This window comes from Coleofasciculus sp. H7-1, from assembly GCF_057473865.1.
This window is the reverse complement of sequence record NZ_JBYCCT010000061.1, coordinates 1-57671: the sequence shown is the minus strand read 5'-3', so window position 1 is coordinate 57671 and position 57671 is coordinate 1. Positions and strand designations below refer to the sequence as shown.

General features: G+C 46.7%; 41 protein-coding genes, 1 tRNA gene and 2 pseudogenes (1 of these 44 running past the window's edge). 28 read left to right on the top strand and 16 right to left on the bottom strand.

Annotation, left to right across the window (positions count from 1 at the left end; all coding sequences use genetic code 11):
* Positions 1–374, top strand: partial view of a diguanylate cyclase domain-containing protein gene (locus tag AC2VDX_RS15310; protein WP_378183194.1) — the 3' end only. 2137 nt of this gene lie to the left of the window's left edge; only the last 374 of its 2511 coding nucleotides appear in the window; its start codon lies beyond the left edge, outside the window; its stop codon occupies positions 372–374.
* Positions 375–431: 57 nt separating this feature from the next.
* Here the strand turns inward: AC2VDX_RS15310 and AC2VDX_RS15305 are convergent, their stop codons facing one another.
* From AC2VDX_RS15305 to AC2VDX_RS15295, 3 genes are all read right to left on the bottom strand, one after another.
* Positions 432–1166 (bottom strand): DUF1995 family protein, encoded by a 735-nt coding sequence (locus AC2VDX_RS15305; protein ID WP_378183191.1) that lies wholly within the window; start codon positions 1164–1166, stop codon positions 432–434.
* Positions 1167–1383: 217 nt separating this feature from the next.
* Entirely contained in the window at positions 1384–2574 is a 1191-nt protein-coding gene (locus tag AC2VDX_RS15300; protein ID WP_378183188.1) for a cysteine desulfurase family protein, read from the bottom strand.
* Positions 2575–2640: 66 nt separating this feature from the next.
* Positions 2641–3021, bottom strand: coding sequence for a DUF7682 family zinc-binding protein (locus tag AC2VDX_RS15295; RefSeq protein WP_378183186.1), 381 nt, complete (start codon positions 3019–3021; stop codon positions 2641–2643).
* Positions 3022–3267: 246 nt separating this feature from the next.
* Here AC2VDX_RS15295 and AC2VDX_RS15290 point away from each other — a divergent pair, with 246 nt between their 5' ends.
* On the top strand, positions 3268–5103 hold the full coding sequence (locus AC2VDX_RS15290) for a DUF655 domain-containing protein (RefSeq protein WP_378183183.1): 1836 nt from the start codon (positions 3268–3270) through the stop codon (positions 5101–5103).
* 106 nt (positions 5104–5209) lie between these two features.
* Complete coding sequence (locus AC2VDX_RS15285) at positions 5210–6841, top strand: cyclic peptide export ABC transporter (protein WP_378183180.1); 1632 nt, start codon at positions 5210–5212, stop codon at positions 6839–6841.
* Between the two features lie 232 nt (positions 6842–7073).
* On the opposite strand, the gene AC2VDX_RS15280 is transcribed toward AC2VDX_RS15285, so the two are convergent.
* Positions 7074–8543 (bottom strand): phenylacetate--CoA ligase family protein, encoded by a 1470-nt coding sequence (locus AC2VDX_RS15280; RefSeq protein WP_378183177.1) that lies wholly within the window; start codon positions 8541–8543, stop codon positions 7074–7076.
* A 553-nt stretch (positions 8544–9096) separates the two neighbouring features.
* Between AC2VDX_RS15280 and AC2VDX_RS15275 the strand changes: the two genes are divergently transcribed.
* The 10 genes from AC2VDX_RS15275 to AC2VDX_RS15230 all read left to right on the top strand — a co-directional run bounded on the left by AC2VDX_RS15275 (position 9097) and on the right by AC2VDX_RS15230 (position 19591).
* Complete coding sequence (locus tag AC2VDX_RS15275) at positions 9097–10239, top strand: aromatic ring-hydroxylating dioxygenase subunit alpha (RefSeq protein ID WP_378183174.1); 1143 nt, start codon at positions 9097–9099, stop codon at positions 10237–10239.
* Positions 10236–11084, top strand: coding sequence for an SDR family oxidoreductase (locus AC2VDX_RS15270; protein WP_378183171.1), 849 nt, complete (start codon positions 10236–10238; stop codon positions 11082–11084). The genes AC2VDX_RS15275 and AC2VDX_RS15270 overlap by 4 nt, the downstream gene beginning before the upstream one ends.
* Entirely contained in the window at positions 11081–11998 is a 918-nt protein-coding gene (locus AC2VDX_RS15265; protein ID WP_378183168.1) for a ferritin-like domain-containing protein, read from the top strand. Before AC2VDX_RS15270 ends, AC2VDX_RS15265 begins: the two co-directional genes overlap by 4 nt.
* Positions 11999–12154: 156 nt before the next feature.
* Positions 12155–13387, top strand: a complete 1233-nt coding sequence (locus AC2VDX_RS15260) for a P-aminobenzoate N-oxygenase AurF (RefSeq protein ID WP_378183165.1) — start codon at positions 12155–12157, stop codon at positions 13385–13387.
* A gap of 67 nt (positions 13388–13454) precedes the next feature.
* Positions 13455–14504 (top strand): Rieske 2Fe-2S domain-containing protein, encoded by a 1050-nt coding sequence (locus tag AC2VDX_RS15255; RefSeq protein ID WP_378183162.1) that lies wholly within the window; start codon positions 13455–13457, stop codon positions 14502–14504.
* A gap of 345 nt (positions 14505–14849) precedes the next feature.
* On the top strand, positions 14850–15149 hold the full coding sequence (locus AC2VDX_RS15250; protein ID WP_378183159.1) for a 2Fe-2S iron-sulfur cluster-binding protein: 300 nt from the start codon (positions 14850–14852) through the stop codon (positions 15147–15149).
* Positions 15150–15204: 55 nt separating this feature from the next.
* A complete protein-coding gene (locus AC2VDX_RS15245) occupies positions 15205–16227 on the top strand; it encodes an aromatic ring-hydroxylating dioxygenase subunit alpha (RefSeq protein WP_378183156.1) in 1023 nt (340 codons plus the stop codon).
* Positions 16228–16550: 323 nt separating this feature from the next.
* Positions 16551–17279: a sterol desaturase family protein gene (locus AC2VDX_RS15240; RefSeq protein ID WP_378183153.1), complete on the top strand. Its 729-nt coding sequence runs from the start codon at positions 16551–16553 to the stop codon at positions 17277–17279.
* 51 nt (positions 17280–17330) lie between these two features.
* Entirely contained in the window at positions 17331–17939 is a 609-nt protein-coding gene (locus tag AC2VDX_RS15235) for an acyl transferase (RefSeq protein ID WP_378183150.1), read from the top strand.
* A gap of 125 nt (positions 17940–18064) precedes the next feature.
* Positions 18065–19591: a GH3 family acyl-acid amido synthetase gene (locus AC2VDX_RS15230; protein WP_378183147.1), complete on the top strand. Its 1527-nt coding sequence runs from the start codon at positions 18065–18067 to the stop codon at positions 19589–19591.
* 216 nt (positions 19592–19807) lie between these two features.
* On the opposite strand, the gene AC2VDX_RS15225 is transcribed toward AC2VDX_RS15230, so the two are convergent.
* The 7 genes and pseudogenes from AC2VDX_RS15225 to AC2VDX_RS15195 all read right to left on the bottom strand — a co-directional run.
* Positions 19808–21790 (bottom strand): diguanylate cyclase domain-containing protein, encoded by a 1983-nt coding sequence (locus AC2VDX_RS15225; protein WP_378183144.1) that lies wholly within the window; start codon positions 21788–21790, stop codon positions 19808–19810.
* Between the two features lie 15 nt (positions 21791–21805).
* The gene (locus AC2VDX_RS15220) at positions 21806–23779 is read right to left on the bottom strand and encodes an adenylate/guanylate cyclase domain-containing protein (protein ID WP_378183141.1); all 1974 of its coding nucleotides are present in this window, start codon (positions 23777–23779) and stop codon (positions 21806–21808) included.
* A gap of 8 nt (positions 23780–23787) precedes the next feature.
* Positions 23788–29391 (bottom strand): PAS domain S-box protein, encoded by a 5604-nt coding sequence (locus AC2VDX_RS15215; RefSeq protein WP_378183138.1) that lies wholly within the window; start codon positions 29389–29391, stop codon positions 23788–23790.
* 362 nt (positions 29392–29753) lie between these two features.
* A complete protein-coding gene (locus AC2VDX_RS15210; RefSeq protein ID WP_378183134.1) occupies positions 29754–30527 on the bottom strand; it encodes a DUF928 domain-containing protein in 774 nt (257 codons plus the stop codon).
* A 291-nt stretch (positions 30528–30818) separates the two neighbouring features.
* Complete coding sequence (locus AC2VDX_RS15205; RefSeq protein WP_378183131.1) at positions 30819–33455, bottom strand: CHAT domain-containing protein; 2637 nt, start codon at positions 33453–33455, stop codon at positions 30819–30821.
* Between the two features lie 190 nt (positions 33456–33645).
* Positions 33646–35943 carry a two-partner secretion domain-containing protein gene (locus AC2VDX_RS15200; protein ID WP_378183128.1) on the bottom strand — a complete coding sequence of 766 codons (2298 nt, stop codon included), beginning with the start codon at positions 35941–35943 and terminating at the stop codon, positions 33646–33648.
* A gap of 657 nt (positions 35944–36600) precedes the next feature.
* Positions 36601–36795: pseudogene (locus tag AC2VDX_RS15195) on the bottom strand (hypothetical protein); the annotation flags it as partial.
* Positions 36796–36931: 136 nt separating this feature from the next.
* Here AC2VDX_RS15195 and AC2VDX_RS15190 point away from each other — a divergent pair.
* The gene (locus AC2VDX_RS15190) at positions 36932–37339 is read left to right on the top strand and encodes a ChuX/HutX family heme-like substrate-binding protein (protein WP_378183125.1); all 408 of its coding nucleotides are present in this window, start codon (positions 36932–36934) and stop codon (positions 37337–37339) included.
* A gap of 395 nt (positions 37340–37734) precedes the next feature.
* Positions 37735–37899, top strand: a complete 165-nt coding sequence (locus AC2VDX_RS15185; protein WP_378183122.1) for a hypothetical protein — start codon at positions 37735–37737, stop codon at positions 37897–37899.
* Between the two features lie 247 nt (positions 37900–38146).
* Here AC2VDX_RS15185 and AC2VDX_RS15180 read toward each other — a convergent pair whose 3' ends face one another.
* Entirely contained in the window at positions 38147–38581 is a 435-nt protein-coding gene (locus AC2VDX_RS15180; protein ID WP_378183119.1) for an SRPBCC domain-containing protein, read from the bottom strand.
* A gap of 152 nt (positions 38582–38733) precedes the next feature.
* Here AC2VDX_RS15180 and AC2VDX_RS15175 point away from each other — a divergent pair, with 152 nt between their 5' ends.
* Both AC2VDX_RS15175 and AC2VDX_RS15170 read left to right on the top strand, forming a co-directional pair.
* Positions 38734–40125, top strand: a complete 1392-nt coding sequence (locus AC2VDX_RS15175; RefSeq protein ID WP_378183116.1) for a malic enzyme-like NAD(P)-binding protein — start codon at positions 38734–38736, stop codon at positions 40123–40125.
* A 177-nt stretch (positions 40126–40302) separates the two neighbouring features.
* On the top strand, positions 40303–41193 hold the full coding sequence (locus AC2VDX_RS15170; RefSeq protein WP_378183114.1) for an SDH family Clp fold serine proteinase: 891 nt from the start codon (positions 40303–40305) through the stop codon (positions 41191–41193).
* Between the two features lie 259 nt (positions 41194–41452).
* Here AC2VDX_RS15170 and AC2VDX_RS15165 read toward each other — a convergent pair whose 3' ends face one another.
* Positions 41453–42166, bottom strand: a complete 714-nt coding sequence (locus AC2VDX_RS15165; protein ID WP_378183111.1) for a peptidoglycan-binding domain-containing protein — start codon at positions 42164–42166, stop codon at positions 41453–41455.
* Between the two features lie 400 nt (positions 42167–42566).
* Between AC2VDX_RS15165 and AC2VDX_RS15160 the strand changes: the two genes are divergently transcribed.
* The 7 genes from AC2VDX_RS15160 (at position 42567) to AC2VDX_RS15130 (ending at position 51511) form a co-directional block, all read left to right on the top strand.
* Positions 42567–43982, top strand: a complete 1416-nt coding sequence (locus tag AC2VDX_RS15160; RefSeq protein WP_378183105.1) for a hypothetical protein — start codon at positions 42567–42569, stop codon at positions 43980–43982.
* 322 nt (positions 43983–44304) lie between these two features.
* The gene (gene rimP / locus AC2VDX_RS15155) at positions 44305–44766 is read left to right on the top strand and encodes a ribosome maturation factor RimP (RefSeq protein ID WP_378183102.1); all 462 of its coding nucleotides are present in this window, start codon (positions 44305–44307) and stop codon (positions 44764–44766) included.
* Positions 44767–44886: 120 nt separating this feature from the next.
* Positions 44887–46218 (top strand): transcription termination factor NusA, encoded by a 1332-nt coding sequence (gene nusA / locus AC2VDX_RS15150; RefSeq protein WP_378183099.1) that lies wholly within the window; start codon positions 44887–44889, stop codon positions 46216–46218.
* A gap of 49 nt (positions 46219–46267) precedes the next feature.
* Positions 46268–46612: a YlxR family protein gene (locus AC2VDX_RS15145; RefSeq protein ID WP_378183328.1), complete on the top strand. Its 345-nt coding sequence runs from the start codon at positions 46268–46270 to the stop codon at positions 46610–46612.
* 276 nt (positions 46613–46888) lie between these two features.
* Positions 46889–49981 (top strand): translation initiation factor IF-2, encoded by a 3093-nt coding sequence (gene infB / locus AC2VDX_RS15140; protein WP_378183096.1) that lies wholly within the window; start codon positions 46889–46891, stop codon positions 49979–49981.
* 131 nt (positions 49982–50112) lie between these two features.
* Entirely contained in the window at positions 50113–50778 is a 666-nt protein-coding gene (locus AC2VDX_RS15135) for a low-complexity tail membrane protein (RefSeq protein ID WP_378183093.1), read from the top strand.
* A gap of 526 nt (positions 50779–51304) precedes the next feature.
* Positions 51305–51511: a hypothetical protein gene (locus AC2VDX_RS15130; RefSeq protein WP_378183090.1), complete on the top strand. Its 207-nt coding sequence runs from the start codon at positions 51305–51307 to the stop codon at positions 51509–51511.
* Between the two features lie 49 nt (positions 51512–51560).
* Here AC2VDX_RS15130 and AC2VDX_RS15125 read toward each other — a convergent pair whose 3' ends face one another.
* Positions 51561–52115 (bottom strand): alpha/beta hydrolase, encoded by a 555-nt coding sequence (locus AC2VDX_RS15125; RefSeq protein WP_378183088.1) that lies wholly within the window; start codon positions 52113–52115, stop codon positions 51561–51563.
* Between the two features lie 405 nt (positions 52116–52520).
* Here AC2VDX_RS15125 and AC2VDX_RS15120 point away from each other — a divergent pair, with 405 nt between their 5' ends.
* Together AC2VDX_RS15120 and AC2VDX_RS15115 are read left to right on the top strand one after the other, a co-directional pair.
* Positions 52521–54179, top strand: a complete 1659-nt coding sequence (locus AC2VDX_RS15120) for a DUF1565 domain-containing protein (RefSeq protein ID WP_378183085.1) — start codon at positions 52521–52523, stop codon at positions 54177–54179.
* 110 nt (positions 54180–54289) lie between these two features.
* Positions 54290–54361: transfer RNA gene (locus AC2VDX_RS15115), tRNA-Gly, on the top strand.
* Positions 54362–54611: 250 nt separating this feature from the next.
* Here AC2VDX_RS15115 and cobS read toward each other — a convergent pair.
* Positions 54612–55412, bottom strand: coding sequence for an adenosylcobinamide-GDP ribazoletransferase (cobS, locus tag AC2VDX_RS15110; RefSeq protein WP_378183082.1), 801 nt, complete (start codon positions 55410–55412; stop codon positions 54612–54614).
* 228 nt (positions 55413–55640) lie between these two features.
* On the opposite strand from cobS, the gene AC2VDX_RS15105 reads away from it, so the two are divergent.
* Positions 55641–56090, top strand: a complete 450-nt coding sequence (locus AC2VDX_RS15105) for a hypothetical protein (RefSeq protein WP_378183079.1) — start codon at positions 55641–55643, stop codon at positions 56088–56090.
* Between the two features lie 113 nt (positions 56091–56203).
* The gene (tgt, locus tag AC2VDX_RS15100) at positions 56204–57307 is read left to right on the top strand and encodes a tRNA guanosine(34) transglycosylase Tgt (RefSeq protein WP_378183076.1); all 1104 of its coding nucleotides are present in this window, start codon (positions 56204–56206) and stop codon (positions 57305–57307) included.
* A gap of 228 nt (positions 57308–57535) precedes the next feature.
* On the opposite strand, the pseudogene AC2VDX_RS15095 reads toward tgt, so the two are convergent.
* A pseudogene (locus AC2VDX_RS15095) lies at positions 57536–57671 on the bottom strand (RNA-guided endonuclease TnpB family protein); the annotation flags it as partial.

Genomic DNA, 57671 nt, shown 5'->3' with positions numbered 1-57671 from the left:
AACTCTACAACGATACTTACGGTCATCAAGCGGGAGATGAATGTTTAAGGGCAGTGGCGAGTGCCATTGAGCGTGCAGTGAAGCGTTCGGCGGATTTAGTGGCTCGTTATGGGGGAGAAGAATTTGCGGTTATTTTGCCAAATACGATGGCTGAGGGAGCAATCCAAGTTGCTGAGAAAATTCGCGCTGAAGTGAAGGCGTTAGCGATCGCTCACGTTAATTCTCCAACAAGTCAGCAGATCACTCTCAGTTTGGGCATTGCCAGTGTGATTCCGACTTCAGAATCCTCACCAGCAATGCTAATTTCCGCAGCAGACACCGCCCTCTATCAGGCAAAAGCAGCAGGGCGCGATCGCTGTTATGCACACAATTAAAAATTAAAAATTAAAAATGAAGGAAGAATGTACCATTTTTAATTTTGGATTTTTAATTTAACGGCTCAGGGTACGGATGAACCGTTGTAAATTGGTGAACAATCCCGGTTTTTTCGGCGTTGGGGTGTCGAGGAAGGTGTCGGTAGTCTGAGTTGTTCCTGCCAGGATTTTGTCAAGTTCTTCGCCCACTGGTTTTTTGGGAACTTCGGCAATTAGCTGATAGTGGTCGTTTGTTTCCTGCCAAACTTGCCAGGGGGACGGGTAGCAGCGCAGCACCGCAGCACCGTCGAGGGGTCTGAGATAGTAGCTGGATTCTAGGGTAGTCAGGAAGCGATCGCGTAATTGTCGTCCCGCGTAGCCAATGCCAATAATGGCGGCATCTTCCAGTTGAGGGTTGAGCAGAACAACCGGGCGATCGCCTGCGGCTTCGCACAGTTTTTCGACTTGCAAAACTTCTACAGCAGAAGGTTCAACGAGCAAGAAAACTCTGTCGTCTGGGTGAATTTTCTCATCTACGGACGATCGGCTACTGCCAATATCTGTAATTTTAAATGGTACCTGTCCCCAGTCGCGGCGGGCAAGGGCAGCTGCCCCGGCGTCGGGGAAGAAAACTTTCAACTCCGATGCCATCTCCTCAAAGACTTCGATGAATTGCAAGGCGACAGGCATCGGTTTGAGTTCTGGGAAGACTAATTCGACCTTGATTCGGGTGTAACCATCTGCGATCGCGGCTTGGGTAGCTTTGCCCGATTGCGCGATCGCTTCTTCTAGTGATTTGGGAAGTTCTGCCATCTGGAAAATTGTTGAATTTAAGTGGATTAAACCAAAATGTCAAATTCATTAAAAAACCTCTCCCTAACCCTCTCCTAAGAGGAGAGGGAACAAGAGAAAGAATGTTTTAATCTGTAAGGGAAATTGCCCCCTTCCCTACCATGCAACGAGGTTGGGGATTAGGTTTAATGTTGTAGTTGATGATTCCCATCTACTTATTACTGTGAGTTGTTAGCATTCAAAATTCTAAACTCAAAACTCGCTCCGGCTGAAAACTAATCCTGGAAACAGGCATCAATCGTTCCAAAACTTGCTTCAGCACCATTGCCGCCCAGTCTACATCGGCTTCCTCCGTGTCCCGTCCCAGGGTGAAGCGAATGCCTCCCAAGGCAAGTGCATCGCTATACCCCATTGCCAGCAAGATGGGGCTGGGGCTGAGTTTACCGCTGTGACAGGCTGAACCAGCACTGATGGCAATTCCAGCCAGGTTCATCTGCCGCACAATGGTTTTTCCGGTGACTTTTTCACTCTCACCGATGACACTGAAACTGACGTGGTGGGGTAGCCGATGCTGCCTGTCGCCGGTGGGGATGAGGTGGGGAACATTCGCTAAATGGGAAAACAGGCGATCGCGCAATTTTATCAATCTCGGTGTCTCTGTTACCAATTCTTGCGCCGCCAACTCAGCCGCCACGCCAAAACCAGCAATGACAGGAACAGCCTGAGTCCCAGAACGCAGCTTCAATTCTTGCCCTCCCCCGCACAATAAGGGCGCTAACTCCACACCAGGGCGGAGATAAAGGGCACCCGCACCCTGAATGCCATAGATTTTGTGGCTGGAAAGAGATAGCATATCCACCGGCAGCTGCTGCACGTCAATCGGCAAGCGTCCAGCGACTTGGACGGCATCGGTGTGAAACAACACCCCGTGGGAGTGGGCAATCTTGCCCAATTCCTCAATCGGTTGCAGCGTGCCGACTTCGCTTTGCCCATAAATAATCGAAACTAAGACTGTATTCGGTTGCAGCGCCTTTTCTAAATCGGTGGGATTCACCCTACCTTTAGTATCTACAGGCAACCGCGTCACCTGCCAACCCCACAACTCCAATAAACGCGCCGGTTCTGACACGGCTGAATGCTCGACGCTGGAGATAATTAGATGCTGGGGCGTCCTGTAGCTGCGGGCAACCCCCATAATCGCCAGATTGTCTGCCTCGGTGCCGCCAGAAGTGAAGATAATCGACTCAGCCGGTGCGTTAATGAGTCCAGCCACCTGAATTCTTGCCAGTTCCAGAACCGTTGCAGCCCGTTGCCCCCACTCGTGCAAACTGGAAGGATTCCCCCACTGCTGGGTGAGAACGGCTTGCATGAGTGCGATCGCTTCTGGGCGAGTGGGCGTAGTAGCACTATAATCCAGATAAATTTGCATGGTTGATTAAGCGACAGGCTGTCTCTTCTTTCAGCATATAGCGCCTCTCGCTAGAGAGTCTCTCGCCTAACCACCCGGTTTGCAGACGTTATATTCTTCGTGAGACATGACTTCTTCTGGCACCAGCTTAGTCCCGCAGTCGCGGCAAATCATCCGGTAGTCGCGGCTCAAGGGGATACTAATAATCAAGCGGTTGTGGCGCATCCGCTTGCCCCGAAATTCTATATAGTTTCTGCTACCCTCTAACCTAGCGATGATGGTTCGCGCCTTGACCACCAAATGAGCGGGAAGATGTCTTAAATTAATCGGATCGAGTGAAAAAGAATCTTCCCACTCCTGTTTTTCCTGTTTTCTTTGAATCCAGGTGGCGCGTTCTTGAACGCAGCGATGGCAAGTTTGACCATAGCCTTTGTGACCGCACGAAAACGTTTTTTTTCTGGTTGGCATAAAAAATAGTGGTGTGGCTTGGTGCCTCCCACCCCCACAAAGCTTTTATCCTGTGGAAACTCTCCGCCGTGGGCGGTTGGACAAGATCAAAATTTTGTCCGCTTGCAGTTTATGTTAATGCAAGAGGGACAAGTCTTTGAGAATCGTTTTCGCTTGCTGACGAAAAATTGGTGATGACACCGCTAATCCATCAGGTTATCGTGTGGGTGATGAAAGAAATTTATGCTTCGATGACGTAAAAAAGGGATGGCTAGTTCGCCTATCCTCTCTATCTATCAGCGAATCCAACTTCCCGTGCATCTTCTTTTTTCCCCACCTGCAATCCGTCTGGGCTTCACGTTACTGCTGGCGCTAACTCTCGGCGCGTGTCAGCGGGTGCAGTCGCAGAATTCCCGTCTCACGCTGCCTCAAGATCCTTTGGTGCAGTCGCACAATTCCCGTCTCACGCTTCTGCCTCAAGATCCTTTTGTTCAGGTATACTTCAACCACGCCCAAACGTCAGAATATACTGAGCCTTACCGCCAGCAACGACGGCAGGGAGATGATTTAGAGCAACAGATTGTCGATGCGATCGCTTCTGCTAAATCTACCGTCGATGTGGCGGTGCAAGAGTTGCGCTTACCGAAGATTGCCACGGCGCTGGTAGATCGCCAGAAAGCTGGGGTAAAAGTCCGGGTAATTTTAGAAAATACCTACACTCGTCCTCTAAGTGCGATTGCTTCAGCAGAGTTAGCGAAACTGCCGCAACGAGAACGCGATCGCTATCAAGAATTTCTCAAATTAGTAGACCGCAACGGCGATAATCAGCTCAGTCCAGCGGAAATTAACCAAGGAGATGCCTTGGTAATGTTACGCAACGCGGGTATCCCTACAATCGACGATACGGCTGACGGTTCCAAAGGTAGCAGCCTGATGCATCACAAATTTGTTATCGTCGATAACGCAAAACTTCTCGTAACTTCCGCTAACTTCACTACGTCCGATATTCACGGTGATTTTGCCAAGCCTACCAGCTTGGGCAATGCCAATAACTTGCTGAAAATAGATAGTCCGGAGTTGGCAACCCTTTTCACCCAAGAGTTTAACGCGATGTGGGGCGATGGGCCAGGAGGCAAACCTGATAGTAAATTTGGCATCAAAAAGCCCTATCGACCCGCACAGCAAGTCAACCTCGTCAAGACCACCGTCACCGTCCAGTTTTCCCCAACATCCACAACCCAACCCTGGAATCAAAGTAGTAACGGCTTAATTGGCAAAACTTTGAGTACCGCTGCCCAAAGTGTCAATTTAGCGTTGTTTGTCTTCTCCGATCAGCATTTAGCGAATATTCTGGAAACCGACCATCAACAGGGCGTGCAGATACGGGCTTTAATTGACCCCGATTTTGTCTATCGCCCCTACAGTGAAGCTTTGGACATGATGGGGCTTGCCTTGGGCAATCAATGCAAGTATGAAGCCGATAACCGCCCTTGGCAAGAACCGATTACTACAGTTGGCGTGCCTCTGCTGCCAAAGGGCGATTTATTGCATCACAAATTTGGGGTATTGGATAAAAAAAACGTCATCACTGGCTCCCACAACTGGTCAGAAGCCGCCAATAGCGGCAATGATGAGACGCTATTAGTCATTGAAAGTCCGACTGTTGCTGCCCATTATGAGCGGGAATTTGACCGCCTTTATGAGAATGCCATTTTGGGTGTTCCTGATGGGATTGGGCAGAAAATACAGGCACAGCAGAAACAATGTCCCCAGCTAACAACAGCTTCTCAACCCTCCCAAACCACCTCAACTGCCAATCCAAAAACCAAACTTCCGATCCCAAAGGCGCAACCAAACCCTAAAAATCTCTCTAAATCTCCTCTGTCCTCCGTCCCTAGCCCTCAGTCCAATTCTGATGCGGTCAACCTCAACACTGCAACTAAAGAAGAAATCGAGGCATTGCCCGGAGTTGGGCCAAAATTAGCTCAGCGGATTATTGAGGCGCGTCAGCAGAAACCCTTTACGTCGTTACAAGACCTTGACAAAGTGCCAGGAGTTGGCCCCAGCTTGCTAAAAAAATTAAGCGATCGCGTGACTTGGTAGCAACTGCTTCTTCTTTCCGGATAGCGACAATTTGCTGACGCTAACGACAAACAGGACTAGCATCTGACAGGATAGTGCTGGTCTTTATCTACTGGGGTGTTATTACATGAAGCTGATCCGCCTTCTCCTCAACAATTCTTGGGTAACAGTCATTCTGGCTGCATTGACGGGTCTTCTCAGCGGTGGTAGCAGTGCAGGTCTAATTGCCTTAATTAACCTCACATTAAGAGATATTCCATTACCAACAAATACCCTTGCTTGGAGCTTTGTTGGTTTGTGCTTGCTTATGTTTGTGACTACGACTGCTTCTCAAGTGCTGATTGCCCGGTTAGCAGAGGAGGTCATCTTCAATCTGCGAATGCTCTTAAACCAACGCATCCTGGCTTGCCCCTTGCGTCACCTAGAAGAAATAGGTTCCTCCCGGCTTCTAGCTACCCTCACAGAAGATATTGAGGCAATTTCTAGTGCCTCTATTTCCGTTTCCGGACTGTTTGTAAATGTCGCCATTTTAGTAGCGTGCCTGCTCTATTTGAGCTGGCTATCTGTGCCTGTCTTCTTTTTCATCCTGGGCTTCATGGTGTTGGGAATCTTTAGTCACACTCTACTGGTGACTAAAGGCAGGGATTCTTTCAAACTTTCCCGTGAAGTGCAAGACAGGTTATACGAGCATTTCCGGACTACCACGGAGGGGACTAAGGAACTCAAGCTGCACCACTCTAGACGCCAAGCTTTTCTCTCCCAAGACCTCCAGTCAGCCGCTGCGTCTTCGCGCCATTATCGAGTTGCGGCGATGAGTATTTTCGCTTTTGCTGCAAGTTGGGGGCTACTGTTGTTCTTCGTTCCCATTGGGTTGCTGATTTTTGGTTTACCCCTGCTAAGAAATATCCCTGTTTCTGTTCTATCCGGCTATGCCTTAACGATCATCTTTATGATTACTCCGTTGCGCGGTCTTTTAAACAGCCTTCCCGATTTAAGCAGAGCTAACGTTGCTTTAGATAAGATTGAATCGCTTGGCTTATCTTTAGTAGCCCAAAGAACTGAGCCGGAGTTAACGCTTCCTATTGATTCAAAGCTAGACTGGCAGTCTTTAGAATTAGTGGGTGTAACTCATGCTTACCGTGGGGAACGGGAAGAACATCGCTTCATTTTAGGACCGCTTGACCTAACTTTTAATCCTGGAGAATTAGTGTTTATTGTTGGTGGTAATGGCAGTGGCAAATCTACTCTTGTGAAGCTGCTGGTTGGGCTATATATCCCGGAATCGGGAGAAATTAAGTTTGACAATAAGCCGATTACGGATAAAAATCGCGACTGGTATCGTCAGCAGTTTTCAGTCGTTTTCTCTGATTTCTATCTCTTCGATCGTCTTTTAGGATTAGACACTCCAGCATTGACTAACCGAACCCAAAAGTACCTAGAAAAGCTGGAATTAGACCATAAAGTGCAGGTAAAAGATGGTGTTCTTTCCACTACTGCTTTATCGCAAGGACAGCGTAAACGCCTTGCTTTATTAACGGCGTATTTGGAAGATCGTCCTATTTATATATTTGATGAATGGGCGTCAGACCAAGACCCTGTATTCAAAGAAGTTTTTTACACTCAACTGTTACCAGAGTTAAAAAGTAGAGGTAAAACTGTTCTGGTTGTTAGTCATGATGACCGATATTTTGAAGTTGCCGATAGGATTGTGAAATTAGACTACGGGAAAGTGGAATATGATAAGGATTTGCATTATTAATACTACTTTTTTGAGGCGGGTAATGGGTTGATTTTAATGCAAGTAAAAACATGACTTTCTATCCAGAACCTCACTCCAACCCTTCTCGTAAACCAACCGAGAGAAGCATCCTTTATCCTCGTTTACAGCTGGTAGGTTGGGTTGAGGTACGAAACCCAACAAAGAGTTAGGTTTTGTTGGGTTTCGTACCTCAACCCAACCTACACTAACTGGGGACGAGAAACGATAGCAATTAAGGACTGACTATTCCTCGTTGTTTTATAGCTTTTTCCGTTGCCTGAGATAAAGCGGGCCAAGGTAAGAAATTAAGCTGCAAAATACGCTTACCAGGAACGTTATCCCAAGCGCTAAAAACACGCTTCCAATCATCAAGAAATTCAGGCTGAACTCGCCCCAAAATTTTCACTAAAGAGTAATAGACGCTACCGCTTACTGCTTCATCGGGTGTGACACCTTGCCGAAGTTCCAGCTTGAATTCTAGATACTGTTGGTCTTCTTCGTAAACAATTCGGGCGCGGTATAGTCCGGTGAGAATATCGTGTAGTTCTTCGCATTTTACCGCTTCGTCTAACATATATTCCGTAAGATTAGTACCTAAAAGAATTAAACAACTATCCGAACGACCCGTGACTGCTAAAATATCCGGAAGCCAAGCGCTAGATTTTGCAATAATCTGGACTAAAGCTTCATCCTGAGAATCTAGGTTATCTGAGGTAAGAATTGCTTTTCTTAATTTCCGCCAACTATATAAATCAACAAGATCGTAGAGAATGTAGCGCACTAGCGGAATTCCTTGCCAACGGGTCACGCAAAAGTGACCATCAACAACTTCCACAAAAGTGTTAGAAGCAATAAAATGAAAGAAGTGAGGAATTGGAGATTTTATACCTAGCGAATTAGCAAGTGTCTGGTTGCGATAAAGCAATTTTCGTAAGGCGACAGAAGCTAGAGATTCAGTTCCAAGTCCTCCTGTATCGGCGCTGGCGTACATGGAAAACATAAATGGAGTATCTTCTGCTATCCCCGCACGATTTTGCAAAGAATTGCGGATACTTTCTGGAAAAGGTTCACCAATTACGATGTATCTTAATTTTTCCAATGGCAGCGATCGCTTGAATTCATTTGCCTTTAGATGAAGATGCGCGATCGCGGATGGTACAATAAATAAAATAATCTGATCCACGAATGGGTTCATCTTGCAGATCATCTCGATAATATCATCGTGCTGGACGCCCGGACAAAATACCCAAAAAGGATAAGGCGTATTCGCTGCCATATTATTTAACGCGCCGGAAAAAGACACTCCTCCTAGAGAACTTCCTAAGCTAAGTCCGACAATTGCTAATGTTTTTTTCTGGTGTACCGCAAAGGTTCGTTCCAGAAATATTCGGGTTTTAAGACCGACAAAACGGCTGGTTGATTTTAAAATAGGCCAATAGAAGGAGTTTCCGGATGAACCGGAAGAACGAGCGATCGCATAAATTTTATCGGCATCATATGCCAACAATTCCTCAAATGAATAAACTAAGGCGTAGGATTTTTTGTCTGACAAAGGTAGCTGGTTAAATGGAACTTGCGCTTTAGTTCCTTGGGTTTCTAAAAATTGTTTGTAAGCAGGTACGTTTCGTTGGGCACGTTTATATACGTTTTCGGCTATTCTTTTTGAACCTAAAGAGTTTTTTAGGAATGAGCGATCTTGCATAGGGTAATGCTAAGTAAGTTGTATTTTTTTAGGAACCGCGAAGGCGCGAAGTACACGAAGGAAAGAAAGAAGAGAGAAGAGGGAAGAAGAGTCTATAAGAAGTATTGGATTTGTAATTATTTTATATTTTTCAGGACTTACGCAACATCACCACATCTGAGGGCAACCACAGGGGGATTGAACCGACAAGAACGCTATATGTATAAGCTTTGCGTAAGTCCTGTTTTTTTTCGCTTAAGACTTTTAGGCAATGGAAAACCGCTTATTTTTTCAATTTGCAATGCTAAACGTAGATTGCTATAAAACCCGCTAAAGGTTGAACAAATTTTTAGTGGTTGATAAATAAAAGATTGCATAAATTGAATTAAAACAAAAATTTACTAAATTAAGTTATAGATGCTAGAAGTTGGCAAATTCTTAGTGTAAGAGAGAAATAGTAGCCCCAAACTGATTTTAGGGTGGGATGGATGTGGGAAAAGTTCCCTGTGTCAAGCTTTCTGGATCGGCATATTCACTCAGGTAGGAAATTTTGAACGCTATTAGTATATAAGTTATGGTGAATTTTAATTTGCAAGCGTCTCATTCTCTTCGGAAAACCAAGACTTTTAACAATCCCGATCGTTTCATTGAGGGGTGGTATTGGGCGATCGCTTCTCGCAATCTTAAGGTGGGGGAGGTTAAGCCTGTAACCCTTTTGGGGAGGGAACTGGCGATTTATCGGGGTGAGGACGGGAAAGCGATCGCTCTCGATGCATATTGCCCCCACATGGGCGCACACCTTGCCGAAGGAAAAGTCGAAGGCAACGGAATTCGCTGTTTTTTCCACAACTGGAAGTATGACCAAGCGGGAAAATGTATCGATATTCCGTGTTTGGAAAAGCCGCTTCCAGCTAAGGTGCAAAGTTGGCCCACGGCGGAAAAGTACGGGATGGTATGGGTTTGGACGGGAGAAACGCCACGACAGCCTTTGCCGTGTCCGCCGGAACTCAAAGACGAAGAATGCGACGGGGCGATCGCGTCTCGCTTCGTGAAGAACTGTCACCCCAACGTGGTGATGATCAACGCTATCGACGCCCAACACTTCAATACCGTTCACAATCTGCCGCTCAAAATTGTGTTTGAGAAGCAGGAAATCGACGAAAACGCGATCGCCTTCAGCAACACCACGCGGGGAGGGGAAGATTCCCTGTTTGTAAAACTAATCCGCCCCTTATACAAAAATGAAGTCACTTATAGTATGTGCTATTGGTACGGCAGCACTGGCACAGTAACCGTTGGGCCAGACTTCCTGCACTTCTACATCATGTTTGCCCTTCGCCTCACCGAAGCCGGAAAAACTGAAGGACAGACTTTATTAATTACTAAGAAGCGTCCCGGTGTTCTCGGCTGGATCTTTAACCGAATCGTGCTTTGGCTGACGAAGATGGTGGGAAATTATTTTGCTAAAGGAGATACCCAAGTTTTCCAAACGATTAAGTTTGACTTTCAGACTCCAACTAAAGAGGACAAGTCGATTATCCAGTTCATTCAGCACGTCGAGAAACAGAAAGCGATCGCCTGGGGAACTTGGCAGATGGCTTTGCCGGACGAACCGGAAAGCAGCGGTAGGGGCGGGTCTTGTGCCCGCCCTGAGCTAGGGATCTCTGCTGTGCCATCCAGCACTCCCTCTTCCTCCCTAACCACGGAGGCGAGATGAAGTCTGTATTGATCGCAGGCTGTTCGTCCGGCTTCGGTCGGGGTATGGTTGATGAGTTTCTCAAGCGAGGTTGGCACGTCATCGGTACGATGCGGAACGCACAACAGCGACGGGAGATCCTCGCAGAGTCGTTAGAAAAGTATAGAGATCGCCTGACTATTCTGAGTCTAGAAATTACCGAACCCAGCCAACGAGATGCCGTAGTTGAAGCAGTTCGGAAAAAAGGTCGGCTGGATTGTTTGGTAAATAATGCAGGCTACAGGTTCTACGGCGCTTTGGAGGATCTTAGCGAGGAGCAAATCCGCCGTCAATTTGAGGTGAATTTCTTCGGTGCGGTGTTCCTGACTCGCGCTTTGCTTCCGTTGATTCGGGAAGCGCAGGGAACCCTAATTTTTATCTCCTCCACTTTCGGCTTCACTGGCTTTCCCTTAACCTCGGCTCATTGTGCCAGCAAGTATGCTTTGGAAGGCTTGGCAGAGAGTCTTTATTACGAGCTTGAGTCCCACGGGGTTCGTGTCGCCTTGGTAGAACCTGGAGCCAGCAAGACGACGAACAATGGCAAGAATATGAGCTGGGGGGAAGGAAACTCTGAAACTTATCGAATTCAGACGGACAACTATCGCAGGCTGAATCAGCAAATTATATCAACGGCTCAGGATAATACGCTTCTTGTCGCCAAACGGGTTGCAGACATTGCCGAAGCAAGCGATCGCTTCCTTCGATTTCGGGTCGGTTGGGACGCCCATTTTACCCATATTTATCAACAAATCTTGCCAGATAGATTGCGCCTGCCTTTATCAAAAATGATCTATCGACGGCTGTTTATCGGGAGCAAAAGCCGATGAATCAATACCAAAAAACAGCAGGCTTCGATTTACCCCACATCCAATCTGACGACAAGCTGCGTCGCGTACTCTCCTCAGCCTTGAAGAGTCGGCTGGGTAACGATCCTGTTTCCCCAGAATTTATGAGCGATCGCTATTGGGACGCCGCTCATTTCAATCTTGAGAAGGTGCAGGTTTTCCAAGATTCCAGCCAACAAGAGCAAGGAGAAATCCTGCGCCTTTGCAGTGGCGGACTCATAGAAGAAGCCTATTTCATCGAAAAAGCTGGAGTCGGTTACATGGCAAAAATGGTGCTGCTGGCAGAAACCACTGAGGAGCGGATGCTTTACGCACTCTTCAGCTCCGACGAAGTGGCTCACCTTGCCCAGATTAGTCGCTTTTTGCCTGAAAAAGACCTCGTGGGGACGGAAGACCCTTTCTTGCGCTTCCTGGCAGATTTGGTGGAAACCCAGGATAAAACAGTCCTGCTATTTGTGCTTCAGATAGTGCTAGAGGGTTGGGGACTGAGCCATTATAGAAACCTCGCCAAAGACTGCCTGAATCCTCAGTTGAGTTCGCTATTTGAAGGATTTTTGCAAGACGAGAGCCGTCACCACGGCACCGGAGTCACTCTGTTCAACCAGATGTCCGTCTCCCAAGCAAGCCGAGCAACCATCATCGAAACCCTAGCCCTATTTTTGCAGATGGTTCGGGTAGGACCTCAGAGCGTCGTTTCCGCCATCGAGCAAGTGAAGGGTCATTTGTCCCGCCAGCAGAAGGTAAGCATCTTCGAGGAACTCGACACAGAAATTCATAGCGGAACTCGTCTCAATCTCCTGCGTTCCCTGATGCGGGGAGAAGCAGCGGGAATTATCGTTCAAGAACTAGAAGATCGGGGGGCGTTTCAGCCTTTCCCCGCACAAAAATGCGTATGAACTCAGCTTTTGAACGAAGAAACCTCTCCCCCAACCCCTTCCCTACCAGAGGAGGGGAGAAACAGCGGGAAGTGGACAAACAGCACAAAGCAACATCCGGCTCCCCCTTCCCTCGTAGGGAAGGGGGCTGGGGGGTTAGGTCTTTAAGGTAATTTGATGATGAATGAAACAATTAATGACAACACGCTTCTAGAAAACCCGAAGGTTTATCAGCAACTTCAGATTAACGAACCCAAAGGCAATACGCTTCTAGAAAACCAGAAAGTCTACCGCAAGCTTCAGATCAACCACACGCGCAATAAACAGCAAGATCATACCCAACTGCTCGATGAAGCCGCCGCATCTTTCCGATATGAAGACTGCAAAGATGAGTATTGGAACCCGGAAGAATTTTCGTTACTCTACGGAACTCCGCTGTGGGAACAAGCTAGCCCAAGTCAAAGGATAATCTTAAACCAACTATACTGGGTGGCTTACTATTCGCAGATCGTTTCCGCAGAAATTGCCACGATTTACTTTAATCAGACTAGCGCCGCTGGACTTTACGCCCAGGAGGACTTCCGCCTAGTTTGCGATACGCTCGACTTAGAATCTGCTCAGGAAAGGGCACATATCAGCGCCTTCAGAAAAGTCTCTAGCGAGGTGGAAGCACAGCTTTTTGGCAAGCGCGTCTTCAGCTATCCCATGCGCGGGCCGTTTGCAGAAACAATGATTTTTGCTGACACCAACGCCCTCAAGACGTGGTGGAAAAAGCTCCAACTGCAAAGCTTTGGAATGCTGTCAGCAGGGAATACTTTTCTCGCCTGCCAATACTTCACTGTTCGGGGTATCCGGACGCTAAACGGTAAATTAGTGCAGCATAAGCTTAGCAACTACTACCAAAAGCATCCCAACCCAGAAAACGCCCCGATTCCCTCAAAAATTTCCTTTTATCACTTCATGGATGAGAGCTTTCACTTTAACAGCTCTACGATTCTCTCCCATGATGTGGTGAAGTGCCTGAAACCGCCAACCGCTTTCGAGAAGCTAGTGGCAAACTTGGGGATAAGCGGCTGTCAGCGAGATCACTATCACTTTTCAGTCGCGATTAACGGGATTTTTTGGTACGACCCCGCCCTCTATTCGGCAATTTACGAGGTATTGCGATCGCCTATTTTTGAAATGAGCGATCGCGATGCCAAAGAAATGATGCGACTGTGCTTCACCGAGGAATCCGAAGGACTGCACCATAGCTACAAAACCCGTACAGAAGCGATGGAGTCATACAAAGTTTACCTCGAAAAAGTTGACTACGCTTGGGTAAGTAACCGGCAAATGTCCATCATGGCTGCTAATTCTATTCCTCAATACCTTGCTACTCAAAATAAGGCAATAGGTAATTGGGGCTAGAAAAAACCATTAGCTATTCCCTATTACTGACTTGACAAATAACAGTGCATACTTTCTAATTTTTGATATGAACCAGTTCCAAAATCAAAACACGCAACCCCTATTAAAAATGAAAATATTTAATAATTGGGATGTTGTTGCCAAAGGCTGGTATATTGCTTGTCCTAGCCGAGAAGTTCCTCAAGGTAAGGCAAAATCTTTGGAAATCTGCGGACAAAAAATTGTTATCTTTCGCGGACAAGATGGAAAAGTTCGCGCTTTAGATGCTTATTGTCCTCACCTAGGAACCGATTTAGGAATTGGGCGAGTGGATGGAAATCTTATGCGCTGTTTTTTCCATCATTGGGCATTTGATGGAGAAGGGAATTGTCAAGATATTCCTTGCCAATCAGCAATACCCGAAAAAGCTCGCCTTCAATCTTACGCTACTGATGAAAAATACGATTTTATTTGGGTGTATCCAGATTCAAAAGCACCGGAAGGTGTGGCAGAATTTGATGAACTTAAAGGCAAATCAATTGTAACAATACACGACAAAGCATTTGAGCGGAGTTGTCATCATCACATTTGTATGATGAATGGCATTGATGCTCAACATTTGCAAACTGTTCACAAAGTAGACATCAATATGAATCTATCATTGCGTCAGAATCAATCTGGCAATGTGATAGATTTTACTCTTCAAGGCGAGTTTCCTAAAACTACTCGTAGAGAACGGCTTGGACGAAAAATTCTCGGCGATACTTATGAGTATTCTATGAGGTATGCCGATGGCTGCATGGGACTTTTGACTATGATGAAGAATGTTCGGCTTCTTCCTTCACTGCACATGATTTATGCCTATACTCCGGTTGCACTTGGAAGAACCCGCATCCAACCGATTTATGTAGCAGAGAAAAGAAAAGGAATGTTTGGGTGGTTGGTGACGCAACTATTACTTTTATTCACTCGACTGGGATATTATGCTTTGAAAGGGGAAGATGGACAAATTTATGACAATATTCGCTATAATCCCATTGCAATTCTGAGTATTGATACGCCATTAGTTAAGTATATGCATTATGTGAATCAACTTGAACTTTCTGTATGGTCTAAGGAGTTTAATAATACAAAATAGATATAAAAGTTCTATTTTAGTAATGAAAAAAATGCTCTATGTGTAGGTTGGGTTGAGGCACGAAACCCAACATTGTCAGCAATCGGCAAGCGTTGGGTTTCACTTTGTTCAACCCAACCTACAAATTGAATAAGATTTTTTTACGAACCGCCAAGGACGCAAAGTACGCGAAGAAAGAGGAAGAAGAGGTGTAGGTTGGGTTGAGGCACGAAACCCAACATTGTCAGCAATCGGCAAGCGTTGGGTTTCACTTTGTTCAACCCAACCTACAAATTGAATGAGTTTTGAAATCTTTAACAAAAGTTTTTTGTTGCTGGATTTTTAATTACAAGTTTTTAATTAAATATGAATGAGCAATGCTGTGTCGTCTCGTTTCCAGGGACTGATTATTCTACCCTAACCCTGGAGAAGCACTCTAATCTTTCGGAGCATCTGACGGTACAAAATTCTCCGGTACTCTTTGGATGCCGTACCGGAATTTGTGGGACGTGTCTTGTAGTTGTAAAAGGTAATATTCCTCCTCCCAGTGAAGATGAAAAAGAGGTATTGGAAACTCTAGCGTCAGGAAATAATCAAGTGAGGTTAGCTTGTCAGTTGGATCTCAGCAGCGACATTGAAATTGCTGCTTTTGATAATGAAGAATGAAGCCAAAAAATCTTCTATTTCTTATTCTTAATTTTTAATTTATTGCGGAGGATTAGTGAAATTTGAAGATTTCTGGTATGTTGTGGCACTCAGCGAACATCTGAAGCCGAATACTGTGCTAGAACGCACGGTTTTGGGGGAATGGCTGGCAGTTTTTCGAGGAGACGACGGAAAGCCGGTGGCGTTGCGCGATCGCTGTATGCACAGAAACAGCCGTCTCTCTAAAGGAAAAGTCTGTCGGGGAACACTCCAGTGTCCTTACCACGGTTGGGTTTACGACAAAACTGGGAAGGTGGTGGCTGTCCCCGCCGAGGGAGAAGACTTTAAGGCGACTCATGCTCGTCGCACTAAGCATTATGACACTAGAGAGCAGGATGGCTACGTGTATGTGAGGCTGGCGGAAAAGCCGAGTGAGGAGTTTGAGCCTTTTAAAATGCCTTACTACGGAAAGCCTGGATGGGAGACGGTGCGAGTCATCAACCGTTTCCGGAACAACGTTACCAACTGTGCGGAAAACTTTATTGACATTCCTCACACCGCCTCGGTTCATCCTGGGGTATTCCGCACTTCTCGCAAGCAAAAGCTGGAAATGACGGTTGAGAGGCGAAATGGCTCAGTTTTCGCAGAATACCGCAACGAAACGACAAACCTCGGCTGGTACACCTGCTTTCTGAATCGGAAAGGTTACGAGATCCGGCACACGGATAGCTTTCATATGCCCAACGTTACCAGCGTGGAATACGATATGGCAACCAAAAGAAGGCTTTTTATTACTAGCCAATCGATTCCGGAAGCGGAGGACTCTACTCTCGTTTATACCGACGTAACTTTTAACTACGGCATTTGGAACAAGATGGCGCGTCCGTTTGTTCGCTGGACTGCCCAATATATTATCCACCAGGATGTGGAGGCGCTTGGTATCCAACAGGAGGTAATTGAAAAGTACGGTACCCAGTTTGCCAATACACCAGCTGACACAATCCACGTCCTGGTTGAATCTATTCGGAGCAAGATTGAAGCAGGAGAAGATCCTAGAACTCTCTGCGATCAGTCTGTTCAAGTAACCTTCTGGGTTTAATTCGATTTTGGATTTTGGTTTTAAATGACCTAACCCCCTAACCCCCTTCCCTGCGAGGGAAGGGGGAGAAGTCAAAATCTAGGTGGCGAATAACCGATCGCACTAAGGATTTTGGATTTTGGATTGGGAACTATTAGAAAGTAAGTGACTTTCTTCGGAAATCATATCAAATTCGGTTGATGACACCCAATTACAGAAGAACCTCTCCCCGCCTTCCTTCCCCCCTCTCCGTTAACGGAGAGGGGTTGGGGGTGAGGTTCTAAATGATGACGATTCAAACGAATTCAATATCAGGCAACATTCCCTAAATTGAGCTATTAGCGATGGGAGTATTCTTCACTTTTGCGATCTTAATGACACTGACTGTGGCAAATGACCGCAGTTTTGCTGCTTTGCAAACGAGAACCTACGAGGACTGGATTTTAGATGCTGTTGGTCTATTTTTTCAGGGTGTTCTCATCCCGATTCTTCAGCTCACAGTGGTCTACCAACTTTGCCACTATCTTTTACCAAGCGATCGCGCCTTGCTTGTGCCTCCAGTTGTGGCATTCTTTCTGAGCTTCGTGTTTGTGGATTACATCTACTACTGGAACCATCGCCTGCTACATAGTCGGTGGCTCTGGCGTCTCCACGTAGTTCATCATACCAGCACGGAAATGAATGTCTTGTCTACTTCCAGAAATACTCTGTGGACGAGTTTTTTGATTATTTACTTGTGGGTTCACGCTCTATTTATTTATCTGCTGCAAGATCCCACTTGGTACATCGCCGGTGTTAGTCTTAGCTCAGCTCTAGACTTGTGGCGTCACAGCACCATAACTCCGATACCAAACTCCTGGCTGTATCGCTGGCTATCGACTTTGCTGATAGTACCCCAAGATCATGCTTGGCACCATGCGAGCAGCTCAGTTTGCGGTAACTACGGAGCGAATTTTAAGCTTTGGGATCGGATGCACGGAACGTATTACAAAAGCGATCGCTTCCCTGATTCTTTGGGTGTCAAAATCAACCTCACCTTAACTCAAAAGCTAGTATGGCCTTGGAAGAATTAAAAATTAAAAATGAAGAACCCAATTTTTTAATTTTGCATTTTTAATTTGACTATGACTTTCTTCAGCATAATCCTCTCTTGTTTTCCCGCCTTAGTTATCCTGATAGCGATCGCGTCCTTCCTCTGGATATGCGTTTCACCAGGAATCTTTAGCATCTCGGCTTTTTTCCTTTCTCTGTACGGGTTTCCCCTCTTGGTGTATCGCATCCACGAGCGTTTTTACCCAGTCGAGGAAGGTATCAGCTATCTAGGCAGCAAAGAGTATTCACCCTGGTGGGGAAGTTACCAAATCCAAGTTATTTACATTGCGTTTCCAGCGCTAGAAACGTTGTTACGCCTGATTCCCGGTGCTTTTTCCTTATGGCTGAGACTGTGGGGAGCCAAGGTTGGTAAAGGCGTCTACTGGACACCGCAGTTAGAAATTGCCGATCGCGGATTAATCGAGATAGGCGATCGCGCAGTTTTCGGTCACGGGATTGGCATCTACTCCCACATTATCAAACCCAGAAAACACGACTTGATGCTGTATGTCAAGAAGGTGAAAATTGGCAGCAACGTCTTCCTAGGAGCCTGGAACCACATTGGCCCCGGAGTTGTAGTTGAGGAAGGAACCTACGTTCCTGTTGCTACACACATTTATCCCAACAAAAAATTCAAGTAATATCCAACCGAAGAAAACTAACACCCCGCCTCCGGCTCCTCTGTTTACTTCCGGCTCCCCTCTCCGCTTTTCGGAGAGGGGTTGGGGGTGAGGTTCCAAATGATCATCCAAACAGATTTGATATAATGCGCCCTTTTGTCAAGCTTTTCGGACAACTTCTTTCTCCTTACGCCAATCGCTTCTTTCAAGCACTAGAAAATCCCCAAAGAACGCAGCAATCTGTTCAGGAGGAAATTGTATGCCACCTTGCTAAAAGCGAGTATGGCAAATTTTTGGGCATACACTCGGTTGCAGATTGGCATCGCATTCCGATTGTCAACTACGACAACCTTAAAGAGTGGATCGACAGGCAGAAGACAACCCAGCAGCCAATCCTGACGCCAGAATCTATTCTCTTTTACGAGAAGACTTCCGGAAGTAGCGGAGTAGCAAAGTTGATTCCTTACACGAAATCTCTTCGAGCTACCTTTAACCAGATGTTCTGTGTTTGGGCGCATGACCTGATTCAGCATGGCCCAGGGTTTTCTACTGGTAAGATATACTTCTGCATCTCTCCCCGGCTTGATGCTGCAAGTACAAATAGCATTCCAGCCGGATTGGAGGATGATTCGGAGTATCTGGACGAATGGTTAATGTTATTTCTTCGTCCCTTTCTGGTTTCTCCTCCGGGATTGAATCGCCTTCGCAATGCAGAGGAATTCAAAGATAAACTTTCCCAAGCGCTTTTACTCGAAGAAAATCTGGAAGTTATCTCAATTTGGAGTCCGAGTTTCCTCCGCGTACAACTCGACTACATCCAGACGCATCGGGTGCGATTGTGGAAAGAACTCAAAAACAAAATGTCAGCTAAACGTTCTAAACTTCTCTTAGAGCCAGAGATTCCGTGGACGCTGCTTTGGCAAGAATTGAAGCTAATTTCTTGCTGGGATAGTGCTAATGCGGCGGATGGTGCAGGGTTTTTGCGATCGCTCTTTCCCGGTGTCATGGTGCAGGGAAAAGGACTTCTCGCTACCGAAGCACCGATGACAATTCCCCTGATCGAGGCACAGGGATGCGTCCCGATGCTCGATGAGGTGTTCTTTGAGTTGGAGGATGGAGACGGGAAAATTCACCGACTCCACGAGATTGTGGCGGGGATTGACTACGAGATAATTATTTCTCAGAAAGGGGGATTGTACCGCTACCGAATTGGCGATCGCGTGCGCGTCAGCCACTTTTATAAAGGAACGCCATGTCTGGAATTTTTGGGAAGAAATCAGGCGACAAGCGATCTGGTGGGTGAGAAGCTGCATTCTGAGTTCGTGCGCTCTGTCATTGAGGATTTGGCGCTAGAAGGAACGTTTTTCAAAAGTTTGGTGCCTTCCAGAAAGCCAGTGGATCGTTATATCCTTTTGCTCGATACAGCCAAGGAGTCACCTGATGCGATCGCGCAACGATTAGATGATGCTTTGATGCGATCGCACCACTATCGCCAAGCTCGACTCTTAGGACAGTTGTCTCCGGCGCGGGTGTTGGTGTCAAGACAAATCCCGGAAATTCTCACCCTATACGGGATGAGAGCTGGCAAGAAATGGGGAGACTTAAAACATCCCCTGTTAGCGATCGCACCCCTTGAGGAAGAATTGCTCGCCGAGCTAGAAAAAGTCTCTTAGAACAGTTGTTTTCGCTGACTTATTATCGGTTCCGAAGCGCTAACAATTTCACCAGAACTGACATCTTCTCTAAATATTTTGAGTCAGTAGTTCCATACAAACAGGACTTACGCAAAGCTTATACATATAGCGTTTTGTAGGGGCAATCCCCCTGTGGTTGCCCTCAGATGTGGTGATGTGCGGCGAGTCCATACAAAGAGAGGAAAAACCGAGTACTTATACATGCGCTACGCGATCGCGCCCCTCTCTTTTGGCTGCATAAAGTGCTGCATCAGCCGCATTAATCAGATGTTGCGGCGACAATTTTAAATTGGGTACACTACCAGCTACGCCTAAACTGACAGTTACATAGCCGCACACATTAGACTGGCTGTGGGGAATCGCCAAGTTACTGATTGCCTGTCGAATCGCCTCCGCTACGAAAACAGCTCCTTGGATATCAGTATTGGGCAGAATTACGGCAAATTCCTCCCCACCATATCGCGCGACTAAATCTGCTGGACGCCGGACAACACTTTTAATCGCACTAGCCACCTGGCGCAAACAATCATCCCCTGCCAGATGACCGTAAGCATCGTTGTAGCGTTTGAAAAAATCTACATCTAACAAAATCAAAGACAGCGGCGCTTGTTCGCGTTTTAGGCGCTTCCAATTAGTATTCAGACACTCATCAAATCGGCGACGATTCGCAATCTGAGTTAAGCCGTCTAGGTTAGCGAGTTGCCGGAGTTCCCGATTGGCAGACTGCACATATTGGTAGAGTTGGGATTGATGAATCGCGATCGCCACCTGATTTGCCAACTGATGCAATAAATTCACTTCAAATGCCTGCCACTCACGAGGAGCAGCACACTGGTGAGCAATCAGTAACCCCCACAGACGATCTTCTTTCAAAACCGGCATTGCTACAGCAGCTTTGACCTGATAGCGTTGTAAAAACTCAATCGCATCGGCTGTAAAATTAAACTTTTCAATGTCGTACAAAACTATCGGTAATCCCTGAGAAAAAGCGCTAAAACATTCTTGCATCCAAAATGGATTCGCAGTTTGTCCTAACATTTGAGGGTAGTTTTTACCGACTGATTCTGCCACGAAGGTGCCGTTACCGTTAGCTCCGAACTGGTAGATAGCCACCCGATCCGAAAGCAAACAGTGTCGAATGTTGTTGACTGTTACATCCAGAATCTCGTCTAAATTCAGCGATTGGCGAATTTGTTGAGTAACTTCGGCAATTAGCCGTTCCTGTGCTGCCTGTTGTCGCAGCACTTCCTCTGTTTTTTTGCGCTGAATCATCGACCCTAATTGGGTAGCGACTGCATTAACGAGTTGGAGCGATCGCTCATCCGGTTTCATTTCCTGTTTATGGAAAAATATCAAAACTGCCAGCACTTGATGGTCGAATGTAATCGGAATTCCTAAGATCCCTTTAAGTCCCATTTGTGCGGCAATTTGAGCGCGAACAACAACGGTCGAGTTCTCCTGCGTCATGTCTGCAATCCATTCCACTTGTTGGGACACCCAAACTCGTCCCGCCAATCCCTCCCCCAGAGCAAAGCGAAACGCCTCACTCTGGCGTCGAAATTTATCAAAACGGACGTCCCCGTACCAACATCGACGATATTCAAGTAAAGTCCCCTCCGAGGAAGGCATCCACGCTTCACCCAGCTCCCAACCGAGGTTTTGACAAATATTGCTCAAAATCACTTCTAATGCTTCTTCTACATCAGCAGCAGAACTAATTGCTTGAGTCGTAGTCAGTAAGAGTTGTAACTGTGTATTCTGAGTTTGCAGCTGCAACTGAAACCGACGCAGCCGCAATTGATGTTCAATTCGCACCAAAACCTCAAGTGGCTCAATCGGTTTTGTGATGAAATCTACTCCCCCTACTGTAAAAGCATTCACCTTATCAAAGGCTGCATCCAAAGCACTGATGAAAATAACCGGGATGCTACAGGTTTGGTCTGAGGCTTTCAATTGTCGGCAAACTTCATACCCATCCATGTCCGGCATTTTGATATCAAGCAAAATCAAATCGGCAGGGCTTGCCTGAACCGATTGCAGCGCTAGCTTACCACTCAGTGCAACACGCACTTTATATCCATGAGTTGACAAAATTTGAGTTAACAAACTAACATTTGCTGGTGTATCGTCAACTACCAGTATTTTTTCTTTTAATGTCAAATCTTGACGCCGATGCATAAAGTGGTTTTATAGTTATTTTTGACCGAGAAGAAGATAAGTCATCATCTCCCCCTTACCTTTTATTAAAATAGTCCCTCGTTCTTGGAAAAGAAACCGTTCCTTTAAACGTTCGTAAACGGCAGCCGTTACCTGAGTCTGACCAGGAATCCCACTTGACTCCATCCGGGAAGCCACATTCACTGTATCTCCCCATAAGTCATAGCTAAATTTGGTTAAACCAATTACTCCAGCGACTACAGGCCCAATATTAATCCCTATACGGAGACGGAAGCTTTCATTAATTTCCGTATTGAATCTAGCTATAAAATTTTGCATATCCAGTCCCATTTGGGCAATTGATGAGGCATGATCCGATCTCGGTATTGGTAGTCCTCCTACTACCATATAGGCATCCCCAATTGTTTTTATTTTTTCTAGACCATGTTGTTTAGACAACTGGTCAAATTCACTAAAAATTTGATTGAGAATTTCTACAAGTTCAGTTGGAGTCTTTCTGGATGCAAAATTAGTAAATCCTACTAAATCAGCAAATAAAACACTAACATCAGAAAAACTATCGGCAATAACTTGCTGATTTTTTTGTAAGCGCTCAGCAATTGGTTTAGGCAATATATTTAATAAGAGTTCTTCGGTTTGTTTTTGAGCGAGTTTTTGCGCTGTAATATCAGAAACAGTTCCTTCGTAGTAGAGAATTTTTCCCTTAGAATCGCGGACTGCACGCGCGTTTTCAGAAATACAAATAATTGTCCCATCCTTGCGGAAAACTTGAGACTCAAATCCAATTACAGCATGATTAGATTCCATTTCCTCTATAAATTCGCGCCGTCGATTCGAGTTAACATAAAGTTGGCGTTCAATATTTTGAATACTGGTTATCAATTCTTCTGGAGATTCATAACCATAAATCTTCGTTAGTGCTAAATTGGCGCTCAAATAACGCCCAGAAGGTGTAGTTTGATAAATTCCTTCTACTGCATTTTCAACAATACTGTGGTAACGTTCTTGAGTAATTCTGAGGATTTCTTCAGTTTGCTTGTGATGAATCAAAGGACCTAATTGGGTAGCCACTGCGGTTACTAAATTAATTGTATGTAAATTCATAGGAACTGAAGTCTTTTTATAAAAAACTAGAATCGCTAATACTCGTTCGTTTAATATAATTGGAACTCCAAAAGCAGAGACTAAACCAGCAGTTACTATTTGCTCGTGTAGAATTAAGGAATCTTTTACTTGTAGAATATCTTGTTCCCATTCTGGCTTTTTAGAAACAAATATTTTACCGGGCAACCCAAGATTAGGAGCCAAGGTAACTGTTATACTTTTATTTTTAAAATCTAAAAAACTAGCGTGGCTAGAAGACCAATTTTGACTGCATTCTAAGATATTATTATCTTCAGTGGGCAACCAAGCTTCGCCATAATCCCATTGAATTGTCATGCCAACTAAGTGCAATACAGCTTTTAACACAGAATGAACGTCATTTTTGCGACTAATTGCTTGAGTTGTTGCTAATAAAAGACGGAGTTCAACTTCTGCTTGTCGCCGTGATTCTAGGTGTTTTTGCAGTAATTTATTTTGCTCTGTTAGTTGCAGTTTTAGTTCGCGAATGCGTAGCTGATTCTCAATTCGTGCTAAAACTTCTAAAGATTCAAAAGGTTTTGTGATATAGTCAACTCCACCAACTGTAAAAGCGTTTATTTTGTTAATCGTTTCATCTAAAGCACTAATAAAAATAACCGGGATCTCGCGAGTATTCTCTGAAGCTTTTAGATATTTGCAAACTTCATATCCATTCATTTCTGGCATATTAACATCGAGCAACATCAAGTCAGGAGGATTTGAATTGCAAGAGCTGATTGCGAGTTTACCGCTGAGCGCAACCCGCACTTTATACCCATGTTGAGATAACATTTGAAAGAGCAGTTTTAAATTTGCAGGATTATCATCAACTACCAATATATTAGTTTTAGATATAGGCGCTTCCATTGGGATTATCAGCCATTTACAGATTGAATTAAGGTCAATAATTGCTCAAACTCGTATTGATTAGCCAATGCCATTAGAGCTTTTGACAATATTTCATTTTGTGGATGCACTTGCTCAATTAGTGTAGTGATTATTTCTAAATCACCCTCAACAAGAGCCTGAGCTAAATTTTCTAACCAATCCTTAGGTAAATCAGCAAGATCGGCGGTATTTAAGGATAGCGGTTCCGGTAATTTTTTTTCAGATGCAGCAGTAATTTCCTCATAAGTAAAGGAGACACCTAAATGTCTCTGGACAGCATTAAAAATATCTTCTTCTCGGAAAGGCTTGCGGATAAAGTCATCACAGCCAGCTTCAATAACAGCTGCTTTATCTTCATTTAAGGAGCTGGCGGTCAGAGCAATAATCGCGGTACGAGAATTTGGTAATCTCTTCTGAAATGAAGGTTTCTGATGCTCCAGCTTTCTAATCTGTTTAGTGGCTTCATAGCCGTCCATTATCGGCATTCGTATATCCATCCAAACTAAATGAGGTGAACTACGTTCCCAGATGTCTAATGCCTCTTTCCCATTAGAAGCTTCGTGTAATTCAAAGCCAAGGGGCTGGAGGAGTTTGAGCAGCAATTGGCGATTAAAATCGCTATCATCTGCGATAAGCATTTGATAGCGAGGTTGCTGGGGAGCGAGTGCAATGATCCGGCGGTTTTGGAGCGGGATTGCAATCTCGCTTGCAGTTATAATACTCGCTTGAATGTCAAATTTGAATGTTGTACCTTGTGGAAATAACGTGCTTGTGTTGTCATTAAATTCCCTAATAGGAGTTCCGGGGGTGAAAGCTTTGCCGCCACTGATGAGGGTCATTTCACCTCCCATTAAATGGACAAATTGACGGCTAATTGTCAATCCTAAGCCAGTTCCTTCTTGCACTTGTTGACCGGCTGCTGTTTGCACGAAAGGTTTGAATACCTTGTCGAGTTCGTCGGTAGCAATACCGGCTCCCGTATCTGAAACTTCAAAGATAATTGAGGAAAGGGGAGAAATAGAAGGGGATTCGGAATTTGTTATCCCCTGTTTCACTTTAACTAATACCGTTCCGGAAGCGGTAAATTTAACGGCGTTACCCAGCAGGTTAATTAGCACTTGACGCAACTTGACTTCATCAGTGCGGAGGTATTGGGGAACATTGGTAGCACAGTCAAATTTTAGGTTTAAGCCCTTTTCTTTAGCTTTCAAAGAAAACATCGCTTCGACATCATTTAGCAAGCTGTAGAGGTCGAAGTTATTTTCATTGAGCGTCATGCGTCCAGCTTCAATTTTGGAGAGATCGAGGACTTGGTTAATCAGTGTAAGCAGGTGTTCTCCACTGCGACGAATGATACTGAGATTTTCTTGCTGTTCTGTTGAAAGATTAGGGGCACGACTCATGAGGTGGGAAAAGCCTAAGATGGCGTTGAGGGGGGTTCGGAGTTCGTGACTCATGTTGGCGAGAAAGATGCTTTTGGCGCGGTTAGCAGCCTCAGCGGCTTCTTTGGCTCGTTCAAGTTCAGCTTCTACTATTTTACGAGTGGTAATATCGACTCCGATTCCCAAAACGCAGACTTGAACGCTTGCAGGTGGATGCAGAGGAATTTTTTGCCATTGAAACCATTTATCCTGGTTACTTGCGCCTGTCACTTTTTCTTCGGGAACAAATAAGGGTTGACCCGTTTCAATGATAGAGCGGGTTTCTTCGAGGAAATGCTCAACATCCTCTAAGAATGGATGAAAGTCTACATCCCGTTTACCCACCAGTTCTTCTACAGTCGTGTTGTAGAGCTTGGCAGCAGCTTTGTTAAGTAGCACAAACCGTCCTTCCCAGTCTTTCACAAAAATACTGTTGGGGTCATTATCAATTACCTTTCGCAGGAACTCTTGTTGCTGTCGGAGAGCTTCTTCAGCAATTTTGCGATCGCTAATATCCAAAAGTACCCCCCGCCAAATTATGCTGCCAGCAGCTTGGGATTCCGGACGAGAGCTGGCTGCCAGCCAACGAGTGCTACCATCTGGGTGGAGATAGCGCCACTCATAATAGAAAGGCGTTAAATTGTTGAGGCTGAGTTTTAGAGCGGCGTTGTAACCAGGGAGGTCTTCTGAGTAGTATCGATCTAGGAGGACTGAGAAATTCCCCATCGCCTCTTGAGCGGAAATACCTAAAAGTTCGCCACACCCTTCGCTGATGTAGTCTAGAAAATGTCTGCCCTCGGCATAGTAAATGTAGGTGAAAACCGCGCCGGGAAGGTTATCGGCAAGACCCCGCAAGCGAGCTTCGTTCTCCCGTAAAGCTTCTTCTATGCGTTTGCGATCGCTAATATCGATGGCATGACCGACGACTCGAAGTGCTTGTCCGTCTGCATCTCGCACAACCACCCCATAATCCAACACATGAGTGTAGCGATCTTCTCGGTGACGGAACCGATATTCAAACATATAATCATTTTGACTAGCGATCGCCTCGGAAAACGTTAGCGAAACCTGCGGCAAATCCTCCGGATGGACGCGCTCAACCCACCACTTACCCGTTAGTCCAGCTTCTTCGGGACGGTATCCGCTCGTTTCATAGAGTCCCTGCGTCCGCAGAACCATATCCTGCTTCAGATCCCAGTCGTAAACATATCCTTTAATTGCCGATGCCGCTAGCAGAAAACGTTCGTTGCTCTCTTTGAGCGCTTGCTCTGCACGTTTGCGCTCGGTGATGTCAATCGCCACACCTCCTACAAGGCGTTCTCCAGAGAGGTTCGCCAGCGGAAACTTGTACACCAGAAAATCCCCGATTGTGCCGTCCTGTCTGGGAGCTTGTTCGATCGCCTCTACTGACTGATTCGTTTGGATGACTTTCCGAATGTTTTGCAGATACTGTTGCGCGAATTCATCAGCATAAAGCTGTGTTACAGTTTTGCCAACTACATAGCCTTCTGGGATTTGGAACATCTGGGAGTAGGTTTTGCTGAAGAAAACAATTCGCCCATTTTCATCCGTGATCCAAGAAGCCGCTGGGCTGTTATCCATGAACCCATGAAAACGGGCTTCGCTTTCTTTTAAGGCGAGTTCTGCCTGTTTGCGAGCCGTAATATTCGCGAATGAAGATACCACTGCATACGGCAGAGATTCGCCAGCCCGAAATAGAGGTTGGGCGTTAATAGAAATCCAGGTTAAGCTACCATCTGGCTTGTAAACTCCCATCACTACATCAGAGCAAGGTTCACCAGTTCGTAGCGTCACCATTGCCGGATGCTCCTCCCCTGGAAAGGGCGAACCATCTTCACGAATGGCTTGCCAGATGGGATCGATAGAAGATCGCCCCATTATTTGCTTGCGGGACAAGCCGAGAATTCGTTTAGCACTAGCGTTACAGGTGCGGATAACGCCGCTCCTATCTTGCAAAACAATGCCCTCTGCCATCGTTGTCACGACTGAACGATAGCGTTCTTCGCTTTCTTGTAAGGCAACTTCTGCAAGCTTGCGTTCTGTGACATCCCGCACGATACAAACCACTTCATCAGCACCGCTTTTCACAATGCGTGCCTCGTAGTTGTGAATGCCATCGGGTTTTTCCAAGTCGTGTTCGTAGGTTTGTCGCTCTCCGGTTTCAACTGCTACCCGAAAACGCTCCAGCAGGTCATTTTTAACCTGTTCGGACATCGGTAAATCCCGTAAGTTTCTGCCAATTAAAGCTTCAGGCGGCATCAGCAAGGCTTCTTCGCCTGTTTTTACGTCTAAATAAGTGCCGTCTATTCGGTGCCGGAACATTGCATCGGGAATCGCGCTCAAAAGCGCCTGCATTCGTTCGTCATTCTGATGCAAGGCTGCTTCTACCTGCTTGCGTTCGGCAATCTCCTGCTCTAGCTGGGCATTGGTTTGGGCTAGTTTAGCAGTGCGCTCTTGTACTTGGCTTTCTAAAGTACGGTTGTAGTCGGCTAGCAGATGTTCTGCTTGCTTGCGCGAGGTGATGTCAACCAGCAAGCCATCCCAAATAATATCGCCGTTGGCTTGCTTTTCTGGGCGGGAAGTGGCTTGCACCCATTTCAAGTGACCGGAAGGCGAGGTAATGCGACCTTCCCAGTACCAAGGCTGCAAGTCTCTAGCAGAAACCAGGATGGTTTCATTTAGCAAAGGCAGGTCATCGGGATGCACCGCGTCCCAAGCAATTTGAGGATTTTGGACGATCGCTTCTGGTTCATATCCATAGATTTCACGAGCGCCAGAACTCATGTAGGTAAACTCAAGGCTGCCGTCTGGATGAAGTATGTATCGATAAATGACACCCGGTACATTTTCCGCGAGATGGCGAAACTTCGCTTCACTTTCCCGCAGCGCGGATAAGGCTTGTTTGCGCTCCAAGTTGGCTATGTGCTGGTATTCCAGACTGCGATAAGCGATAAGCGCAATGGCAGAGCCAGTCATGGCGATTAGCGGGGAAACGACAGGTAGCCACCAGCTTGCTAAAAAAGCTAGGTAACTGCCACCCGTGAGAATTCCCCCGATTAGGCAAATGCTAACCCCATAGACGATCCATCTGGCAGCAAGATTATTTCTGAAGGGGTTGAAGCTAAGTAACGTCCAACTCACTCCACCGCCAATCAAACACCAAACCAAAATCCATAAGGCTTCTTTTGGTTCAGACCAAACATGGATGAAAGGACGACCATCTAAAGCAGCACTCAAAATTTGACTGGTTAAATTGGCATGAATGACTACGCCCGGTAATCGTTTGGGAGTTGCAAAGAGACTACTACTATAAGGGGTGAAGGAAAGGTCATTGAAGCTAGAGCCGATTGCGCCGATTAAGACAATGCGATCGCGTAAAATATTCGGCGGGATGCGGTTCTCTAGAACATCCGTCAGCGATACGGTGGAGAAATTTTCTAACATCCCCCGGTAGTTCAACAAAATCTGGTAGCCACCAGAATTGGCACGAACGTAACCGCCTTCATTTCCCGTAAATGGGGCAAATACAGCTTTACCTAATCGCAATTTATTGGCACCAACGCTCTTGAGGACAATCCCTTCTTTTTCCAGATACATTAAAGCCAGCTTTGCGCCTAAGCTCAGGTGGGTTTTACCATCGGATGTTCTGACAGACAGCAACCCTCGACGTACTTTGCCATCTGCATCTAACACCAAATCGGCGAGTCCCACTTGGTTCAGACGATTCAACGTTGGGGGTGGTGCAACCGGATTTCCTACCGCTTTTTCGACACCCACTAGGTTAGGCGTAGATTCAAATACTTTAACCAGTGCTTGATGACTGGGGGGGACTGGCAAATCTCGGTAAATATCCAAGCCAATGGCTCTGGGTTGCTGAATTTTTAGTTTCGCGATCGCTTCAGCTAACACAGCATCAGAAATAGGCCATCGTCCTACTTTTCCGATATCTGATTCATCAATAGTAATAATTACAATACGCGGATCGATTGGTTCGGGAGGTCGCCAGCGAAAAAATTGATCCAATATAGCCCAGTCAAATATTTGCAGTAAGCCTAAAGAACTTGTAGCAATGACTGTGCAAGCCACAATAGGAACTGTAATCAGTAGCCCGCGCCATTGCCAAATTTGCTTTTTAAGTTTTTGTACCATTAATTTTTAGTATCAAAAATAAGGTGAAGGGGGAAAGGGAAAAGGGGAAAGGCTTCTTTGCCCCTTCCCCTTTACCCGTTACCCTAGTTTAAAAGTGGCTTTGTTGGGTTTCGCTTACACTCTATCCAACCTACGATTTTTATTCATGTTTCAGGAGTTTTGGATAGTCTTTCAGCTTAAATCCTCAAAACTTTCAATTTTCATCTCCATTCCTTTACCCGTTACCCTAGTTTAAAAGTGGCTTTGTTGGGTTTCGCTTACACTCTACCCAACCTACGATTTTTATTCATGTTTCAGGAGTTTTGGATAGTCTTTCAGGTTAAATCCTCAAAACTTTCAATTTTCATCTCCATTCCTTTACCCTAGTTTAAAAGTGGCTTGGTTGCGATCGCTTGTAGCCCAACCGAGTTTAACAATTCCTGCCACGTTGAAGCCAAGGTTGCTTCACTCGGCTCTAAGCGTCTAGCTTCAGCTAAGCTAGCTACGGTATCGTACCAAAGCCCATTTTTTCCATACACAGCAGCACGCTCTAGTAGAGGTTGATTCTGGATCTGGCTCATTAGCTCGGAGGTGAGTCTAACTCGTCGAATTTCTCCTTGTACGCCTGGGATACCAGGTCTGAGTCCTTGTTCGCCAACGATGATAAAAGTCCACCGATAGTTCTTGTCAATTTCTAGAGGTGGCGCATTATCCGGGAGTTTGAAACTAAGAATGCCTTCTTGACTAGAAATCGGGATTTTTGCTTGGTAATGAAAATTATTATTTTCGTCTATTAATCCAAAAAATATTTCCTTAGCAGAAGTTGGAGGTACATAAACCAAGAATGTTGGATGCTCTGCTATTGTTAACCTGGTTGTAGTTGCTGGCACCAGCGGAGTAACACATCCACCGATAGCGATTACCGCTTGAGAACATTCATCGCCACGAGATGCACCTCCTGCCGTGTCATCTGGTTGTCCACTTCCTGGAGGCTCAAAAGTTACGCGAACTATCGAAGTACCGGGTAGAGTTTGAGATTGGTTAACCGGCTCAGATTGGGCGCTCACTTTGGTTAAAAAGCTAGGAACAATAATGAGTCCTAGTGATAGAAAAAATGCAACTAGCGTTAGAGCGCTAAAATATTTTTGCTGTGTCATTTTCTTACATCCTAAAAAAAGGATTTTACTGAGTTTATACTTAATTATTACTGGATAAGACGTAGATTTCTTCCGTGAAAATACTTACTTGTTGTAAAAAGCTCCTCCGAGAACAGTAATCATGTTTATGGACTTTTATAATTTCTATGCTATTTGGCTATTTACAACCCAAAATTTCCGTAGTTTCACACAGATATGAACTCTTGAGACATTTGGGTAACTCTCTGTTGGCTTTATGGGAGCGAAAGTTCCACAGAGTGCCAAGTCACTAGACCGAAAACTTCTGCCTATTCAAAGCCAACTTCCTACTAGAATGAATGATGCCCAGTAAAAAGGATGAGCATATTTTGGCTGTTTGAGCAGAGCTATCTGTGCCTGACGAAGAGCTTTAACTTTGCTTTCTCCTTGTAATAGTTGCTGGTAAAATTCGCCCATAAGCTTAGCAGTGGATTCATCTTGTACTGACCAGAGAGTTGCTAAAGTACTGCGTGCGCCAGACCGCACGGCTACTCCTGCTAATCCTAATACCGCTCGCTTATCGCCAGTTGCAGTTTGGCAAGCACTCAGAACTAATAGTTCAATCGGATTAAAAGTACCCGGCTCTCTAGAACGTAATAAGTTCTCAAAATCTTTGACATTTATTCTGCCATTCCACGTCAGAATAAATGTAGAATCTGAGCTAGAACTAAACTGACCGTGAGTAGCTAAATGAACAATAGAAAAAGAATTTGTATTCAGATGTTTCTGTAAGTTAGTTTCGGTGAAATTCTGATTTAGAAATACTTTAGACGGAACTTCGGATGCGATTTGACTAACTTCAGATACTACTCCTGGCAATGCTGAAAAACCTTGGCGAGCTTCGGTAATTCCGCCTGCTAAAATTTTGGTTCGCTTTTGGGCAAGTAACTGACTTAACGGCGCATTTCCCACTCGTGATGCAACTATCTGTAAACCCGGAGCCACTACAATATTGTACTTTTCAATGAGATATTGTTTGCCATCGTACAGCGCTGCCATTGGTAAATTTCGCAACGAACCGTCTAGCACAAATACTAAAGTGGCGATATTACTTTTGGTTAACTCTGTTTCAGCAGGTTGGATTAACCAGCTATAAACTTGTTGAGACAGGCGCAAACGAACTTCACTTGAAAAAAATAAATTAAGAGATTCTAATAACTGCTCCAGCGTTTTTTCTATATCATTTTGCAGCAACTTAGTCGTGTAATGGCTGAGAGGTTTTCCGGGTAAAGATAAGATTACCTCTAAACGATTTGACAAAATAATGGGGTAGATGACTGCTGCTTGAGGATCGAGTTGATCAATTTGCTGGGGTTTAACATCTAAACAAGCTTCTCGAAAAAAGTTATCTAATTCTGCTAAATGTAGCGCTTCAATGACTTCACGAGCTTGTTTGATATTTGTTTGACTGGGATTAGATTCTAACAGTAACTCCACTAACTCACGGTAAATGGGTTCGACGTTTTCGCGGAAGGAAAGTTGAACGTCAGGATTAAGGGCTATCAAGTCACTGCGGAGGGATTGTAAGGTATTAACGGCTTTGGTGTAAGCAGCGATCGCATTCGGAATATCGCCTTGCTGTTTGAGAAGTTTGCCGAGTTGCCCTTGCCAACGAGCAATAATACTAAAAGCATTAATTTCTTGCGCGATCGCTAGTGCTTGTCTCGTCAGAGCCTCGGCTGGTTCCCACTGCTGCGTTTGTTCGTACAGGTATCCGAGTTGACCCAGCGCGTAAGATTCAGCACGCGAGTCTTTAAGCATTCTCGCTTGTTCGACAGCTTTTGCTAATATCTGGGCAATTTCTTGAGAATTGACCATCTGCGATCGCTCTTCCCGATCTCCCAATTTTATGAGAGTTCTAGCCAAGTTGACTCGACTGTAGACAGCGGCGCGACTGGGTAATATACTCTCTAATTGAGACTGGATTTGGGGTAATAATGCTTGGGCTGCGGCTGGTTGTTCAGTTTCTACTAGAAGGCTTAATCGGTTCAGTTGGGCTTCTATAACTAAAGAATTGGGAGAATTCTCTACTATCTTTTGGTAGATTTCCAGCGCTTCTTTCGGTTTTTGTAAAGTTCTAAGAGTATTTCCCAAACTAAATAAACTGGCATTAGTTTCTAAGGGCAAGTTTAGCCTTTGGGCGAGCGACAAACTTTGTTCTAAAATCTCCTGGGACTGAGTTAAATCTCCCACTACTTGCAAGGTAACTCCCAGACTTCGCAATCCCGATACTTTAAGCGAGGAATCTGGCAAACTTTGCAACTGGGTATTTAATTGTTCTAAGTTTGTTTTAGCTTGTCGGTAGAGTCCCAATGCTTGCAAAGCTTGAGCTTGGTTTATCAAACTGCCCAATTTTCCAACGTCATCGCCTGCTGAACCGTAAGCTTTTTCAGCTTGTTTCCAGGTATCTAAAGCCGCTTCAGTTTGTCCCATTGCTAGCTGGAGACTGCCTTGAGTATTCAAAACTTGGGCAAGAGTGGCTGTATCGGGTTGGGTTTGCAATAAATTGAGACTTTGGGCGATCGCGCTTTTCGCTTGCTCCCATTGTCCCAATTCTTGATAAGCGTTCGACAAATAACTGAAAGCGATCGCAACTTGGAGCCGATCTCCCTGCGCCTCAAGGTTTTTAATCGCTTGTTGCCAGAACGCGATCGCTTCATCAAATCGTCCTGCTTCATAAAGGTTTCTACCTTGTTCTAGTACAAAGGCATCATTCTGAATTTTAGATTCTGAACGATCGTCAGAATCCGGAATATTTTTAACAATAGATACCAATTGAGAATCGGAATAAGAAAATTTAGGATTAGTCTGCGCTAGTGCTGGGAAAACTGTTGTCACCAAAAACAGTGTCAGCAAGCCTAGCCAGATGGTGTAATGAATACTTTTTTGGAGCAAACGAATTTTTAACATTAAACCTTTGGCAAAACTGAATAATTATTCCTATTTATCTGCGGCTAAAAATCAATATCCTTCTTTCCAGAAATCTCTAGCAATCTAAAATTAGTTTTTAGATTTAATGAACCGCCAAGAACGCTGCATAGCGCTAAGGAAGAGAAAGAAGAGAAACGGAATATTTTATGAATGATTGAAGATGGCTATATTACTGAGAAACGCTGCAATTAGCAATTTTATCAGAGGGAATTTGGGGCACACTATTGATAGATTTGGCGACCAGTTCTACCTCACCATTAGCATTTTTTACCCATCCAGTTGCCTCGACCATTAGAGTACGTGCGGAGGCAGTCTGGGAAACGGGGACGGGGATCGAGGCATTACCCATACGGGGACGCAAATCCCGCCAAACAGTACTTCCTAATAAAGTTTCATTGGGGTCTGCGGGCAAACCGCCGCGTCCGGTAACAACAAAACTATTACCCCTAGAAGCCGAACAACCTTGGGCAATTTGATCGCTGATGTCAGTCAAATTTTCTGGCAATGCGACTAAGCCAGTAGAAGGGTTAACATCGGCAGTATTGATTTGGACAATGCCGCTGAACTGAGTTCCCAGACTAGAGGTGGCGGTGATATCGCTGTTTGAAGTTTTAAAGATGCCGCTAGCATTAATTCTTACTTGACCCCCAAAGCCTTGCTGAGCATTGGCAGTAATGTCGCTATTTTCTAAAGCGACCAACGTTTTTGTATTAATAATGATGTTGCCGCCATTGGTACTCATATCATTATTGGCGATCGTCTGACCCGTATCAAACAAGATGATGTTGCTGGCATTAGTAGTAATCAGGCTGTTGTGCCGCAATCGCAAATCTTGGGATTCAATCGTAATATTTCCCTGTTCCGCCTGCCGCTGAGTCGCTCTAATAATCGAGTTATTATCTAGCTCAACTGTGGTAGCGCGAATATTAATGTTACCAGCATTACCTTTCCCAAAATTAGCAACATTAATTGTTGCCCGATCCCGAAAGATCAATCTGTCAGCAATTACGGTTACATTGCCAGCATTTCCCGTCAACGGCGGTGGAGAACTCGCAAGATTGCTTAAGCTAGTCCGGGCATAAAAACCGCTACCAATTCTCCCGGTTGCAGAAGTTCCTCGTATTTGTACCTGATTGGCTCGAACTATGATATTGCCACTTTGACCTGCGCCAAAGGTAGACACAGAGATCACAGCTCCATTTTCAAGGGATAGTTGTTTAGCATCAATAATCACATCACCGCCAACTCCAGTTGAGCCACCAGTAGGATTAGAAAAAATACCCGTCAGACGCGATCCATTCGCTGAAAGACCCCCCAGTTGCACATCCCTCGCTTGCACCTTTAAAGCACCAGAATTCCCAGAACTATTAGTTCCCATACCAATGGATGCTCCATTTCGCAGCAGCAACCGATCTGTTGTAATTGTTAAATCGCCGCCTTTTCCCTGACCATTCGTCTGCACAAAAAAGCCGCTACCGATTCTACCATCGGCTGTTCTCCCAATCAGTTCCACCGTATCCAAAGCATTGATGGTGGCGCTTCTCCCCGGTTGAGATCCTTGTGTGAGGGATACGATGAGCGAACCTTGTTCTAGTTTCAGATTTCGGCTTTGTATCTGAAACGAACCTCCCTGTGCGCCGCTGCTATCTACTGAAGCAGCACCAGACAAGTTGATATTGCCTAATTCTGCAAGTTTTTGCTCATTGTTGAAGCTGATTTGTTCGCTGCTGACTTGCATTGGCAATAAGCCACGAGTAACTGACCAAAGTGCGATCGCTCCCGATTCAGCCTTTAAATTACCGCCCTCTAAGGCGATTTCTCCCCCGACTAAAGCTAAAGTTTTACCAGCTTGCACCGCTAGACCATCGGTTGTCGTATTCGGCTCTAGTCCGCCTGTCTGTCCGAACCTGAAATTGTGACCCGACCCTTGGACGCGAATTACTCCCGCATTTGACCCATTGAATTGTAAACCAATCGGAAGATTTATCGTTAGCAATGGGGAAGCGCTGGGATTGGTAGCGCTGAACTCAGTTCCATTGCTAAATTGAATGCTGTTAGCAGTCGAGGCGAGGAACGAACCACCTATATTGAGTTTGGCATTTTGACCAAAAATAATGCCATTGGGATTGAGTAGAAATAAACTAGCTTTACCGTTAGCTCGAATCAATCCATCAATATGAGAAAGATTGCTACCTGTAATGCGATTGAAGATATTTTGAGTGTCTAGGGCGTTGTTGAAGAAAGCTTCAGTGTTTATAGGAATGGAAAATTCTGTAAAGCTGTGAAATAGATTGCCGCCTACTTGCGTGCCGCCCTCAATGCGGATGGCGTTGCCTTCTGGGATAGCAATGGTATTATTTGGCAGCGTAGCATCCGGAATAATTTGTGCTAAGGTGCGACTAGAATTACTTACCCATAAAAGGAAAATCGTACCAGTAACCCAGAGGAAGCGACCAGGCTGGCTCACAGTTTTTAAACTCAAAGATAACGCTTGTCTACAGTATACGTGATGTGCAATTTTCCCTAGGGAAAATCTCACCCTAGGCTTCTAGGGAAAAGTTGATTGTAATAGAAGAAGAGGTCGGACGGATGGTTCCTATGGAATAGTTTATCATTGCCGTGTTTTCCTGCCTAGATGACCTGTTGAAAAAAGTCATTTGTGGTCAAAGAGTGCAAGAACGGGGATTTCGATAGAGATGTTTAAGTTGTGTTAATTAAATGATAAATAGCTCCAGAGAATAAATTGTTTGAATCAGTAAACAATAAACTGATGGTTAGCTCGTGCATAAATGTGGATTTCGCAGCTGTTAGAAAATGCGCTAGGGAGTAGTCATACCAGCGCATTGCGATTGAAGATGCCCAAATGCGTCATGGATGTAAGAGCCGTCGCCTGGGAGTCGATGGTTACATAATTACTCGTAGAAGCTTGTCATCAGCCCCAAGGCACCGCTGCTAAGGTTAGAGTACCCGCTGGCGCTGACAATTGTCCTGTACTAACAGACTAGACTGTGCCGCCGAGTAACCTGGCTGAGTTGCTGTGAACGTGAAGTCGAGATCCTAGGGCAACTCTTACGAAGTCGGGGAGCTGAAGCGCTGGCATCTCACAACTAAAATAGGATTGCTATATGGATGAGTCTGTTAACGAGCGATCGCCACCGCTGACTTGCCCTAAGATATTCTCAATAGACGGATTAGAGAGATTGGCAATTTGGTTCTGGCTAAGACCGAATTAGCTGAAACTGTGGAAGAGATTCGCCTTATCGCCTGAAAGAGTACCGCCAGTAGAGATAGCTAATTTGATGCATGGATGATTTTGTATGCTTTAACATGAGGAAAAATTTATTTTTCAGCCATGAATCTTGTGCCCGAAATTCCAAGATTACTTAGACAATCGGTTATCCTAGTTTAACCTTAATGTCAACCAAACTTTAGTTTTCTCAACATTTAAATTCACCATGAGCGCTAATCTGAAAGAATTTTTAGAAGCCTGCGAAAATTTAGGAACACTGCGTCTGATTGTTACCAGCAGTGCTGCTGTTTTGGAAGTACGCGGCCCAATTAGAAAGCTGTTTTATGCAGAATTACCCAAAGGTAAGTACGCTAATATGCACGCCGATATATTCGAGTTTCACCTAAATATGGATGCTATCAAGCAGGTAAAATTTGAAACAGGCGAATCAAAACGGGGTAACTTTACTACCTATGCAATTCGCTTCCTGGATGACAAAAATGAACCAGCATTGAGCGCATTTCTCCAGTGGGGCAAACCAGGAGAATACGAACCAGGGCAAGTAGAAGCATGGCAGTCTCTTCAGGAGAAATATGGAGAAGTTTGGGAACCAGCACCCATTGATTCGGTGTAGTCGAAAAAGCAAAATCCCGCCGAATTTTTTGCTGCGTTAGAACCGGGTAAATTGAGGATATTTCTGTGTGTAAAAGCAATCTAAATCTCCAAACAAACCCACGCCTACCGCGATCTTATGAGTCTTTTGGGATCAACCCGTTGCACTTTATCGCTATCGACTACAACTTTTGCCATGTGCCTGTGAGTAATGTTGGTAAGAGGATGTTTGAAAAGTTGCTGACAATACACCAACCCTTTGGAGATCCCCCTTGCATCCCCCGATAAATTGGGGGACTTTGAGGCTCTTGTTTCCCCCTTTTTAAGGGGGGCTAGGGGGGATCGGTTACTTCTCAAACATCCTCTAAGGGCGCATAGGGATGCGATGAGCGCCCATGAATCGAAGAACTCAGGCAAATGAGCAGTGTTGCAGCGATTGTAGAAGACTTGCAGTTATCGCGTCTCTACGGGATTTCAGGCGCAGGTGCATGGGTAGACGACTCCACAAGCAAGCTAGACAATTTCTCACTTAATCTAGCCCTAGTTCTCCCTTATCGAGAAGTCTGCACCTATATAAAATGAAAAACCGTGGGAGTTGGAGTTCCACGGCTTCTGAAGGAGTCTTATCTTAAAACAATCTTATTCGGCAGCAACTTGTAGAAAAGGGCTGGTAACAGTTTTTGTAACCGAATTGCCTTGGTGAGTGGAAGTCGCGGCTATACAGACGAAACCCGGATGGTGCGCGGGTTTTAATTTCATGAATCCGCAGCGGCGGACTTAGTTTGTTTAGCCGCGATTTCTAATTGCCAAGGCATGGCGTCCCCAGAATTCACATCCGTTCCACATACCGCTTCAACTCCCGCGCCATCCGCTTGATGCCTTGCTGCTCATCATCCCGAATGAAGGGCATAAATACACGAGTCAGCACCCCTGAGAACGTGTTGCGGTGGAAGTATTTAGTCCGTCCAAAGCCAATCTCTTGCAACTCAAAGACATACTCATTCTTAAAGCCAGGAATCGAGGAAACCCAAGCGAGACAAAGTCCAGACTGCACTCTAGTAATCAACGGCTGAAACTCAGTTTCCTCCTCACCCGGCACGCGCCGCACAGAGAGTAAAACCTCTTCCCCCTGCTTAAATGGCATCGTTGGATCGAGGTCAAATAAAAAAGTGTTCCACTTATACCACTTTTCTTTTTTCAACAGAACCTGCCAAACTTCCTGCTTAGGAGCATTAATTTCAATTTCGGTATAGAGACTCGCCATTATCGCGGCAGCTAATCCGGTAGTGTAACTGGGTACAATTGGAAACTTGCAGCTCCTTTAGGCTAGGAGCGTACAATTTTGGATTTTGGAGGAAAGGATTTTAGATTCCCAATCCAAAATCTATCATCTTAAATCTAAAATCTTTACTCAGCATGGTAAACCTAACACCCAACTCTAGCTTCAGTTTAACGATTCGCCTCCAGATTCCCAATCGCGCTGGGATGTTAGCAAGCGTCACCACAGCGATCGCTAGTGTCGGCGGTAATATGGGTCAAATTAGTTTAATCGAGCGGACTCGCAACATTGTGGTGCGAGAAATCACCGTCGATGCCGCCAGTACGGAACACGCCGAACAAATTGTCCAAGCCGTGAAAGCGTTGCCAGATGTCAAGGTGATTGATGTCTACGACTGCACCTTTAACTTGCACCGCAGCGGCAAAATCATGATGCAGAGTAAGATTCCGCTGAAAAATCAAGCCGATCTAGCAATGGCTTATACTCCCGGCGTTGGTCGTATTTGTATGGCGATCGCATCTGACCCCGAACAGGTTCACACTCTAACGATTAAACAAAACACGGTCGCTATTGTTACCGATGGCAGTGCCGTACTGGGATTGGGCAACTTGGGGGCAGCCGCATCGTTGCCAGTGATGGAAGGCAAAGCGATGTTATTTAAAGAATTTGCTGGGATTGATGCCTTTCCCATTTGCCTGGATACCCAAGACACGGATGAAATTATCCGCACGGTAAAAAATATTGCCCCAGTTTTCGGCGGCGTTAACCTGGAAGATATTGCCGCCCCCCGTTGTTTCGAGATTGAAGCGCGACTGCGGCAGGAACTCGATATTCCCGTGTTTCACGACGATCAACACGGCACCGCGATTGTTAGCCTTGCTGCCTTGATTAACGCCCTCAAGTTAGTGAAAAAATCCTTAGCGGATGTGCGAATTGTGATTAATGGGGCGGGTGCTGCTGGGGTAGCGATCGCTCGTTTGCTCAAGAAAGCCGGTGCAGAATCCATCTTGATGTGCGATTCCAAAGGTATTCTCTCCAGCCAACGCGCCGATTTAACCCCAGAAAAGCGAGAATTTGCCGTAGAAGCCAGCGGTAACTTGGCAGATGCTATGCAGACAGCCGATGTCTTTTTAGGCGTCAGTGCGCCCGGAGTGGTGACGCCGGAAATGGTGCGTTCGATGGCAAAAGATCCGATTGTATTTGCAATGGCGAATCCCATTCCGGAAATTCAGCCAGAATTAGTCACAGAAGATGTCGCCGTTATGGCAACCGGACGCAGCGATTACCCGAATCAAATTAACAACGTCCTCGCCTTCCCTGGCGTCTTTCGCGGGGCACTCGATTGTCGTGCGACTACTATTACGACCACGATGTATCTAGAAGCCGCTTACGCGATCGCTTCTTTAGTCAAACCCTCCGACCTCGACCGGGAACATATCATTCCCTCCGTGTTTGACCCGCGCGTAGTCAATGCCGTCGCCGGTGCCGTGCAAGCCGCCGCCCGTCAAGAGGGCATCGCCCGCCACTAAGCGAGCAAAGTAGCTGGTTCTAGGCGCAATCTATCGCGTCTGGAACCGGGAAGTGGGGAAGCTACCAATTATCAATTCCCCATTTTCATTCCTGAAATAGTTTGCTCTACAGATAGAGTTTCAATTTTCTAGATATTGGAAGAATAAGGGGGAATACTGCATTCTTGCTAGGGAATAATGAGCTTTAGTTTCTTTGACATCTTCTGGGTATTTCTGGCTCTCAGTTCGCTCTTGCCTGCCTTCCAACAACGTCGGTTGGCATTTCAGCGAGTCCAAGCTTTGCGGAATTTCGAGCGATCGCGCAATAGTCGAGTGATTTTGCTAATTCACCGGCAAGAATCGATTAGTTTCTTAGGAATTCCCATCTCGCGCTACATTACCATTGAAGATTCAGAACAGGTGCTGCGGGCAATTCGCCTCACGCCCCCCGACGTTCCCATCGATCTGATCTTGCATACCCCAGGTGGTTTGGTGCTGGCAACTGAGCAGATTGCCAGAGCATTGATTCGCCACCCTTCTAAAGTCACCGTCTTTGTACCTCACTACGCCATGAGCGGCGGCACCATGTTAGCTTTAGCATCTGATGAAATCGTCATGGATGCCAACGCCGTCTTGGGGCCAGTCGATCCCCAGTTGGGAAATATGGCAGCGGCGAGTATCCTCAAAGTCATCGAACAGAAGCCCATTAGCGAAATCGACGACAACACGATCATCATGGCAGACCTGTCGCGCAAAGCGATGGATCAGGTACAGCGGTTTGTCCGAACCCTCCTGAAAGACAATATTCCCCAACCGAAAATTGCTCCCGAAAACATCGAACGGATTGTGGAAGCTATCACTACGGGGCGAGTCACTCATGACTATCCGATCACGGTCGAGGAAGCCACGGAACTCGGTTTTCCGATTACAGTGGGGCTGCCAATGTCAATCTATAACCTGATGGATTTCTACCCGCAGCCCCAAGGCGGACGTCCTAGCGTGCAGTACATTCCCATGCCCTACGAACGTCCCCCAGCATTACCACCGACCCCTAAGGGCAGACCTTTACCAGAGAATGCTAAGTTTTAAGCTACCGTGAGATTTAAATTGCTGAGTAGTTGAGGCTGGTAATCGTCAGGAGTCAGTAATGCTTTGCTACTGACTCCTGACTACTAACTTCTGACTAATTATCCATTACCAACGCAGCGCGATCGCTATGCAATTTAGACCCACAGCTGCTTAAAAATTTTAGGACTTACACAAATATCACCACATCTGAGGGCAACCACAGGGGGATTGAACCCGAAAAAACCCTATGTGTATAAGCTTTGCGTAAGTCCTGAATTTATCAGCTTGACGGCGATGGACTGGGGCTGGGAGTCGGTGATGGACTGGGACTGGGACTGGGACTGGGACTCGGTGTCGGTCTTGGCGATGGACTGGGACTCGGTGTCGGTCTTGGCGATGGACTCACCTGTGGCGTTGGCGTGGGACTCGGTGTTGGGGTGGCGCGGGGTGTTGGCGTTGGTGTTGGCGCTAGTGTTGGTTCTGGCGCTGATTCTGGTGTTGGCGTTGACGCTGGCGCTTGCTCTTCAAGTCCCAGGATTCTTCTTGCCTCTTGGTCGAGTCTCTGACGTACTGGTAACGTAGCGATGCCAGTTACCGGCAAATTAAATTGTCTCTGAAACTGCCTGATGGCATCTTCAGTGCGCGGGCCATAAAACTGGTTGCGGGGAAGGGGCGGATTTGGCTTAACCACAAGATTCAAGTTTGCCTGAAGAATTTTGGTTATATTTGCGGCAAAATCCTGTGTCTTTGGCCCCGCTGTAGCATCAACAGGTGTTAGCTTATATCCCTGCTGAAACTCGCGGATAGCCCTTGTAGTGGCTTCATCCGTCAGAGTATCTCCAATCGTGACGTTATACCCAAAGCCGCGCAACAAGGAGCGAAATTCCCTTGGTGTGTAATCGCGGCTGCGTTCGGCTATAGCTACTTGGTAACTGACTAAGCTGGCGGTTATGGTGATCACCGCAGCCAAAGGCATTCCAAACCTACTCCACATAGCTCAATCTCCTCACTCACTCACTCACTGATTAAGCGCGATAGCGATTTGAACAGTTACAGTTTAAGCTGAATTGGGCATTCTATCGTTTATTTTTAGCAAGCGATCGCCACAACAGCCAATAGCGATCGCGTGGCGTGTGCTGCCGGGTTCGACCTTTCACCGTGCTGATATCCAATGGAATCCTTCTGTTTTTAAGGCAACATCAGCAATTGGCGAACAATCAGTGGTATCAAATCTGACTGAAGCTTCCGAGGGTCTGTCAAGCTGATAATTGGTAATTGAAGATTGTGATGGATGGTAGGTAGTAGGTAGTAGCTTTTTCCCCATTACCTTTTTCCCCATTACCTTTTTCCCCATTACCTTTTTTCCCATTACCTATTACCTCTTCTTCCTTTCCATGTCACCTCAAAAATTGGCAAAGACGCCCCAATCTCGTCGTAACTTGTGGTTTGAACGTGTAATGGCACTTTTGGCGGTGGCTAACTTAGGCTTGGTGCTGTTCGACTTAAGTTACGTTCCTCTGCGCGATTTCTACCTGCGGGAATTTCGCAGCCTTACTCGAATCTATGACCCAATCAAAGGCATTGAACCCCATCGAGAAACACAGCAGTATCTGGATACAGTAGAAAAACTCAAAGCACAGCTGCAACAGACAGAAGGATTGCAGTCGCCAGAAGTAGCAACCTTGTTGGAGGAACTGCGCCAACGAAGTGTGGAAATGATTGATACGAATCCGTTTGCAGAGGCGAATAAGACGGGGACTCTGGAAAAAATCAAAAATCGGATGCGTCAGCACATTGGCAAGGATTCTGCTAAACAATCTTTCAGCACCTTTTGGAGTCTGCCTTATTTATCCCAAGCTGGCGTAGAAAAAGAAATTACCTTTTATAACCAAGAAATTCAGCCTTTGATCGCAAGGAATTATTTTCGCCCAGTTGGGGAAACAGGTAATTTCGTTGACTACTTCTGGAAAATTGACCTCTGGTTTATCATTCCCTTCGGCATTGAGTTTTTGCTTCGTACCTACTATATTCATCGGCGTCACAATAGTCTCACTTGGCTCGAAGCAATGATGTGGCGCTGGTATGATATCTTCCTGCTGCTACCTTTTTGGCGGTGGCTGCGCGTCATTCCAGTTGTGATGCGCCTGCACCAAGCAAAATTATTAAACTTGGAACCAATACGGATGCAAATTAACCGAGGATTTGCGGCAAACTTTGCGGAAGAATTGGCAGAAGTCATCGTGATCCGGGTAATTAACCAGCTGCAAGGGTCGATTCGCTCTGGAGAACTGACTCGGTGGTTATCAGGACGGGAGACTCGTCCTTACGTTGACATCAACAATGTTAATGAAGTGGAAGCGATCGCTACCCTATTGATGAAAGTAACCGTCAATCAAGTGTTACCAAAAATTCAGCCGGATTTAGAAGCAATTCTACAGCACAACATTGAAAAAATCCTCAGCCAATCCCCCCTCTATCGGGGACTCCAGCAAGTACCTGGAATGGGTACCATCCCCACGCAGATGACTGAAAAACTGGTAAAAGAAATCTCACTTGCAGCCTACAACACCCTCACCGCCTCTCTGGAAGACGATCCGGTTGGCGCAGAACTTTCCAAACAGCTGATGGAACACTTCACTGAAGCCTTAGGATCGGAGGTGCAAAGACAGCAGACCGTTCAAAAAATTCAATCTTTACTTTTAGATATGTTGGAGGAAATCAAACTCAACTACGTCCAGCGCTTGTCCGAGCAAGATTTGGAGCAAGTGTTAGAAGAAACAAGAGCGATCCGTCAAATTGTCAAGCACTAACCAGATAGTTTCTCCGACAGCGATCGCGCCGCCACCCAGAATAAAAATTGTGCTTCTACTGAGTCTTCAGTCCGCGCTTACACGCGCCTACGCTAACAATCTTCAGTCCTATTTTCCTAGACCTTCAAGTACCAATGCTCGGTGCCAATCTCTTTTCTTGCCAGTTCCCTCAGCGCTCTGTTGACGACTCGCCACTCGCATACCGCTTGAGTTAAACTCAAAGTTAGGAAGGCGAATCCATCAGGATTCGTCCAGAAACTTCTTGGAATATAGTGTTCGCAGGAAGTGGGGCAGCACCCACTTTTTTTATTGGAGTTTTCCAATGACTCATCCCCTGATTCCACAAATTATTGATTTAGCAGCGCCGGTGGCAGAAGCCTTGGGCTTGGAAGTAGTCGGGGCGGTTTTTCACACCAACCAACGCCCACCCGTGCTGCGCGTGGACATCCGGAATTGCAACGCTGACACAGGGCTGGATGAGTGCGAACGAATGAGTCGGGCATTGGAGGCTGCTTTGGATGCGGCGGATTTCATTCCTGATGCCTATGTCCTAGAAATTTCTAGTCCCGGTATTGCGCGCCAGTTGACGACAGATCGGGAATTCATCTCCTTCAAGGGATTTCCTGTAATTGTCACAACATCCGAACCCTACGAAGGGCAGCAAGAGTGGACGGGGCAACTGATTCGTCGGGATGAAGATGGTGTTTACCTCAACCAAAAGGGTCGAGCGATCGCCATTCCCCGCCAAATGGTGAGCCGAGTGCAGCTGGATGAAAAACGGTAATTGAGCTAAGAGCTTAGTAGTCAGCCGTCAGTGGTCCGGTGAGGAAGTTGCCTCTTGACCACTGACCTATTACCAATTACCAGTTACCAATTACCAATAGCAATTAGCGAGGTTTTTTTTATGTCAATGGTTAGTCTACGCGGACTTAAAGAGCTAATCGATAAAATTAGTGTAGAGCGCAATTTACCCAAAAGTGCCGTTCAAGCAGCCCTACGAGAAGCTTTATTGAAAGGATACGAGCGATATCGTCGCACCCAAAACCTCGACAAGCATCATTTTGATGAAGATTACTTTCAAAACTTTGAAGTCGAACTCGACCTAGAACAAGAAGGAGAAGAAGGCTTCCGCGTCTTAGCGACCAAGACCATCGTTGAAAAGGTGAGTAGTGGCGACCATGAAATCGGTCTAGAAGAAGTGCAGAAAGTCGCTCCTGAGGCGGCTGTTGGCGACACAGTGGTTTTAGATGTGACCCCCGATCAAACCGAGTTCGGTCGTATGGCAGCAATTCAGACCAAGCAAGTGCTATCGCAAAAACTGCGAGATCAGCAGCGCAAAATCGTCGCTGAAGAGTTCCAAGAACTGGAAGGAACCGTTTTGCAGGCGCGGGTACTGAGATTTGAGCGGCAATCCGTGATTCTAGCTGTCAGTAGTGGGTTTAGTCAGCCAGAAGTAGAAGCTGACTTACCGAAACGGGAACAGCTACCCAACGACAATTACCGTGCCAATGCGACCTTCAAGGTATTTCTCAAAAAAGTGCGCGAAGGCCCAGCGCGGGGACCACAGTTGCTGGTTTCTAGAGCTGCCGCCGGTTTAGTCGTTTATCTATTTGCCAACGAAGTCCCAGAGATTGAGGATGAAGTGGTGCGGATTGTGGCAGTGGCGCGGGAAGCGAATCCCCCTTCTCGTCACGTTGGTCCGCGAACTAAAATCGCCGTCGATACCCTGGAGCGCGATGTAGACCCCGTGGGAGCCTGTATTGGTGCGAGAGGATCGCGGATTCAAGTGGTGGTGAATGAATTACGCGGCGAAAAAATTGATGTAATTCGTTGGTCGCCCGACCCATCTACTTATATTTCCAATGCTCTGTCGCCCGCACGAGTGGATGAGGTGCGTCTGATTAACCCAGATGCTCGTCAGGCTCATGTTTTGGTCGCGGAGGATCAATTGAGTTTGGCAATTGGTAAAGAAGGTCAGAATGTCCGTCTAGCAGCCCGCCTGACTGGTTGGAAAATTGATATTAAAGATATTGCCAAGTACGATTACGAAGCGGAAGCTCGGAATATGGCAGCTCTAGCAGCCGCTCGGCAAGCCCAAGAGGAAGCTGAGTATGAAGAAGCAGACGATGAGCCTGAAGAACTGGAAAGACCAGCAACAGTGCCTAGCTGGCAGCAGAACGGTGACGATTTTGATGATGTAGATGAAGTAGATGAGGTGGAAACCACGGAAGTTTAGATTTGAGATGAAATTTTCCATCCAAAATCTAAACTCCCAAATACTTGAGATGGAACCAAACTACCGACGTTGTGTGAGTTGCCGCCTAGTCGCGCCAAAATCGGCGTTTTGGCGAATTGTCAGAGTCTATCCGTCCCAGCAGTTACAATTAGATTGGGGGATGGGGCGATCTGCCTATCTTTGTCCCCAAGAAAGTTGTCTGGTAGCGGCTCAAAAAAAAAATAGGCTGGGCAGAGCGCTCAAAGTACCTGTCCCAGAAGCACTGTACCAAACCCTGTGGCAGCGCTTAGCTACTAAACTTGAAGGCTGCGATCGCTCCTTGCCAAGAAGCGAATCCAGCCCTCAAGAACCTTGCCTACCATCCGCATCAGACCTAAAACAGCCGCCCGAATGAGATATTGTAGGAAAGAAGTCCAAAAAAAGTGACGTGCCCCAAATTGTAAAGATTTGTGCGAAATTAGAAATACAAGTGTTTCACTATCCTTAGGGATAGTTCAGTTAACTTGGTGATAAACAGACTTCCCATAAGTAGCTTGGATATCATTAGTAGAAGTATAGGCAGCAAGTTAAAGCTTCACACCCATTAGGCAGTAAGCAAATGATCAACAAGTTGTCGTTCAAGCAGATGGTTATGGTGTAAAAACTGGTAGGATTCGAGGGGAAAGACTGGATGAACAACGGCAAAGTAAGAATTTACGAGTTATCGCGGGAATTGGATTTGGATAATAAGGATATTCTAGGAATTTGTGAGCGGCTCAATATTGCAGTCAAGAGCCACAGCAGCACAATAACTGAATCGGAGGCGGAAAGTATTCGCTCGGCGGCAGAAAAACAGGCAGCAGCCCGACCCGCTTCACGTGCGCGGGCTCCAATCGATCAGCGTAAAACAGCACCGCTAGCCGCTCAATCGGTGCGACCCAGGCTAGAAAACAAGCCGCAAATTTTGGAGATTCGTCAGCATAAGTCTGGTTCTGGTTCTAACGCACAACAGCCGGGAGAACAGGTGGCGATTCCTCCCCAACCACCAGTAAGACAGCAGACGCCATCACCCATGAAGCCGACAAGCCTGAATAAACCAGTGCGTCCTAACCAGCGGGATACTACTCCTGTAGTAGAAGTAGAAGTAGAAGTAGAAGTAGAAGTAGAAGTAGAAGTAGAAGAAAAACTACAGGTAGACCCGGTAGAGGCTCCTCATAACCCAGCGCCGAAAGCTGTTGAACCAGCCCCCCATCTCGTTGAACCTCCCATGCGACAAGCAGGGGAGCGTCCTGGGCCAAGTAATGTGGATCGGCCTGTATTAAAACGTGCCAAGGTAGAAACAGGCATTAGCTCGCCAGTCGCGATACCCCAAAAAGTAGGACCAGCGAGCGGGGCACCCGAAAGAAATAACGCATCGGCTCCTCCCGCCCCTGTCAGATCGGAGCGACCTGCCCCCCCTGCCCCACCACGAGTTCCAGAACTGCACTCGCCGCCCCAAAGACCGGTGCGACCTTCCGTGCCAGTTGGCAGACGCCCAGGCGGTGTCGGTGACACGCAACTAGAAGCAGGTTCCAGTCGCTCGAAGCTACTACGGGACGAAAACGATGAAGGTTTGGGAACGCCCGATACCCTCGGAGAAGAGGCAAGAAAACCGAATCCCCCCCGTCTCGTCGGTCCCAACAAGCGAAAACCTGAGTGGGAGGATAGTGAGGAAGAAGAAAACCCAGATAAAGCAGGCAAGGCAGGTGCTAAAGCTAAACGTCGGGTTCAACCCCTCATTGATGACGACGAAGACTTTGAAACGGATTTAGAGGAATTGCCAGCAGCATTACAGGTGAGTCTATCCGTGGCTCGTCCTCCCAAGCAGCAAAAGGCTCGTCCACCCAGCCCAGTCGTGGTGGCAGCGGAAAGAGAGAAGCGGAAGCCTCAAATGCAGCGCGGCGATGGGCAAAGCAACGATCGCGATCGCCGTCGCGAACCTGCTGCTAAGGCAGAACGTCCCGAAAATCTGGTGTTAACGGGCAGTATGACCGTTCAAGAACTCGCGACAGCCCTAGCAGTCCAGGAAACAGAGATTATCAAAACTCTGTTCTTTAAAGGCTTTGCGATCAATATCACCCAAACCCTAGATATCCCAACCATCACAATGGTGGCCAAAGAACTGGGCGTGGAAGTGGAGACGCAAGAAGAACAAGCCGCTGCTACAAAAGTAACGATAATGGTGACCGACGAAGACGTGGATCACCTGCAACGTCGTCCGCCAGTCGTAACGATTATGGGTCACGTAGACCACGGGAAAACAACTCTGCTTGATTCCATCCGCAAAACCAAAGTAGCGCAGGGAGAAGCCGGGGGAATTACCCAGCACATCGGTGCCTACCATGTGGATGTGGAATATGAAGGAAAAACTCAGCAAGTTGTGTTCCTAGACACCCCTGGTCACGAAGCCTTCACAGCAATGCGGGCGAGGGGAACACGAGTCACCGACATCGCCGTTCTGGTGGTTGCTGCCGATGATGGTGTCCAACCCCAGACAATTGAAGCAATCAGCCACGCGAAAGCAGCTGAGGTGCCAATTGTCGTGGCGATCAACAAAGTTGATAAACCGGATGCCCAGCAAGACCGCGTGAAGCAGGAATTAATCCAGTACGGTCTGCAACCCGAAGAATGGGGCGGCGATACCATAATGGTTCCCGTGAGCGCCATCAAAGGGGAAAACTTGGATACCCTGCTGGAAATGATTTTGATCCAGGCGGAAGTTTTAGAACTATCTGCTAACCCAGACCGCGCCGCTAAGGGTACGGTGATTGAAGCAAATCTGGATAAGTCGAGAGGCCCAGTTGCTACCTTGCTGGTGCAGAATGGTACGTTGCGAGTAGGTGATGTCCTGGTAGTTGGCTCAGTATTGGGCAAAGTCCGGGCGATGATCGATGACCGGGGAGATAGAGTTACTGCGGCGGCACCATCGTTCGCGGTGGAAGTGCTGGGCTTGAGCGATGTCCCAGCGGCTGGCGATGAGTTCGAGGTCTACCCGAACGAAAAAGAAGGTCGCGCGATCGCTAGTGCCAGAGCCGATGAGCAACGCCAATCACGCCTGCAACAGGTGATGGCATCCCGCCGAGTCACTTTGAATTCCCTCTCAGCTCAAGCTCAAGAAGGCGATCTCAAAGAACTCAACTTGGTTCTGAAGGCAGACGTTCAAGGTTCCGTAGAAGCTCTTCTGGGTGCCCTCGGACAGCTGCCACAAAATGAGGTACAAGTTCGGGTGCTGTTAGCGGCTCCTGGCGAAGTCACCGAGACAGACGTTGACTTAGCCGCCGCGAGTGGTGCTGTAATTGTTGGATTTAATACCACCCTTGCCAGCGGTGCCCGACAAGCAGCGGATCAAGCAGGGGTCGATGTGCGCGAATACAACATCATCTACAAACTGCTAGATGATATTCAAGGCGCAATGGAAGGTCTCTTGGAACCAGAGCAGGTGGAAGAACCTCTGGGGCAAGTGGAAGTCCGGGCTGTCTTCCCAGTCGGTCGTGGCTCCGTCGCCGGTTGCTATGTGCTGTCGGGTAAAGTGGTTCGCAATTGCCGAGTGCGGGTGCGCCGCAACAGTCAGGTAGTTCATGATGGCGTCTTAGATTCCCTCAAGCGGATGAAAGAAGATGCCAAGGAAGTCAATGCCGGATACGAATGCGGCATCGGCGTCGATCGTTTCAATGCCTGGGTAGAAGGCGACATCATCGAAGCCTACCAAATGGTAAGCAAGCGCCGGACTCTATCGCCAAATTAGTGCTGAGTGCTAAGGACTGAGGACTGAGAGAAGAAAAGTGAATCTCTTCCGACTTCATGCTCAGTCCTTTTAACTCAGTCCGCGCTGTCACGACACTTCGCCTTCAGTCCTCAGTCTGAGAGTCCTCTACAATGCGCTCTTTTTGGTTGGAACCGTTCTTGTGGATTCATCTTGCCGGTCTGGCGACAGTTCCCATTTGGCTGGAACTCTGCTGGCTGGGTCTGGCAGTTGGCGATCCCGTGTTTCCGGTGTGGTTGGAGATATTTTTGGTTGCCACTGTAGGCATTGCACCCGTGCTATGGATGCAGTTGAGCCGTCCTTTCAACATCTTCAGCATCCTGGCAGTGGCATTGAAGCCAAGTCAACTGACGCTTAACCAGCGACGCCTGTTGTCACAGTTCAAGTCACCCGCGAACCAATTAGTAGCCGTTCTGGCAGCTGGTTTCATGCTGTGGGTGTTGTGGCTAATCTATCAGGCAGCACCGCTAGCGGCGACTGTTACACCGCTTCCCCCAGAGTGGCGGTTCGCTGGACTGCTAATAGCGGCGCTGGCATTTCTGGCAAGCAATTTGTTCTTGCAGATACCGCTGAGCGTGGCGCGAGTCCTCCTCACTAACGAAGCAGCATTTTCTGCTACACAACCCTGTTCAGCAGAACAAATTCCGCAACAATTTACAATTCCGGGAGTACAGGTGAATCAAATCTTACCGCCGGAAATTTCAGAGACATCTGCTATATCGCCCAACCCACTAGAACCAATAAATGCCGCAATAGAAGCGCCAGCGTCCTCCGACTAATCTAAAAAAGAGATTTTTCTTCAAGGTTCCTGGTTTTTCTGCACATCGGTGTCTAACGTTAAAAGCTTTCAGCAACTGGCGTAACCCAAAAAATTTGGCTCTTCCGTAGTTGGTATGCTAAATTTATAGTCAAGAAGCGCCACAAGCTATACTAGCCATGAATTTAAGCCAATTTAGCGTTTATTAAATAGAAAATACAGTCCAAAATCGTTATACCTTGCTAGGTAAGCCTTTCAAGTTTTGGAATCAACTTTTTAGCATACCAAGTAATGAAGAGCCAAAAATTTTGGCGGATTGACCTAGAGATGTTACTGACAGCACAAATCCCCCCAACCTAACTGAGTTATCCTAAGAATAGACATAGAAATTTGTTAAATAGTCATCAGCGGGCAGTCAATTTTAAAGATTAGATTTAGAGATTAGATTTTAGAGTGGGTTGTAAATCCACAATCTAAAATCAAAATCTAAAATAGAATTGCTGAAGGCTGATAGCTGAAAGCTCCTTGTTCCCTTATTTAAGGTGCATATGGTCAGGTTTCCTGCTTCATCAACCAGCCAATTCTCCGGCAATACCAAAATCTGGGAAAGCCTCAAACAAGCGATCGCATCCAGTTCTGGGTTTCAGCGCTGGGAGATAGAACACCCGTTGGATGACGACCGCCTTCAGGAGTTCAACCTTGATTATCGGGTTCGCCGATATCTGCGCGAAACTCTAGAAACCCTTGCTTATTAGTCATTAGTCATTAGTCAGTAGCAAGGGACTAATGACTAATGACAACTCACTACTGACCAATTTTGATTAAATCACCTAGATTGGGCAAGCCCTGTCCCAGTCGCTTGAGTTTGCCATAAACCTCGGCAAGGCGATCGCCCTCCACATGAACTTCTGAGGTCGGGTAATTTTGTAAGAGTTCAATCAGGGTAATCTGATTGTCTGGAAGCGCCGAAGTCATCACCGCTCCCCGTAAGGACTGAATGTTTGCGCCATTGCCGGGAGTATGAACCACGTCACTGACTTGATTCAAGAGGATTTCCCCAATCTGGCTATTTAGCACCCGATCTAAAATCCGGGCATTCACCTTAACTTCTTGCGTCAGGGTTTTTCGCAAATCCTCAGGTTTTCTTCCTGCTAGAGCCAGATAAGCACGCAGCGCGGGTGAAAGTTTACCCGTTTCTGAAAAAGTTGTGAGTTCGGGAACAGATACCGATTCCCGTAGAAAGCGGTATTTCAGCACTACCGAGTTAGCAGCATCCGCAGGAGAGGCGCTGAGCAAAACACCCGCAGCAGCGAAGAAACAAAATACGAAAGGTAGCGATCGCAGCAGTAGAGAGCGCATAAGGAACCTGAAAACAGCTTTGAAATAGCACAACTGTGCTTATTCTACTTTGACGATACTGAATGCCAATGGGTTGCATCCTCCTGCTCAAGGAACAACTGCTTTTGAATCATCCCTCTGGCCTGAATTAGCATCAGCTAACGCGCTTAGATTTATAAAACCAAAGCCCTCAGAACATTTCAGGCTTTACATCGCCTGAAATTTTTTTAGAATGGGCAAGTTGCCACGTTGGGAACTGATAATATTCGCAACTTGTCATCAAACGTAATTGTGAATATTAATATTGGCGACGCGAGTGCATACACTAAGTATGTATAGCTTCCAGCGTAAAAAAATATCCCAATTAGTTAGTCTCTAAGTTGCTAAATCGTACAGTTAATAATGCACATCAAAAGCAGCAAACGTATGACACCTCAGGGTTTTTCCGCTCGTTCCTTCCATTTTTCTAGCATCCGTTCCGCCAAACGCCTCGCTGGTGTCGTACCCGTCCGGGCGTCCCTGCTAAGCGCTTTGTTGCTTTGGTCTGGAGGGGTCATGGCACTTCCTGCGGCTGCCCTTTTCGAGCCATCAACGCAGATAGCTCAACTTCCTGCAAGCGCGAAACTTGTCTACGTCAACCAATCCACGGGCAACGATACTGCCAGTGCTGGCACCAGTGAAACCACACCCTATCGCACTATCACCTACGCCCTCCAGCAAGCCAACTCTGGCACAGTAGTACAATTAGCTCCTGGTTCCTACACGGTTGACACGGGTGAAGTTTTCCCCCTCCTTGTCAAACAGGGCGTCATTCTGCGCGGCGACGAGCAAAGCAAAGGACAGACCGTAGCGATTATTGGCGGAGGCGGCTATGTTAGTCCCACCTTTTCCGGTCAGAACATTGCAATTCGGGCAGAGAAAGACAGTGAAATCAGAGGACTGACCATCACCAACCCGAATCGTCGCGGAACTGGACTGTGGATTGAATCTACCAATGCAACGGTTAGTAACAACACCTTTTCGAGCAACGACCGGGAAGGAGTTTTCGTCACCGGGACAGCTACCCCCAAAATTGAAAGCAACGTCTTTACCAAAAATAAGGGGAATGGCATTTCAGTCGCCAAGACAGCTCAAGGAGAAGTCCGCAACAATCTGTTTCAAGAGACGGGTAATGGGATTGTCTTGACTGAGACGGCATCGCCTTTGATCGCAGACAACCGCATTGTCCAAAACATTGATGGAGTCGTTGCCTCCAACTCCTCTGCCCCAGTACTGCGTAACAATATTATTGAGGCAAACACGCGCTATGGAGTCGTGGCAAGCGGGGATGCTCAACCCAATCTAGGGACTCAAGAAAATCCTGGGCAAAATCGGATTCGCAACAATGTTCGTTTCGATGTTGCCAACCTAACCCGCACGAATACTATCATCGCGGTCGGCAACGATATTGATTCTAAGAAAATTTCCGGGCGCGTGGATTTTGTGGCGGCGTCGGTACCTAGCGGCGGTTTTGCCGATGTTCAAGGGAACTGGGCGCAAGCGTATATCGAAGCTTTGGTTGCTAAAGATGTGATTGCCGGTTTCCCTGATGGCACTTTCCGCCCCAACGAACCTGTCACTCGCGCTCAGTTTGCGGCTATTATCAACAAAGCTTTTACACCAGCAGCAACACAATCTGGTATCAATTTTGTAGATGTCAAAAGCAATTATTGGGCTTATCAAGCCATCCAAACAGCTTATCGGGGAGGCTTTTTGTCTGGGTATCCGGGTCAGGTATTTCGCCCGGAACAGCGCATCCCCAGATTGCAAGTTTTAGTTTCCTTGGCAAGTGGTTTGAAATTGCGTTCGGACAATACTGGTGTGCTGTCTGTTTACAATGATGCCACCCAGATTCCTAGCTGGGCAAGTACAGCGATCGCAGGGGCAACTCAGAAACAACTGGTGGTGAATTATCCGACGCTGACTCAGCTCAATCCCAGCCGTGACGCCACTAGGGCTGAAGTCGCCGCTTTTGTCTACCAGGCGCTAGTGAATGCTGGTCGTGCTGAGGCGATTCCTTCACCTTATCTAGTCCAGGCTCCATAATCGCGGCTCAACGTGAGATGTATAGCGTTCCAACTACTGGATGCTGGCGCTCTATAAGTCGTATAATAGAGGTTAGCTTTCAGCACTCTGCTGATGGTTAACCTCGAAATGCGGGTATAGTTCAGTGGTAGAACGTCACCTTCCCAAGGTGAATGTCGTCGGTTCGAGTCCGATTACCCGCTTTTATAAACAGTGACTAATTAAATGTCATCGTTGACAGATTAATGTCGCTTTGACAAATTAGTGATGTCATTAAGGCTAAATCATCCAATTTGCCGAAAGTATTCGCAGTGGATTGGGCAGTTGAGGCAGCGGCATTTTTAGAAGGCTAGTTGGAATATCGAAAAAAACGCCAATTGGGATTCAAGTTTTCTGGCGCGGTTGGCTGAAATTGGAATCCCTATGTGAAGGTTGGCAACTTGCTACAGAGACTTAGCGCGAAAAGTCAGAGTAGAGGCTAGCGATCGCGCACAATAAAAAAGCTTCTGTCCACTCTACAACTGCCCCGTAGGTATCGCCGGTATGCCCGCCTAGCTGGCGGTGAAACCAGGCTCCTGTTAAAAGCGCGATCGCGCATCCTGCGGCTGCTGTTCCCACCGCTGCCAGCCACCGACTCGGTGACACAACGATCTGTAATCCCAACAGGGCAAATAGCAACAGCAATCCCAGCAGGATGTCTTGAGGCGTCCGAATCGATTCTTTGTGGAAGGCACCTTTACCCTCCGCTTTGAGGTAAGGATAGCAAGCGATCGCCACCACTTGTCCCCACCGCCCCCATCCCGCCGATACCATTAGTGCCAGCCACCGATAAGATTCTAAGTCAGTCAGGGCAGATGTTTTTAATAGCAGCAGCGCGATCGCTGCCATCGCTCCAAAGGCACCCGTGACGCTATCTGCCATCACCTCTAGACGCCGCTGTCGTTCGCGTAGCTTGTCCGCAGAAAAATCCTGCACTGCCAGTCCATCTGCTGTATCCATTGCCCCATCCAGATGCAGACCCCCGGTGAGGGCAATCCAAGCAACAACCACCATTGCAGAACGAGTCAGCATCGGGACACCCAGCAGTTGGAAACAAGTATCCAAAAGAGCGAGTAACCCCCCAATCAATAAACCCACCAAAGGTGCCCAACGAGCAATGCCCCGGAATTCTAATGCCCATCCAGATGGAATAGGGATACAGGTGTAAAAGGCGATCGCGCCCAGAAATGCTTGCCAAAATGAGAAAATTTGCACAACCAACAAACTTAATGACTTTTCGATCGCAGATTCAGCAGATTAGCGTATGAACAGGGGAGAAATGTTGGGCTAAGATTGTCTCGTAGCAGTTCCGATTGCCAAAGGCGTAAGCCATTAGGTTATGAAAGCTACCTGCTTCCCTAAGTAGTGTATATTGCATTTATTCTGTTGCATCTACGCAGCGACCAGGCAAGATCGGGCTTGTTTGAACCAGAGGCTGTTTCCATGACTTATGACCAATCTCCGCCCCGCTTACCGGCTCCATGTATTATTGACAGCGGCATAATCCTTAATAAACAAGATATGCGGCGACTGCTGACCGATCTAGGTCGCGTTCGCTACATCCACACCCTCGATGGCAAAGTGCAGAGCGAGGGCGAAGGATGCGTGCTGGAGGTATTTGCCGAGCCACAGCGGTCTACAATGATTGCTAACCAGGCAATCTATCTCAACGTCCATAGTTTTGATTATCTGCAACTGCACCAGTCGAGCGAACAGGAATCTTATTTTGACTTAATTCAAGATCATCGTCAGTTACGTTTGATACCGCTTTCTAGTCCACTCCAAGAGCAAAGCACGCCGATCATTAATGCCGCCGCTTTAGAAGCGATGGTGACACAAGTTCTGTCTGCTAAGTGGGATGTCCAACTTGACGACGACGATTGCTTATTCTAAGTAGTAGTTGTTAGGAAGTCGTTAGTCATCAGTCATTAGTCAATAAAAATCGGCTAATCACCTAAAAACTAAGGGCTAAAGACTGTTGTTAGTGAGACTCGCAGCTAAAGTAAGTGGGATTTTCGTTTCAATGTCAGGCGCGTTGTCGCCATACGCAGGCACGAGCCGGGACTTTTTTGACACCGCATGGCTTAGTGGAAACACCTAAGTTTATGCCGGTAGGGACGCTGGCGACTGTCAAATCTCTGACAATCGATCAGCTGGAGGCAACGGGTGCCCAAATGGTTCTGGCGAATACCTTTCACCTCCACTTGCAACCTGGAGAAGCGATTGTGGCGGGTGCGGGTGGGCTGCACCGCTTTATGGGCTGGAAGAAGCCGATGCTGACAGATTCTGGGGGCTTCCAGGTATTCAGCTTGAGCGAGTTGCGGAAAATTACTGAAGACGGTGTAACATTTCGCTCTCCCCGCGATGGGCGGATGCTTCATCTGACGCCAGAGCGGTCAATCCAAATTCAGAACGAACTGGGAGCGGATGTCATCATGGCATTTGATGAGTGCCCGCCCTACCCAGCGGAGCGATCGGAAGTCGTGGCGGCAACAGAGCGGACTTATCGGTGGCTGGAGCGGTGTATAAATGCTCACCAACGTCCGGACGAGCAAGTTTTGTTTGGGATTGTTCAGGGTGGGGTTTATCTGGATTTGCGAGTTGCGGCTGCTGAGTCATTAGCGGGGTTAAATTTGCCAGGATACGCGATTGGCGGTGTCAGTGTGGGAGAACCGCCGGAACTGATTCACCAGATTGTGCGGGCGACTGCGCCAGTGTTACCTGCCGAAAAGCCTCGTTACCTGATGGGTGTAGGCACTTATCGAGAAATGGCACAAGCGATCGCATCCGGTATCGATTTATTTGACTGTGTGATTCCCACCCGCTGGGCGCGTCACGGGACTGTGATGGTACAGGGAGAACGCTGGAATCTAAAAAACGCGCAGTACAGAGAAGATTTCACTCCCCTTGATGCTAGTTGTCCTTGCTACACCTGCCAGAACTTCAGCCGCGCTTACTTGTGTCATTTAGTGCGATCGCGGGAAATCCTCGGTTACACTTTACTCTCGATTCACAACGTTACTGAATTGATTCGCTTCACGCAACGAATTCGGGAGGCAATTTTAGGCGATCGCTTTGTTACGGAATTTGGTCACTGGCTGGACGTTTGAGGACTTTCCGACTCTCCGAAAGACGGAATCTTTCTATCGTTGTCTGCATTTTTTGGGTTAAAGTGCGATCGCGTTTTTCAAAATTTAGTTTTGGTATGTCTGAAACAGTCATGTTTAGCCAGTTTCCGGCAGAACTTATTGTTCCGCCGAGAGGGCTTGAATGGCTGTTTAATTATTTACCTATCATTGACATCCTCCCCGACCTAAAAGGTACGGGGATTCCAAGAATCACTTCTTAGACTTTTCTGCTTCAATGCAACTGCCATCAGACTTATGCCTATCCGGTCTTACGTTCGCTCCACAGACTTTCACCGCAAGCCCTGCGGCGAGTATGTTATGTGCGGCATTCACATCCCGGTCATGG

What these genes read in the sequence shown, in the direction of transcription:
- AC2VDX_RS15175 (WP_378183116.1), top strand. Translation starts at nt 38,734, where the DNA reads ATGGTAAACCTAACACCCAACTCTAGCTTCAGTTTAACGATTCGCCTC.
- AC2VDX_RS15185 (WP_378183122.1), top strand. Translation starts at nt 37,735, where the DNA reads ATGAGCAGTGTTGCAGCGATTGTAGAAGACTTGCAGTTATCGCGTCTC.
- AC2VDX_RS15295 (WP_378183186.1), bottom strand. Translation starts at nt 3,021, where the DNA reads ATGCCAACCAGAAAAAAAACGTTTTCGTGCGGTCACAAAGGCTATGGT.
- AC2VDX_RS15225 (WP_378183144.1), bottom strand. Translation starts at nt 21,790, where the DNA reads ATGCATCGGCGTCAAGATTTGACATTAAAAGAAAAAATACTGGTAGTT.
- AC2VDX_RS15235 (WP_378183150.1), top strand. Translation starts at nt 17,331, where the DNA reads ATGACTTTCTTCAGCATAATCCTCTCTTGTTTTCCCGCCTTAGTTATC.
- AC2VDX_RS15120 (WP_378183085.1), top strand. Translation starts at nt 52,521, where the DNA reads ATGACACCTCAGGGTTTTTCCGCTCGTTCCTTCCATTTTTCTAGCATC.
- AC2VDX_RS15215 (WP_378183138.1), bottom strand. Translation starts at nt 29,391, where the DNA reads ATGGTACAAAAACTTAAAAAGCAAATTTGGCAATGGCGCGGGCTACTG.
- AC2VDX_RS15145 (WP_378183328.1), top strand. Translation starts at nt 46,268, where the DNA reads ATGGAACCAAACTACCGACGTTGTGTGAGTTGCCGCCTAGTCGCGCCA.
- AC2VDX_RS15305 (WP_378183191.1), bottom strand. Translation starts at nt 1,166, where the DNA reads ATGGCAGAACTTCCCAAATCACTAGAAGAAGCGATCGCGCAATCGGGC.
- nusA (WP_378183099.1), top strand. Translation starts at nt 44,887, where the DNA reads ATGTCAATGGTTAGTCTACGCGGACTTAAAGAGCTAATCGATAAAATT.
- infB (WP_378183096.1), top strand. Translation starts at nt 46,889, where the DNA reads ATGAACAACGGCAAAGTAAGAATTTACGAGTTATCGCGGGAATTGGAT.
- AC2VDX_RS15280 (WP_378183177.1), bottom strand. Translation starts at nt 8,543, where the DNA reads ATGCAAGATCGCTCATTCCTAAAAAACTCTTTAGGTTCAAAAAGAATA.
- AC2VDX_RS15165 (WP_378183111.1), bottom strand. Translation starts at nt 42,166, where the DNA reads ATGTGGAGTAGGTTTGGAATGCCTTTGGCTGCGGTGATCACCATAACC.
- AC2VDX_RS15205 (WP_378183131.1), bottom strand. Translation starts at nt 33,455, where the DNA reads ATGTTAAAAATTCGTTTGCTCCAAAAAAGTATTCATTACACCATCTGG.
- AC2VDX_RS15135 (WP_378183093.1), top strand. Translation starts at nt 50,113, where the DNA reads ATGCGCTCTTTTTGGTTGGAACCGTTCTTGTGGATTCATCTTGCCGGT.
- AC2VDX_RS15170 (WP_378183114.1), top strand. Translation starts at nt 40,303, where the DNA reads ATGAGCTTTAGTTTCTTTGACATCTTCTGGGTATTTCTGGCTCTCAGT.
- AC2VDX_RS15125 (WP_378183088.1), bottom strand. Translation starts at nt 52,115, where the DNA reads ATGCGCTCTCTACTGCTGCGATCGCTACCTTTCGTATTTTGTTTCTTC.
- AC2VDX_RS15190 (WP_378183125.1), top strand. Translation starts at nt 36,932, where the DNA reads ATGAGCGCTAATCTGAAAGAATTTTTAGAAGCCTGCGAAAATTTAGGA.
- AC2VDX_RS15105 (WP_378183079.1), top strand. Translation starts at nt 55,641, where the DNA reads ATGACTTATGACCAATCTCCGCCCCGCTTACCGGCTCCATGTATTATT.
- AC2VDX_RS15255 (WP_378183162.1), top strand. Translation starts at nt 13,455, where the DNA reads ATGAACCAGTTCCAAAATCAAAACACGCAACCCCTATTAAAAATGAAA.
- AC2VDX_RS15285 (WP_378183180.1), top strand. Translation starts at nt 5,210, where the DNA reads ATGAAGCTGATCCGCCTTCTCCTCAACAATTCTTGGGTAACAGTCATT.
- AC2VDX_RS15265 (WP_378183168.1), top strand. Translation starts at nt 11,081, where the DNA reads ATGAATCAATACCAAAAAACAGCAGGCTTCGATTTACCCCACATCCAA.
- AC2VDX_RS15210 (WP_378183134.1), bottom strand. Translation starts at nt 30,527, where the DNA reads ATGACACAGCAAAAATATTTTAGCGCTCTAACGCTAGTTGCATTTTTT.
- AC2VDX_RS15250 (WP_378183159.1), top strand. Translation starts at nt 14,850, where the DNA reads ATGAATGAGCAATGCTGTGTCGTCTCGTTTCCAGGGACTGATTATTCT.
- AC2VDX_RS15275 (WP_378183174.1), top strand. Translation starts at nt 9,097, where the DNA reads ATGGTGAATTTTAATTTGCAAGCGTCTCATTCTCTTCGGAAAACCAAG.
- rimP (WP_378183102.1), top strand. Translation starts at nt 44,305, where the DNA reads ATGACTCATCCCCTGATTCCACAAATTATTGATTTAGCAGCGCCGGTG.
- AC2VDX_RS15260 (WP_378183165.1), top strand. Translation starts at nt 12,155, where the DNA reads ATGATGAATGAAACAATTAATGACAACACGCTTCTAGAAAACCCGAAG.
- AC2VDX_RS15160 (WP_378183105.1), top strand. Translation starts at nt 42,567, where the DNA reads ATGTCACCTCAAAAATTGGCAAAGACGCCCCAATCTCGTCGTAACTTG.
- AC2VDX_RS15130 (WP_378183090.1), top strand. Translation starts at nt 51,305, where the DNA reads ATGGTCAGGTTTCCTGCTTCATCAACCAGCCAATTCTCCGGCAATACC.
- AC2VDX_RS15290 (WP_378183183.1), top strand. Translation starts at nt 3,268, where the DNA reads ATGGCTAGTTCGCCTATCCTCTCTATCTATCAGCGAATCCAACTTCCC.
- AC2VDX_RS15240 (WP_378183153.1), top strand. Translation starts at nt 16,551, where the DNA reads ATGGGAGTATTCTTCACTTTTGCGATCTTAATGACACTGACTGTGGCA.
- AC2VDX_RS15230 (WP_378183147.1), top strand. Translation starts at nt 18,065, where the DNA reads ATGCGCCCTTTTGTCAAGCTTTTCGGACAACTTCTTTCTCCTTACGCC.
- AC2VDX_RS15180 (WP_378183119.1), bottom strand. Translation starts at nt 38,581, where the DNA reads ATGGCGAGTCTCTATACCGAAATTGAAATTAATGCTCCTAAGCAGGAA.
- AC2VDX_RS15220 (WP_378183141.1), bottom strand. Translation starts at nt 23,779, where the DNA reads ATGGAAGCGCCTATATCTAAAACTAATATATTGGTAGTTGATGATAAT.
- AC2VDX_RS15270 (WP_378183171.1), top strand. Translation starts at nt 10,236, where the DNA reads ATGAAGTCTGTATTGATCGCAGGCTGTTCGTCCGGCTTCGGTCGGGGT.
- AC2VDX_RS15300 (WP_378183188.1), bottom strand. Translation starts at nt 2,574, where the DNA reads ATGCAAATTTATCTGGATTATAGTGCTACTACGCCCACTCGCCCAGAA.